The organism is Rhodovulum marinum, assembly GCF_004343075.1.
Taxonomy (GTDB): domain Bacteria; phylum Pseudomonadota; class Alphaproteobacteria; order Rhodobacterales; family Rhodobacteraceae; genus Rhodovulum; species Rhodovulum marinum.
Map to the genome: position 1 here is coordinate 1 of NZ_SLXP01000017.1, position 57671 is coordinate 57671.

The 57671-nt window shown below is 61.7% G+C and carries 46 protein-coding genes and 1 pseudogene (1 of these 47 running past the window's edge); 14 read left to right on the forward strand and 33 right to left on the reverse strand.

The window, feature by feature from the left end:
• Window positions 1-57: 57 nt before the first annotated feature.
• From EV662_RS17595 to EV662_RS17605, 3 genes are all read right to left on the reverse strand, one after another.
• Window positions 58-873, reverse strand: coding sequence for a hypothetical protein (locus EV662_RS17595; RefSeq protein WP_132465589.1), 816 nt, complete (start codon window positions 871-873; stop codon window positions 58-60).
• On the reverse strand, window positions 866-2047 hold the full coding sequence (locus EV662_RS17600) for a tyrosine-type recombinase/integrase (RefSeq protein WP_132465592.1): 1182 nt from the start codon (window positions 2045-2047) through the stop codon (window positions 866-868). Before EV662_RS17600 ends, EV662_RS17595 begins: the two co-directional genes overlap by 8 nt.
• A 169-nt stretch (window positions 2048-2216) precedes the next feature.
• The gene (locus EV662_RS17605) at window positions 2217-3941 is read right to left on the reverse strand and encodes a recombinase family protein (protein WP_132465595.1); all 1725 of its coding nucleotides are present in this window, start codon (window positions 3939-3941) and stop codon (window positions 2217-2219) included.
• Between the two features lie 370 nt (window positions 3942-4311).
• Between EV662_RS17605 and EV662_RS17610 the strand changes: the two genes are divergently transcribed.
• Entirely contained in the window at window positions 4312-5091 is a 780-nt protein-coding gene (locus EV662_RS17610; RefSeq protein WP_132465598.1) for a hypothetical protein, read from the forward strand.
• 8 nt (window positions 5092-5099) lie between these two features.
• Here EV662_RS17610 and EV662_RS17615 read toward each other — a convergent pair whose 3' ends face one another.
• From EV662_RS17615 to EV662_RS17655, 9 genes are all read right to left on the reverse strand, one after another.
• Window positions 5100-6122, reverse strand: coding sequence for a hypothetical protein (locus tag EV662_RS17615; protein ID WP_132465601.1), 1023 nt, complete (start codon window positions 6120-6122; stop codon window positions 5100-5102).
• Window positions 6123-6237: 115 nt separating this feature from the next.
• Entirely contained in the window at window positions 6238-7548 is a 1311-nt protein-coding gene (locus EV662_RS17620; protein ID WP_132465604.1) for a hypothetical protein, read from the reverse strand.
• Window positions 7549-8149: 601 nt separating this feature from the next.
• Window positions 8150-8866, reverse strand: a complete 717-nt coding sequence (locus EV662_RS17625; RefSeq protein WP_132465606.1) for a M48 family metallopeptidase — start codon at window positions 8864-8866, stop codon at window positions 8150-8152.
• Window positions 8863-12078 carry a type I restriction endonuclease subunit R gene (locus tag EV662_RS17630; protein ID WP_132465609.1) on the reverse strand — a complete coding sequence of 1072 codons (3216 nt, stop codon included), beginning with the start codon at window positions 12076-12078 and terminating at the stop codon, window positions 8863-8865. Before EV662_RS17630 ends, EV662_RS17625 begins: the two co-directional genes overlap by 4 nt.
• Window positions 12071-13738, reverse strand: coding sequence for a DUF6119 family protein (locus tag EV662_RS17635; RefSeq protein ID WP_132465613.1), 1668 nt, complete (start codon window positions 13736-13738; stop codon window positions 12071-12073). The genes EV662_RS17630 and EV662_RS17635 overlap by 8 nt, the downstream gene beginning before the upstream one ends.
• Complete coding sequence (locus EV662_RS17640; RefSeq protein WP_132465616.1) at window positions 13735-14967, reverse strand: restriction endonuclease subunit S; 1233 nt, start codon at window positions 14965-14967, stop codon at window positions 13735-13737. The genes EV662_RS17635 and EV662_RS17640 overlap by 4 nt, the downstream gene beginning before the upstream one ends.
• The gene (locus tag EV662_RS17645; RefSeq protein ID WP_132465618.1) at window positions 14960-16480 is read right to left on the reverse strand and encodes a type I restriction-modification system subunit M; all 1521 of its coding nucleotides are present in this window, start codon (window positions 16478-16480) and stop codon (window positions 14960-14962) included. The genes EV662_RS17640 and EV662_RS17645 overlap by 8 nt, the downstream gene beginning before the upstream one ends.
• A 59-nt stretch (window positions 16481-16539) precedes the next feature.
• Entirely contained in the window at window positions 16540-16845 is a 306-nt protein-coding gene (locus EV662_RS17650) for a hypothetical protein (RefSeq protein WP_132465621.1), read from the reverse strand.
• Window positions 16846-16895: 50 nt separating this feature from the next.
• Window positions 16896-17528: a restriction endonuclease subunit S domain-containing protein gene (locus tag EV662_RS17655; RefSeq protein ID WP_132465624.1), complete on the reverse strand. Its 633-nt coding sequence runs from the start codon at window positions 17526-17528 to the stop codon at window positions 16896-16898.
• Window positions 17529-18028: 500 nt separating this feature from the next.
• Between EV662_RS17655 and EV662_RS17660 the strand changes: the two genes are divergently transcribed.
• Both EV662_RS17660 and EV662_RS17665 read left to right on the forward strand, forming a co-directional pair.
• A complete protein-coding gene (locus tag EV662_RS17660; RefSeq protein ID WP_132465627.1) occupies window positions 18029-18940 on the forward strand; it encodes an ArdC family protein in 912 nt (303 codons plus the stop codon).
• A gap of 428 nt (window positions 18941-19368) precedes the next feature.
• On the forward strand, window positions 19369-20730 hold the full coding sequence (locus tag EV662_RS17665; protein ID WP_207903646.1) for a hypothetical protein: 1362 nt from the start codon (window positions 19369-19371) through the stop codon (window positions 20728-20730).
• Window positions 20731-20786: 56 nt separating this feature from the next.
• Here the strand turns inward: EV662_RS17665 and EV662_RS17670 are convergent, their stop codons facing one another.
• Entirely contained in the window at window positions 20787-21062 is a 276-nt protein-coding gene (locus EV662_RS17670) for a hypothetical protein (protein ID WP_132465633.1), read from the reverse strand.
• 393 nt (window positions 21063-21455) lie between these two features.
• Between EV662_RS17670 and EV662_RS17675 the strand changes: the two genes are divergently transcribed.
• From EV662_RS17675 to EV662_RS17685, 3 genes are all read left to right on the forward strand, one after another.
• Entirely contained in the window at window positions 21456-21695 is a 240-nt protein-coding gene (locus EV662_RS17675; RefSeq protein ID WP_132465636.1) for a hypothetical protein, read from the forward strand.
• A complete protein-coding gene (locus tag EV662_RS17680; protein WP_132465639.1) occupies window positions 21692-21976 on the forward strand; it encodes a hypothetical protein in 285 nt (94 codons plus the stop codon). Before EV662_RS17675 ends, EV662_RS17680 begins: the two co-directional genes overlap by 4 nt.
• 99 nt (window positions 21977-22075) lie before the next feature.
• Window positions 22076-22969: a tail fiber domain-containing protein gene (locus EV662_RS17685; RefSeq protein WP_132465642.1), complete on the forward strand. Its 894-nt coding sequence runs from the start codon at window positions 22076-22078 to the stop codon at window positions 22967-22969.
• 8 nt (window positions 22970-22977) lie between these two features.
• On the opposite strand, the gene EV662_RS17690 is transcribed toward EV662_RS17685, so the two are convergent.
• The 12 genes from EV662_RS17690 to EV662_RS17750 all read right to left on the reverse strand — a co-directional run bounded on the left by EV662_RS17690 (window position 22978) and on the right by EV662_RS17750 (window position 36875).
• Window positions 22978-23400: a hypothetical protein gene (locus EV662_RS17690; protein WP_132465645.1), complete on the reverse strand. Its 423-nt coding sequence runs from the start codon at window positions 23398-23400 to the stop codon at window positions 22978-22980.
• Complete coding sequence (locus EV662_RS17695) at window positions 23384-23692, reverse strand: hypothetical protein (protein WP_132465648.1); 309 nt, start codon at window positions 23690-23692, stop codon at window positions 23384-23386. The genes EV662_RS17690 and EV662_RS17695 overlap by 17 nt, the downstream gene beginning before the upstream one ends.
• Before the next feature lie 25 nt (window positions 23693-23717).
• Entirely contained in the window at window positions 23718-23999 is a 282-nt protein-coding gene (locus EV662_RS17700; RefSeq protein WP_132465651.1) for a hypothetical protein, read from the reverse strand.
• Window positions 23957-25882, reverse strand: coding sequence for a type IV secretory system conjugative DNA transfer family protein (locus EV662_RS17705; RefSeq protein ID WP_132465654.1), 1926 nt, complete (start codon window positions 25880-25882; stop codon window positions 23957-23959). Before EV662_RS17705 ends, EV662_RS17700 begins: the two co-directional genes overlap by 43 nt.
• Window positions 25883-25901: 19 nt before the next feature.
• Window positions 25902-27218 (reverse strand): relaxase/mobilization nuclease domain-containing protein, encoded by a 1317-nt coding sequence (locus EV662_RS17710; RefSeq protein ID WP_132465656.1) that lies wholly within the window; start codon window positions 27216-27218, stop codon window positions 25902-25904.
• Window positions 27215-27685 (reverse strand): MobC family plasmid mobilization relaxosome protein, encoded by a 471-nt coding sequence (locus tag EV662_RS17715; protein WP_132465658.1) that lies wholly within the window; start codon window positions 27683-27685, stop codon window positions 27215-27217. The genes EV662_RS17710 and EV662_RS17715 overlap by 4 nt, the downstream gene beginning before the upstream one ends.
• Before the next feature lie 63 nt (window positions 27686-27748).
• On the reverse strand, window positions 27749-29551 hold the full coding sequence (locus EV662_RS17720) for a recombinase family protein (protein ID WP_243695891.1): 1803 nt from the start codon (window positions 29549-29551) through the stop codon (window positions 27749-27751).
• Between the two features lie 499 nt (window positions 29552-30050).
• Complete coding sequence (locus tag EV662_RS17725; RefSeq protein WP_132465660.1) at window positions 30051-32153, reverse strand: AAA family ATPase; 2103 nt, start codon at window positions 32151-32153, stop codon at window positions 30051-30053.
• 115 nt (window positions 32154-32268) lie between these two features.
• On the reverse strand, window positions 32269-33288 hold the full coding sequence (locus EV662_RS17730) for a hypothetical protein (RefSeq protein ID WP_243695892.1): 1020 nt from the start codon (window positions 33286-33288) through the stop codon (window positions 32269-32271).
• A gap of 174 nt (window positions 33289-33462) precedes the next feature.
• Window positions 33463-33987, reverse strand: coding sequence for a hypothetical protein (locus tag EV662_RS17735; RefSeq protein WP_132465662.1), 525 nt, complete (start codon window positions 33985-33987; stop codon window positions 33463-33465).
• A 451-nt stretch (window positions 33988-34438) separates the two neighbouring features.
• A complete protein-coding gene (locus EV662_RS17745; RefSeq protein ID WP_132465666.1) occupies window positions 34439-36667 on the reverse strand; it encodes an ankyrin repeat domain-containing protein in 2229 nt (742 codons plus the stop codon).
• Entirely contained in the window at window positions 36657-36875 is a 219-nt protein-coding gene (locus tag EV662_RS17750; protein ID WP_132465669.1) for a hypothetical protein, read from the reverse strand. The genes EV662_RS17745 and EV662_RS17750 overlap by 11 nt, the downstream gene beginning before the upstream one ends.
• 339 nt (window positions 36876-37214) lie before the next feature.
• Here EV662_RS17750 and EV662_RS17755 point away from each other — a divergent pair.
• Together EV662_RS17755 and EV662_RS17760 are read left to right on the forward strand one after the other, a co-directional pair.
• A pseudogene (locus EV662_RS17755) lies at window positions 37215-37475 on the forward strand (tyrosine-type recombinase/integrase); the annotation flags it as partial.
• Window positions 37476-37855: 380 nt separating this feature from the next.
• Window positions 37856-38872 (forward strand): IS110 family RNA-guided transposase, encoded by a 1017-nt coding sequence (locus tag EV662_RS17760; protein ID WP_132465671.1) that lies wholly within the window; start codon window positions 37856-37858, stop codon window positions 38870-38872.
• Window positions 38873-39250: 378 nt separating this feature from the next.
• Here the strand turns inward: EV662_RS17760 and EV662_RS17765 are convergent, their stop codons facing one another.
• From EV662_RS17765 to EV662_RS17780, 4 genes are read right to left on the reverse strand one after another with little or no spacing between them, the layout of a single operon-like run.
• Complete coding sequence (locus EV662_RS17765; RefSeq protein ID WP_132465674.1) at window positions 39251-42352, reverse strand: DEAD/DEAH box helicase; 3102 nt, start codon at window positions 42350-42352, stop codon at window positions 39251-39253.
• A 2-nt stretch (window positions 42353-42354) separates the two neighbouring features.
• Window positions 42355-43662 (reverse strand): EH signature domain-containing protein, encoded by a 1308-nt coding sequence (locus EV662_RS17770; RefSeq protein WP_132465677.1) that lies wholly within the window; start codon window positions 43660-43662, stop codon window positions 42355-42357.
• Window positions 43659-44624, reverse strand: a complete 966-nt coding sequence (locus tag EV662_RS17775; RefSeq protein WP_207903647.1) for an OmpA family protein — start codon at window positions 44622-44624, stop codon at window positions 43659-43661. Before EV662_RS17775 ends, EV662_RS17770 begins: the two co-directional genes overlap by 4 nt.
• Before the next feature lie 59 nt (window positions 44625-44683).
• Window positions 44684-46729 carry a hypothetical protein gene (locus EV662_RS17780; RefSeq protein ID WP_132465680.1) on the reverse strand — a complete coding sequence of 682 codons (2046 nt, stop codon included), beginning with the start codon at window positions 46727-46729 and terminating at the stop codon, window positions 44684-44686.
• A gap of 510 nt (window positions 46730-47239) precedes the next feature.
• On the opposite strand from EV662_RS17780, the gene EV662_RS17785 reads away from it, so the two are divergent.
• The 4 genes from EV662_RS17785 to EV662_RS17800 all read left to right on the forward strand — a co-directional run bounded on the left by EV662_RS17785 (window position 47240) and on the right by EV662_RS17800 (window position 53593).
• Window positions 47240-48487: an Hsp70 family protein gene (locus tag EV662_RS17785; RefSeq protein ID WP_132465683.1), complete on the forward strand. Its 1248-nt coding sequence runs from the start codon at window positions 47240-47242 to the stop codon at window positions 48485-48487.
• Between the two features lie 155 nt (window positions 48488-48642).
• The gene (locus tag EV662_RS17790; protein ID WP_132465686.1) at window positions 48643-49641 is read left to right on the forward strand and encodes a helix-turn-helix transcriptional regulator; all 999 of its coding nucleotides are present in this window, start codon (window positions 48643-48645) and stop codon (window positions 49639-49641) included.
• Window positions 49642-49838: 197 nt separating this feature from the next.
• Window positions 49839-50951, forward strand: coding sequence for a metallophosphoesterase family protein (locus EV662_RS17795; RefSeq protein WP_132465689.1), 1113 nt, complete (start codon window positions 49839-49841; stop codon window positions 50949-50951).
• Window positions 50948-53593, forward strand: a complete 2646-nt coding sequence (locus EV662_RS17800) for an AAA family ATPase (protein WP_132465692.1) — start codon at window positions 50948-50950, stop codon at window positions 53591-53593. Before EV662_RS17795 ends, EV662_RS17800 begins: the two co-directional genes overlap by 4 nt.
• 139 nt (window positions 53594-53732) lie before the next feature.
• On the opposite strand, the gene EV662_RS17805 is transcribed toward EV662_RS17800, so the two are convergent.
• The 4 genes from EV662_RS17805 to EV662_RS17820 all read right to left on the reverse strand — a co-directional run bounded on the left by EV662_RS17805 (window position 53733) and on the right by EV662_RS17820 (window position 56409).
• Window positions 53733-54491 carry a hypothetical protein gene (locus tag EV662_RS17805; protein WP_132465695.1) on the reverse strand — a complete coding sequence of 253 codons (759 nt, stop codon included), beginning with the start codon at window positions 54489-54491 and terminating at the stop codon, window positions 53733-53735.
• Window positions 54492-54514: 23 nt separating this feature from the next.
• Complete coding sequence (locus tag EV662_RS17810; protein ID WP_132465698.1) at window positions 54515-54814, reverse strand: hypothetical protein; 300 nt, start codon at window positions 54812-54814, stop codon at window positions 54515-54517.
• Between the two features lie 840 nt (window positions 54815-55654).
• Window positions 55655-56002 (reverse strand): plasmid mobilization protein, encoded by a 348-nt coding sequence (locus EV662_RS17815; protein ID WP_132465701.1) that lies wholly within the window; start codon window positions 56000-56002, stop codon window positions 55655-55657.
• 266 nt (window positions 56003-56268) lie between these two features.
• Window positions 56269-56409, reverse strand: a complete 141-nt coding sequence (locus tag EV662_RS17820) for a DUF4113 domain-containing protein (protein WP_243695893.1) — start codon at window positions 56407-56409, stop codon at window positions 56269-56271.
• A 50-nt stretch (window positions 56410-56459) separates the two neighbouring features.
• Here EV662_RS17820 and EV662_RS17825 point away from each other — a divergent pair, with 50 nt between their 5' ends.
• A complete protein-coding gene (locus tag EV662_RS17825) occupies window positions 56460-56885 on the forward strand; it encodes a BrxR family transcriptional regulator (RefSeq protein WP_132465704.1) in 426 nt (141 codons plus the stop codon).
• A 180-nt stretch (window positions 56886-57065) separates the two neighbouring features.
• Window positions 57066-57671, forward strand: the beginning of a protein-coding gene (locus EV662_RS17830; RefSeq protein ID WP_132465707.1) for a type I restriction-modification system subunit M. 1413 nt of this gene lie beyond the right edge of the window; only the first 606 of its 2019 coding nucleotides appear in the window; it begins with the start codon at window positions 57066-57068; its stop codon lies off the right edge, out of view.

Below are 57671 nucleotides of genomic sequence, written 5' to 3' on the forward strand. Positions count from 1 at the left end.
TCTTCGGGCTTGTGCTTCTTCTGGGGCATTCCTTCGTCCTCCATCTGGCTCGAAAGCCTACTTCAGGGAGGACCACTTTTCAGGGGGCAGGCCAACCGAGACGCCATTTGCGACCAGTAGCGAGAATCCTGCCAGCAGCACCGTCATTTCAAGCAGGGTGTTCATGATGGAGTCGTGGGCGGCTCCCATGCCCTTCGCCACCAGGCGGCTGGAAATCTGGCTATCGAGCACCTCCGCGGCAAAGCTCAGCGCTGCGATGGCGGCGGAGTCATAGTCGCCGATTTCCCTGTCATAGTGGCCGATGCTCGGCGTTTCGCCCGTGGCTTTGATCCAATACACGTTCATCAGGACAAGCCAGGGGTGGAGGGCATGCCCCCGGCCCTTGCGTCTCTTTTCAATTGCCTCGGCTTCGATCTGTTCAAGGCAGTTGGCCAAGGTCAGCAGGGTCTTCTGCAATCCATCATATCGAAACCCCTTGCCGTCTGCCTTGATCGGAAAAATGGCCGACAGGATTTCCAGCGTGTCGGAATTTGCCGATGCGTCGTCCTGAAGCTCTCTACCCGCGGCCGTTCCCGCATCGGAGAGTTCACGAAAGACCGATCTATCGGCTATTGCGCGCGCCAAGCTGTCGGCCAACTCGTGGCTGGCGCGTTGTGCGCGGGAAAGCTTTTTCAAAGCTTCCGTTCGGGACGGCGCCGCAGCCTGTCGGTCCATATGCGAGAAGTAGAAAGCACCCGCGACCCCGAGATAATCCTTGCCGATAGCTTGCACATGCGGGTCTGTAATCCGGGCCAGTCGGAAGAACTCGGCAAACGTCTCTTCGGAATAGGAAGCCAACGCGCGCCGGTAATCGTCAAAAAACGCATCACTCATCAATGCGCTGCCCTTCCTTCGCGGCCGTCGCATAGGCGAACATCGCCTCTGTCGCCTTGTTCACGGAATCGCGCACGGGGTCCAGGTTCAGGCGGGCATAGATCGCCGTCGACTGCTGGCTGCGATGGCCCAGGGACTTGCCGATGATGTAGCCATTGGCGCCGGTTGCGGCCTGGTAGCTGCCCAGGGTGCGGCGCAGGTCGTGAATCCGCAGGTCGGCAATCCCGGCCTCTTTGAGGATGCGTGCCCAGGCCTTTTTGGGATCGGCCAGGTGGCCTGACGCGCCACTGCCGGGAAACACCCACGGGCTGTCCGAGGCGAGCTTGCGTTCTTTCAGGATTTCCAGCGCTTGGGCAGGCAGGTGGACGATCTGCGCGTCGCCGTTCTTCGTCTGGCCGATCCGCCAGGTCGCCGTGCTGAAGTTGATATCCTGCCAGCGCATCGCGAGCGTATTGGACTTCCGCGCGCCGGTCAGCAGGGAAATCAGGAAGAAATCGCGCGCGGCCTCGTTCGGCTCGTTCGCCAGGGCTTCGAAGAACCGAGGCAACTCGTCGGGCTGCAGGAAGCGGTCGCGGCTCTGTTCCTTGAACTTCTTGATGCCCGCGGCCGGGTTCGTGCCGTCCCAGCCCCAATCAATCGCCTTGTTGAAGATCGACCGGACCCGCTCAAGCAGGCGGTTGGCCTGGTAAATGCCGTTTTCCTTCCCGACGCGGGCGTGCAAACGCTCCACATCGGATTTTGTAATCTTCGATATCTTGCGTTTGAACCAGTGGGAAAGGAACTTCGTAACTTCCCGCTCGTCGTATTTCCAAGAGCGTTTGTGAACTTTCGAATACTTTTCCAAATATTCCTCGAACAGCGCGCCGAACGTCATCTCGTCGCGGATGGCGCGCCGTTCCTTCTGCGGGTTCTTGCCGCTTGCAATCTCGCCCTTCGCCTTCTGCGCGAGCTTTCGGGCGTTCTCGATGCTGATATCGGGGAAGCGCCCCAGGAGAAGCCGCTCGGGGCGCCCCTCCACGCGCTTGTAGAGATAGAAGCTTTTGCTGCCGCCAGGCGAGACGGCCAGGACCAGGCCCTGTTCCCGCTCGTCATAGTAGTAGTCCCGGCTGCCCTTAGCGGCGGGCGGGGCCTTCGACAAGGCGGCCTTGGTGAAGTTCAGGCGGTGGCTGGCCATGCTGCCTCCCGTGATCCAGTGCTACATCGGTGCTACGCTGGTGCTACACTCTGGAGCAAATTTGGGCAATCTGGCGGCATGACGAGCAAGTCAAGAGTTTTCGTAACATATTGATATAAAAAGATAGAAATGCCTTCGGCGAATTTGAGCAAACTACAGGCCCTTAGACTCATAACCTGAAGGTCGTAGGTTCAAATCCTACCCCCGCAACCATCTGAACCTTGCTCGCTACCATGCGAGGCTCAGAGCCGGTCTCCGGCGAATCCGCAACGGACTCGACCTGCTCAATTTCCTTTCTCTCTTCCGTGTTGAGCCTGTCCCTGGGCTTCAGAGACACGCCCGTTGAATTCCTGCTGTCCGAGACCTGAAGGATACCTGCAAGGTCTCCATACAGATCGACGATCAGTTCCGTCCGTTCCGCATTGGGCGTCAGGACGATCTTGTCGACAAGTCCCCGGATAAGCTGCGCCGACTCCGGCCGATGCGCCGGATCGTTCAGGTTGGCCAGCAACCCCTCGATGGCTTCTGCATAGCGCATCGCCATATTGGGATGCACGTAGACCGGCGCTTCTTCAGTGGCCTCCAGAAGCTCCACCAATTCGTCTTTGCGCGCTTGAAGGCTGTTCGCCTTCTCCGCAAGGAAGCTCGCCTGAGTGCCCTGCGCCACGAGCTGGAGGAAGTTCTCCATCTCGCGCTCAACCTTCGCCAGTTCCTTGCGATATCCAATGAGGTTGGCGTTGTGTTCCATGCGCAGACGGTTGATGTGCGCGGTGTATTCCTCGCAGAAGACCTTGGTCATCTCAGGGTTCATCAGTCGCGTCCGGAGCGCGCCGATCACCTTCTCTTCCAGCACATCCTGACTGATCGTCGTGCGGCAGTTGCAGGTTCCCTTATTGCGTGCTGTCGAGCAGCCGTAGCGTCGAGGACCGACGATGGACATCCCGCCACCGCATTCTCCGCACTTCAGCAGAAATGAGAACAGATTGGGCGGGCGCTTCTTGTCCTGAAAGCGCGGACGCTTGTCGAGCTCGCCCTGGTGCTCCTTAACCTTCTGCCACGTCGCCTGATCGATGATCCGAAGGTGCTCGACCTCAACGCGCTTCCACTCGCTTTCGGGGTTAAGGCGCGAAATACGCTTCCCGGTGTCGGGATGCTTCTGATAGGTGAGCTTGTTCCAGACAAGCTGTCCGATATAGAGCTCGTTGTTCAGGATGCCCGTGCCACGATGACGGTTGCCATAGATCGTACTGGAGCCCCAAGCCTTGCCGGAAGGGCCGGGAATACCTTCGGCATTGAGCTCATGGGCGATTTTCTTCGGTGACTTCCCCCGAAGATAGTCCCCGAAAATCCGCTGGACGATACGCGCCTCGTCTTCGTTGATCGCGCGTTCGCCCGAGACCAGTTCGCCCTTTTCGTCGAGCGTGCGAATGACGTCATAGCCGTAGCATTTCCCGCCCGCGCTTTTGCCTTCGAGGATACGTCCTTCGAGGCCGCGTTTCGTCTTCGCGCGGATTTCCTTGATGTAGAGTGCATTCATCGTGCCTTTCAGCCCGATATGCATCTCATCGACCAGCCCTTCGCTGATCGTTATAATCTGGATGCCCATGAAACGAAGTTTCTTGAAGACGGATGCAACATCGGCTTGATCGCGGCTAATGCGGTCGAGTGCTTCCGAAACGACAACGTCAAATTTGCGTTCCATGGCATCCAGAAGCAATTTCTGAATGCCGGAACGAATAAGTGTCTGACCCGACTCCGCAGCATCGGAATAGTTTTGAATAATTTTGAGGCCGCGCCGTTTCGCTTCTTCGCCGCAAATACGAAGCTGGTCGTCGATGGATTTATCGGTTTGAAGTTCAGTTGAGTAACGGGCGTATGCTGCGGCTCTAATCATTTTTCAGTCCTTTCTTAGCAGGACTACTATACCGCACTTTGCGCGAATCTGTCACCTCTTTGTAGTCTTTATCCGCAGAAACCCTTGCGAGATGTCGAACCAATTCAGTAATGCGTGGATCGGAAATAGAGGCGGCGTTTACGAAATCCTTCGCGGCGCCTGCGAAGTTTTTCTTATCGCCTGAATTTCCCACTATTACCTCCACCATATTTACAGAATACCACCCAAAGTAGTATGCCCGCAAATTTTGTTATGCTGCGCTGCAACGCGGTCGGCGCGCTTCTGAGGGGTGCTCACCCCCTTTCGGTAGTACCAGTCAGGAGCTGCGTAGCGCCTTGATAATCGGTGCGTAGAAACTGATAAAAACGGCATGGACGCAGTGGATTGGCAGAAGGCGACAGAGGAACAGCGGGCACGCCTCTATCGGGTGGCCAAGGCCGTCATGGATAGCGCCGGGCTTGCGCCTGCCGAGTTTTACCGCGCTGCACTCAATGGTCAGATCGTCGATCCGGTCTCGACCGGCGGCAACTTTTCACGCGGTAAGATTGCACGCCGCAGCGCAGTCATGATCCATAGCTGGATTGAATCCAATCACTTGGACATCGCTCTTCGCGTTGCGCCGGAACTGTTCACACGTCCCGCCCGTGGCGGCTGGCTGGCCTTGCTCGAAGAGCGCACCCGTTATGGTGCACTCAGTTTGCTGCGGTTTTCGTCGCTGGGGTTGGTGCGCCAGGCGGGCAGGCATCCGATTGATGAGCGCCCCGTACGCCTCGGGGAAAAGTTCGCCTTCGCCCTGACCTCGGAGATCGCAGGTCATGCATTCGCCTTCCAGGAGGTGCGCGGCCTATGGCATCTCTTCTCGCTCAGTGAAGACCCCGCCGCTGCCTTCGTCAGTTGCGGCCATGGTCGCCATGAGCTTCCCCGCAAGGCCGATGGGTCACCACTTGCCTTGATCGAGGCTGACACGGACGGGCTGCACTCCTTCGTCTTTGTCGTCGTCGAAGATATCGACACGCTTGACGATACGGTTTCAGGGCTTCGCGGCCTTGCACTGCGGCCGGAACAACTCGGCGAATTGGCCACCATGCTGGCCGCGCTTGACGCGGGGCAATACGCTATTCACCGGATCAATATCCAATTTGTTCGATAGCCCGGACGCTATTCCGGTAAGCCGATGGAGCGGATCATCTGCAACAGGCGATTGTTCAGCGGCTTGAGCTCTGCCCATTGCTGCGCGCCGCGCGTTTTGAAGGCGCGGTGATCGTCGATCTCGCCAATCATCGCCCGCTGGATATCCTCGAACAGCCCGTCATATCCGCCCAGATCATCCCAGAGCTTTTGCAGGCCGATGACTTCAGCGAATATCTGCGAGCGCCCAAGCACGCGGCTGACCACCTCGCTCTGGTAGCGTTTGATTTCGGCTTCCGGCGGATAATAATCCGCCGGGATGGATTCCAGCCCCTCATGATGGGCTCGCTTTATCGCGGGGATATAGGGCAGCTCGACCAGATGCCCGAGCAGCATGAAAAGCCGTGTTGCCGCCCAGGGATGCGTCCGGTTTTCACCGTCGCAGGAACGCTCTTCATGCTCGATGATCAGGATCACGACCATGATGCAGGTCGCGTAATAGCGGAAGAGCACCCAATTCTCGGGCGAATACGCCCCGAGGACTATCTCGGTTGAATCGTGATCAGTCTGGAGTTCCAGACAAAGCGGCGCAAGCGCCAGCTCTTCGCCGGTCAATTCCGCCAGCGGCGTATTCACCGGCTCAGCGTGCGAGACGAGGCCATAGCGCGTGTCGGAACCGGCTTCGAGCAGCGCCGCGCCGCCGGTCAGGGAGAAGTGGCCGTTGGCATAGTGATTGAGCTCATGCTGCATCAACCAGCGGAGCGACATATCGACGGTGTGCGATGGATTCCCGAGCAGGTCGATCCGGTCGCCCTCAGGCAATCCTGCCGATAGCTCAAGCGCGCTGTTCCACACCGCGTCGATCCGATCCACGACGCCGGTGCTGACATCAACAACAACGCCGTCTGACGCCATCGAGACCTGCGCGAAGAACGCGTCGCTCTCGACAATTTCCAGCCGCACGTCAGCCGGGAACGGGCTGCCCACCCGCTCATCATAGCGGTCGAAAGCGGCAGCCAGGGCATGGCGCAGGCGGACTTCTTGGTCTGTCACGGAGCAGCCGGATTTGGGAGCGTCATCGGCGTGCAGATATGGCGAAGTCGATTTTGCAGCGCAACATCTCCAATGATTAATGCGGCAACAGAGGCAAAATCACAGTAGTTGAAATTTAGAATGAGCGCATTACGGAGCTTGATCTAATTAACGCATTCTGAGCAACAAACTGCATTAGGTCTACATACGCCCAAAGCTCTTCTTCAGCTTTTGAAAACGGCAACAGCATTTCCGAGCGGATATTGTCCACATCATTTTTTGTGTGAACAATTCTACACCGGATATCATAGAGGAGCTCTGCAACATCAGGGCGATGATCGTGACCTTTGCGGCCTAGGTTGATTGTTTTGTCGGTTATACCTTTCTGTTTCTTACTGACAATTTCCGCCACATCCGCATTCTCTTCAAAGTAGCGCAATACGTCGTCGAGTGTTATGACTTCGGATACGGTTGCCCTTATTTGCTCACGCTCACTGCCACCAACACGGCCACTCCCTGCGATGGTTGAAACCAATTTGGTGAGATCAGACTCTCTGTCTACCCTAAAGTTTGGATGCTTCAAAATCTTGCGAACTCCACGAATGGCCTCCAGTTTCGCAAAGTTTGGAAAGTAGTATTCGGCAACTTGGTAATATGCCAGGAACTGAAGTAGTGGCATACCACGCGCGCTCTTCGCATACCAATAGAGGGAGATCGGCGCAGTGTCATATTCGAAAGACGGAAACTGTAGAGCTGCAGCTTCCTTGGAGCTAAATCCTTTCCGTCGTAATCCCCGCCGCCTGCGAAAGGATTTGCGCAATGAAAGCGTAACATCTCTTTCTAGGTCGATTTGAAAAAATAGCGAGTTCGAAATTACCTCAAGCGCGCTGAGCGCGGAACTGTAGCTCTGAGGCTCGTTGAGAAATATCTTAAGGCTTAGTGGTGCCCGACCGCCAGCCCTTGAGGAGAAGACACGAAGACTCTCGCTGCCTGCTGAAATTTCAAGCTTAATCCCGCTGGAGGATTCTGCTTGTAGAGATAATCCTTGGTTCTCATCATCCTCAAGAGCACCTTCTACCCCAGAAGAAAAACCCAATCGCCGCTCGATCATTGAGATACCACCGAACGCATCTCGCGTCGTAAGGGCTGCTTCTATCTCACCTCGTTTGAGATCAGCAATCGCATCATAGTCACCAAGGAATGTGAAGCGCTCGAATTCAATCGATAGAATTTCTTTTGCTTGGTCTTGACTCGAAATTGGAATACGCCTTGGCTCCGCCCCTGCTGGCATAAGAATATATTGCGTCTTTATTATATCATCGACGTACTTTGTTTCCCGAATTTCGGTGCCAATACCGGCTTTATCGGCGCGTTGAGCTATCTCTTCAACTAAATCTGCGTCACTCATAAAATCCCCCAGCGTGGTTGCTTGATAATCTTGCTGCAAGTGTCTATTCTTACATGGATAATGAAGCTGCGTCTATGCCTATGCGATGGCCTAATGGAGTGAATTCTCGCAGCTCGCAGGATTTGAGTGAGTATGAATTCTTCCTGCTCACAATCGACGGCATTGGGGTTAATATTATTCCAGTGCTGGGGTAAGGTTGCCGACCAGGCCTTTTACATCGGGCTTAATCCCTGCGAAGATGGTAGTACCAATCCGGCCCCGTTATCGTGAACCGCAAGATGTGTGTGGTAGTACCACACATCTTGGCAAGGGAGCCCGCTGCGCGCCCCCGTTGCATCCCCCCGGCCATGGCTCTTCCTGGGCGTTGAATCCATCCAGAGCCAGCAGACCGTATCGCCGGTCAATCCCTCGCAGGGAGACTTCGCTCTCCCTGCACCCATCGACTTGGGCGGCGTTCCTGCCCCAAGACCCCTGACCATTTCATGGAGACGACTTCATCGAGACCAAGGACGGGAGCATGTCATAGCTGCCCTTCCTTGGAACCTTCCCATCGACCAACCCTGCGCGGATTGGATGCACGCCATTTCATGGAGACGCAATCGGCGAGACCAACAGTATGCTGGTCGGATACGTGTGCAAGCTATGCCATCTGACGTTCAAGTCTCAGCTTTCTCTTCTCCCAATCCGGCATTACGCAACGCAAGAGATCGAAGAACTCCCGCCCGTGATGGGGGTGTTTGATATGGCAAAGCTCGTGGGTGATCACATAATCAATAGCCTCTGTAGAGGCCCCGATCAGCGCTCGGTTCAGCACCAAATTGTGCCGCCCTGTCATTGACCCCCACCGAAGGCTCAGCTCTCGAATGATGATGCTGTTCGGAACGACCTTCTCAGGGTCTGGAAAGCGCCCTCGACAGATGTGCAAACGCTCCGCGAATTTGATCTGGGCACGCTGCAACATCCAGTGTCGCACAAGCTCGCGGGTCTGGGTGGCGCGACCTGGCTTCGTACTCCAAACCACCAGCTGACCGCGCTGCATCTTGACGATGTTCTGTATGCCGGGGATCACCTTGAGTTTATATTGGCGACCCAAGTACAGGTGGGTCTCGCCACCGATATAGCGCCGTTCTGGCGTTTTGGGCTGGAACTGGTCGTAGTAGCGCAGCTGTTTGCAAATCCACGGCGCGCGTTTGCGCACCTTCTCGATGATACGTTCAGAGCTTGCGTCTTCGGGCGCGACAACCTCGACCTGCTGGTTGGGCAAGACACTGATCGACAGGGTTTTGCGAATCCGCCTCACGACAGAAAAACGGATTGTCTCGCTGCCGAAGCTTGCCTCAAGAACCTCGGCACTCATCCGGGGAACCTCGCCCGCGCGATATCCATGATCTGCAGCTCGATGTCATCGAGAAGGTCGAGGGGAATGTCGATGCCCTTCTCGTCGCGCACGACATCAAAGAAGTAGTCGTCGATGGCGTTGCGCATGTTGTTCTGCGCCATCTCGTTCGACCAGACATCGACGATGTGGTGATCTTTGACGATCCCGATGATCGACTGTGCGACATCGGCTGTCACCGTATCCTCAACGCCGCTGTTGATCTCCTTCAGGATCGGCTCAAGGACGCCGAAGACAGCTTGAGCGTCCGTGTCGCCCTTGATGCTTTCCGGCATGTCTCGGCCATGATCACGGCGCGCAACGCGCCCCGCCAAATCCACGACCGTCTTGAGGTAATCCTTCTCCGAAATCCGCTTCTCGCGGTAATCGCGGATCGTCTCCGCCAGCATCTCAGAGAACTGCCTGTAGAAGGAAGGGTCTTCCTCCATCTTTTCCGTGATCGTGCGTTTGGTGGCGCTTGCAATGCGATCCGCCTTGGAAGCAGCGGTCGTGCCCTCTTCTTCGATCACGGCGTTAAGAGCGTCAGGATCGTTGATGTTCACCAGGTCGATGATCACCTCGGCAGGTTTTGCCGTGACATGATCGTCGAGCAACTTCTGAATCTTGGGCTCGAACTCTTTCACATCGACGGTTTCCTGATAGCGTAACTGAACGGAACGCTTCAGCTCTGAGAAGGCTTTCCAATCTTTCGTGAAGGTGGCGACCGCCGCCTCGTCGAACACGTCATAGAGCTTCTCGGAGGACAGCGAGATGTGCAAGCAGCGACCATAGTCCTTCAGTCGAGAGTAGAAGTCTTCCCGCTTGGCATCATCCGCCAAGAGCTGCTCGAACTGCTCCATGTCCTTCTTGTTGCGAACCTCCTTGAAGACATCCCAGAGCTGGTCGTGCAGCTGCGGCAGCCTGCGGATTTCCTCGCGAATGTCGTGCAGCGATCCGGCAACATCCTCACCGTCGAAACCCTCAAACGCGCTATAGGTCGTCAGTGCCGCGTCGAGCTCGCCAAGCAGCCCTTCATAATCGACGATGAAGCCGAACTGCTTCTCCTTGTCGTCGTCCTCATAGAGACGGTTCACGCGGGCAATGGCTTGAAGAAGATTATGTTCCCGCAACGGCTTGCACACGTAGAGCACCGTGTTGCGCGGGGCGTCGAAGCCAGTCAGAAGCTTCGAGACGACAATCAGGATTTCAGGATCGCCTGAGCCCTTGAAGGCGTCGATGATCTGGCGATTGTACTCGTCCTCGGTTTTGTGCCTGGCCATCATCTTGTCCCAAAACTTGCGCACCAAGTCCTTGGATTCCTGATCGACCTCCTCATTCCCTTCCTTGTCGTCAGGGGCGGAAATGATGATCTCGCTCGTCACGTGGCCTATCTCGTCGAGAACCTCCTTGAAGCGTACGGCAGCGGCCTTTGAGGGTGCCACCAGTTGCGCCTTGAAACCCGTCCCCTGCCAATACTGGCGGAAGTGTTCTGAAATATCGAACGCCTTGGCGCGGATGGCTTGGCTTGTCTTTGACAAGGCATCCATGCGCGAGAATTTTCGCTTAAGATCGGCTTTCTGCTTCTCCGTCAGTCCCTCGCTGATCTTGTCAAACCAGGTATCGACGACATCGCCGCTGACCTGCTGCTCAACCAAGCGTCCTTCGTAAAGCAAGGGGACAACAGCCTCGTCCTTCACTGCCTGATCAATCGTATATTTGTGAATCAGCCCCCCGAAGGTATCGAGGGTGTTCTTGTCCTTCTTCAGAAGCGGTGTACCGGTGAAGCCGAGATAACAGGCGTTCGGCAAGATGCGCCGCATCTTCAAGGCAAACTTGCCGTGTCCGCCATAGCGGCCTGTCTGGCTGCGGTGGCTTTCATCGACGAGAACGAAGATGTCGGCGCTATCGTCCTTGAAGTCGCCCGCCTTCATGGCGGTATCGAACTTGTTGATGATCGTCGTGATCAACGGCGTGCGGTTTCTGATCAGCTCGATCAGATTTGCCCCCGTGGCTGCCCGCACGGGTTCAAGGTCGCAGGACTTGAAGGTGCCCTTGATCTGCTTGTCCAAGTCATCGCGATCCGTGACGATCAGGATACGGGCGTTCTTCACGTCTTTGTCGAGCGCAAGCGCCCGCCCAAGCATCACCATTGTTAGGCTCTTCCCTGAGCCTTGTGTGTGCCAGATCACGCCACCTTTGCGACGGCCTTCCAGATCAAAACCTTTCAGGCGGGCAAGAGCTATTCTGATGCTGAAGAATTGCTGATGGCGGGCGATCTTACGCACCCCTCCATCGAAAACCGTGAAACGGCGCACAAGGTCGAGAAGACGCTCCGGGCGGCACATCGCATAGATGGCGCGATCCTGCTCACTGATCGATCTCTCCCCTCCCGCAGCTAGCTCCTCGAAGAAGACGCGCGCATCGGCCAAGTCGCCCGAGAAGACAGCGTTCGTTTCCTCTGCCGTCAGAGGACGATTGATCGCGGCGGAGATATCCGCATCCTGATCGTCTTCGTCGCGCCAGATTTGCCAGAACTTGCGCGGAGTGCCCACGGTGGCATAGCGGGCTTCTTGCCGCTTCATGCTCATCAATAGCTGCGCGTAGTGGAAGAGCTGCGGGATGTTGTCTTCGTTCTGATACCCGATTAGCTGGCTGTCAGCTTTCTTGAGCGACTCCGTGGGACGCTTGTTCTCGATCACAATGAACGGAATGCCGTTTACGAAACAGACGATATCGCAGCGCCGTGTCGCGGTGCTCGCCGTCCGCTCGACACTCATCTCCGCCGTCACATGGAAGACGTTGTTTTCAGGTGTCTCCCAGTCGATGTACTTGAAGGAATAGCTCTTGCTGTCGCCCTCAATCGCCTTGGAGATCGTCGTGCCCAGAACCAAGAGATCATAGATATCCTGGTTCGTGCCCTTCAGCCCCTTGAGCTTGTCAGGGGTTGGTTTGAGGCGGTGCAGCGCCTCGTGGGCGTCTTCCAGGTCGAAGGAATAGCTCTTGCCGCGATAGCTGTAGCTGTTGAGCTTCAGCATCTGCTCGACAACGATGTCGTCGAGGATCACGCTGCGTGGTTTCCCCCGCAACTGATCGACCTTCACCTGTGATAACGGCTGGAAGCCAAGCGCCACGAGCGTCTGGATCGCAGGTATCTGGGATTGGTACTTTTCACTGGGATCAAAGCCATCAAGCATCGAGAGTCTCCTCGATTACTTCGCTCACCTCGTCACTCTTCGTCGCTTTCTTCTTCTTCACACCAACCGCCGCTGGTTTTTTAATCCAAGCAAACTCATAGCTATAACCCAGGGCTTTCAGCTCTCGCGCTGCTTGGCGCAGCGTGATCATACTAAAGAATGGGAGCTTGGGGCTGTCGCCAGTGCCAATTACGGCATAAACGACCGTGAAATCCTGAGGGCGGAAATCCTCGCCGTCCGCGCAAATTATCGTTTCAAAGCCTGTCTGTCCCGTCTCAGCCTGTATGACACCCACTTTCTCACGGGTCTTATCACGGCATGGACCATCAAGGATGAGCACCCGACCTGAAACGGTGCCCTGGTTAAATAGATGGCTCAACCGTGAAGAGGATGTCTTATCTTTTACGTGGATCAGTCTGTTGTCTTTGCTCAAGAAATCGCAAATTTCAATCGTGGTCGCTGAGCCCGTGGGCTTCACCAGCTGCGCGTCTAGGCAAAGTAGATCAGGTTCTTCGATCTTGAGCCGCGCATTGTACTTCTGCTCGTTCTCCTCAGCCTTCGCTTCCGGCAGATCATACCGATCCAGCTTGTCGAAGAACTCTTGAACCTGTTTGGCGAGATCGCTTTCAACCTCGTACCATCGTCCGCCAGATAGTACATAGGTGCGACCGTCTATCTCGACTTCGCAGACCAAACACTCAGAGATTTTCCACTTGCCACCGCAATCGCGGCCTTCGTCATCGACTTCGTGCACGGTGTGGCCATTAAAATCGTCGAGCCCATAGTCAGTCTTGCCGCGCTCCTGGAGGGCTTCAAGATATCCGGAAAGGTCTAGGTCGGGATAAATCTGACTGCTGCGAAATCCCTTGTAGCGCAGCTGATTGCTTTTCTCAGGATCGTATATGACCGGAAAGGCAAGGTGGAGGCCTTCTGGGTCACCGCCTTTCACGGCGCCGTCAATACACGCGACCGCTTCGGCATTCAGCTTCTCAATGAGCTCGTTCTCGCGGACATGCTTGATCTGGTCGATCCATGCAAAATGCTCTTTGTAATCCTCTTTCTGGTAAACCGAATAGGCCTCGGCGCAGGCCGTGGAGAGGTCGGCCACTGTCATCTTGCGGTCCATCGAGAGAGCATCTGTTCCAGCCACGCGTGACGCGAAGGTCTTGTCCTTGGGCGTCCCCGCCAGACCACGCACGATGTCCCGTTCCACATCGATTAGAAAGGCTGTTTGGTCCGATCCACGGCTTGTCTGACTGCGGCGGGACAGCGTGTTTTCGTCTGGGGTGCGGACGTCAGCGCTCTTGAGTTGATTTGGATCGACAGAGTTCAGCACGACACGCAGCCCGAAATCCTGTTCGAACTTCGCCGGATCAAGCTTCACATGCCCCATACCGAAGGAGACGGCGAACCATCGACCAGCGGCTTGAACAAAGACAAGCCCATACGCGGTGTTGTTGTAGAGCTTTTTTTTCTGCTCGTCAGAAAGCTCTAAGAACTTTGACCACTTCGGCGGGTTGCCCCCCATAGTTTCGAGAGCGATGAGCGCGCCCTCTAGCTTGTCCCAGGCGTCCAATTCCACGCCATCGCGCAGTCCATCTTTTGGCGCAAGGCCATGTTTAAGAAGTCGGATCGATAGTTTTTGTGTGTTCCCCTTCATGCCGCTGCCTCCTCATCGTCCGAGACCTCGACACGCCATTCGCCCGTCAGGAGCTTCTGCATCAGACCACGCTTCTGGTCAGTCAGGGCAGCAATCTCCTCGTCCAGTAGCGACAGCTCCCGCTTGGCTTCCGTCAGAGCTTGTGCAATCCGCTTCTGTTCTTCGGTGGGCGGAACCGGCACTCGACAACTGAAGAAGTCGTCAGAGTAGAGGTTGAGCAAGCCATCGTTGCGAACACCCGAATTGATCAGGCGCGAGAGCTGATGGTTCAGCGCGCCTGCGGAGAAGAGGTGGTCATAGAACTCAGGGTCAAGACCGGGCTTCAGAGCAAAGCAATAATAGACGAACGGAACAAGCGCCGTGTCACGGTCAAGCCGGAACACGCAGCCATAGGGGGCAGTCTTTGAGTTGCCTTTATTGTAGGCGAACTCACCCTCATGAAGGAGCGTGTAGCGTTCGACGCTGCGCCCCGCCATGTCTCGCGCAAACTTGTCGGCTTGCATAAGGAAACCGGACTTCGCCGAGATTGTCATAACGGGATGATCGCCGCCCGAACTCTTTCGCTTAACTGGCATACAGACCTTGGAGAGCGGTTTCTGTTGCCAATGTTCTGGGAAAATCCCTCCACGCCCAATCGTTGTTTGCGAAAGGCCATCGAGCCACCGCGCCTTCTCTGTCCGCAAGGAGTTGAGCTTTTCGAGTGCCTCGTCCCAGGTCCGCAGGATCGCTGCGATCTTTCGTTGTTCTGGCAGCGGTGGAAGCGGGATACTGAATTTCTCCAAATCAGCAAGGTTCAATCCTGGCTGGGCTCCGCCCTTCTGGTAGCGATAAACCTCTCGTTGGCCGAGCGCGGAACGCAGAACCTGTTCAACAAACCCAGGTTCGGCCTTCTTAGGCTCAATCGCCACGCGCGCGGTGGTCTGAGTAATGTTAGCGCCTTCCAGCCAATCAGGAACAACAGCAACCGTGCCTGTGTTTGCGCCGACGATGGTAATCACCAAGTCCCCTGCACGCAGCTTGGAACGCTTGTAAGGCGCGTCAATTTCGGGCGTGACCCGTTTGAAGCCATCCAGATCGCGCCAGCCCGCCGAGTAATCGCGACCACGAACAAGAATTACACCGTCTTCAACGAACTGCCCTGGCTGCACGATACCGTAGGTGATCTTGCGCCCCTTTTGCACAAGGCTGGACAAAGGAACTTGGCTGAACTCTTCACTATCTTCACGCATCAATCCCGAGCTCCTTCAGATAGCCCGACATCTTCGCCCGCACGTCTGCCAGCTCGTTCTCAATCCGCACGATGTCCCTCTGCACGGCGGCAACGTCGATCTCTTCCTCCGGCTCGAAAGTGTCTACGTAGCGCGGGATGTTGAGGTTATAGCCGTTCTCGGCAATCTCATCGGTGGTGGCGAGGTGGGAGTACTTATCGACCTCGGCGCGGGCGCTGTAGGTGTCGAGCACCCGCTTGATGTGCGTGTCTTCGTCCATCACGTTCTGGGCTTTGCCAGGCGTGAACTCCTTGCTGGCGTCGATGAAGAGCACGTCCTTGCGATCTGCGTTCGCGCCCCCCTCTTCACGAGAGCGGTCGAACACTAGAATGGCAACGGGGATGCCCGTGGTGGTGAAAAGGTTCGCGGGCAGCCCGACAACCGCGTCGAGGAGGTTCTCCTCGATTAGCTGCTGGCGGATTTTGCCCTCTGCCCCACCCCGGAACAGAACGCCATGCGGAACGATTACCGCCACGCGGCCTGACTGGCGCTTGGCGATCTCGATCATGTGCGTGATGAAGGCATAATCGCCCTTGGACTTTGGCGGGATGCCCCGCCAGTAGCGATTGTACTGGTCTGTGTCCGCGCCATCCGCGCCCCACTTGTCGAGCGAGAACGGCGGGTTGGCGACAACGACATCGAATTTCTGAAGGTGATCGCCCTCGATCAGCGCGGGGCTGTTCAGGGTGTCGCACCATTCGATGCGCGCGGCGTCCTTGGCGTGCAGGAACATGTTCATCCGCGCCAGAGCCCAGGTTGCGCCGTTCACTTCCTGCCCGTAGAGCGCGAAGTTGTCGGAGCCGACAGCCTCCGCCGCCTTGATCAGAAGCGAGCCGGAACCGCAGGCGGGGTCGCAGATTGTGTTGCCTTCCTTCGGCGCGGCAAGCTTTGCCAGCAAGCCCGAGACGGCTGCGGGGGTGTAGAACTCCCCTGCCTTCTTGCCCGCGTCTGAGGCGAAGCGCGAAATCAGGTAGATGTAGGTTTCCCCGATAATGTCTTCCTTCACCCGCGACGGGCGCAAGTCGAGGGCGGGTTTATTGAAGTCTTCGAGGAGATTTTTCAGGCGGCGGTTGCGATCCTTGGTGCGGCCAAGATTCGACTCCGAGTTGAAGTCGATGTTGCGGAACACGCCTTCGAGCTTGGAGCGGTTCTTGTCTTCGATGTCTTCGAGGGCGATGTTGATCAGCTCGCCAATGTTCGGCTCATTGCGCTGCTCATAGAGGTCGTAGAAGCTCGCGCCTTCGGGCAGGTAGAAGCGCTCGCGCTCCATGCGGCGGCGGATGCGGACATCATCGTCACCATACTGCTTGCGGTAGGTCTCGAAGTGGTCGTTCCAGTTGTCCGTGATGTACTTCAGGAACAACATCACCAGAATGTAGTCCTTGTATTGCGCGGGATCGACCGCGCCCCGGAAGGTGTCGCAGGCAGCCCATGCTGCGTTGTTCACTTCCGCCTGTGTCAGTTTGTCGTTCATTTTCAAATCCTTTTGCTAATCATTGTGGGGCAGGCACATGTCCTGCCCCAAACGCTTTCTCAAATTAATCCACAGGGCGGGTTGAACTGCGCGCGAAGCTCGCGTTCGATCAGTATCCGATTGGGTGCATCTGCGTAGATAGCGGCGACAGACAGTTCCACGTGCCCCTGGCCGCGCCAGCATGGTGCGCGGTCGTGGTTCGAAACCCGTTCTCGAATGTTCTGGGACTCTCCGACATCGACCACGTTCCAAGTGGACGCAACGCTGCGCCGTCCAAGGATCACGTAGACGCCGGAGCGCGCCTGCAAGTTGTTTTCATTGCCGAAAGGGCCTTCGGCGTGGTAGCTTCCAATGTTGATGGACATTATTCACCTCATGAGTTTGTCCGTTGCACTTTGCCCGCTTCCGTCCAAGGTCAGCGGGCGACCTTATGCCCAGCTTCATTGCCGTGAAGCTGGGCGTTTCGCACCTGACGCAGCAGGGCGAAGCTCGTGAATTCTTCTTTCTTGGCAGCCAGTTCGCGCAGCAAGCCAGCTTCCTTCGCAGCTAGGCGGCTTACCTCGACAACCAGTTTCTGGGTGACAAGATCGGGGATGCTGACGGGCATCTTGTCCAGGCAATCACGCGGGATCATCCTGAGCTTCGTGCCGCGCGCGCAAGAATCGAGATACCGCTGCGCCTCGGGCTGATTGATGAGCCACGCCAAGAAGTCAGGCAGCACCAAATCCTTGTTTGCCCGAAGGATTATGAGGGGAAGGAGGGCGACCGCCTCTTCGTCAGTGTCGCCCACCACGACCATCGCCGTATTTTTGTCACCTCGGGAGCGGAACAAAACATCCCCAGCTCCAACCGCGTAGCGATCTAGCCTTCCTTCCAGCTTATAGCGTGAGGCGGCTGCCAGCGGGACTTCGAAGTCGCTCCGCAAATCACCCATCTGAAGGGCGGGGATGCCCCGCAAGCCGTCCTCCACGAGGGCAGAGCGAGCCGTGAAGCCGCTTTGGATGCCGCACACATCCGATAGTGTTTTGATTTCATGTCTGTAGGTCATGCTCAAACAATACAACCCAACCCGCAAGCTGTCAAGCAAAATAATTGCAGTAGGTTTGGCTACTGTTCCGTGTGGGGCTGAGGTGCCTTACTCGCCAGGCTTTCACGCCGGTTGCTAACAGGACACGATTACTCTCAAGCGAGGTCATGGCGCACCGCTTCGCGGCCGGGCTGTCGTGAACCGAGCCCGCCCGTGGCGGTCTCGGCCTAGTGGCTTCCATCCCTTGCGCGTTTCAGAACACGGCCAGCCCGTTCGGGCTGAAGGCTGAGTGCATTTGTATGGGGTCTGCGACCCCCCAGACCATCAAGACCAAGCCCTTCGCATAGGCTGCGGGCGTGCCCGGCGGTATCCCCGACCTTCCTCCCTTCGTTTCTCTCCGGTCGTGCAGGCCGGGTGATCCCCCTCCGCCGGGCACGGTCTTGACGGCCATCCCCCCGCTCATTGGCGCGGGCCTAGTCCGGTTGCATGCGCAACCGGCTTTCAAAGAAAGGAAAAAGCCAATGAAACAAGACGTTTATCAGAAAGTGACCGACAAGATTGTGGCCGATCTTGAGAAAGGCGAACTGACTTGGCTCAAGCCATGGTCAGCGGGCAACACAGATGGCCGCATCATCAAACCCCTGCGGCACAACGGAGTGCCCTATAACGGTATCAATATCCTAATGCTGTGGGGCGCAGCCATGGAAGGCGGCTATCTCTCCCCTTACTGGATGACCTACAAGCAGGCCAAGGAGATGGGGGCGCATGTCCGAAAAGGCGAGCGTGGCAATCTGGTCGTCTATGCCAACACCATCACCAAGACCGAGGAACAGGACGACGGCAGCGAGGAAGAGCGCAGCATCCCTTTCATGAAGGGCTATAGCGTGTTCAATGTCGAGCAGATCGAGGGCTTGCCCGAGCATTACTATGTGAAGCCCGAGCCCGTCATTGACCCCGCCGAGCGGAACGAGCGCGCAGATGCGTTCTTTGCCGCAACAGGCGCAGACATTCGCCATGGCGGGAATTCTGCCCATTATGCAGGCGGCAGCGATCATGTGCAGATGCCCGTTTTCGAGAGCTTCCACAGCCCCGAGGCCTATTATGCGACCTTGGCGCATGAGCTGACCCACTGGACGAAGCACGAAACCCGCCTTGCCCGTGACTTTGGCCGGAAACGCTGGGGCGACGAAGGCTATGCCCGCGAGGAACTGGTTGCCGAGCTGGGCGCGGCGTTCCTCTGTGCTGACCTTGCCTTGACCCCTGAGCCGGGCGAAGACCATGCCGCCTATATCCAGCACTGGCTGAAGGTCTTGAAGGACGACAAGCGGGCGATCTTCTCCGCAGCCGCACACGCCCAGCGTGCCGCCGATTATCTGCACGGGCTGCAACCCGTCATCGACAAGGACGACAGCAAGCAAGGGGTTGCCGCGTAAGCGGCAGCCTTTTTCTCTGGTCAGGAAAATTTGCGTCCGCCTCCGGCGGACGCACCTCCCTTCGGATAATAGAAACCAGGGAGGCCATTCGCTCATTGGACACATTGACTGGACATGCGCGGCGGATAAACGTTGCTTGCGGAGGCGTAGAACATTGTTTTGTATAGCAAAATCTTTCGCGCCACTTCATATGAAAAAGACTCGCCGCACTACAGAGAAGATTTTATAAATAGAGCAGTGTGACTTCATGAAAACTGTGCTAATTATGTAACATGGCACAAGATGTTCACACACTCCTTAAGTCCATCGGGCCGAGCTTAACATCTGACCTTATTGCGGAAATGGTGAAAGCTGGCGCGAGTGAGTCGGCCGCGCGCAAACGGGTCCAAAGAGAGCAAGAGAGCTTCGATGTGCAAAGGCTTGCGGGCTTGCGCTTCGAAAAAAACGCCCGCTTCATGTATCTGGTGGACCAATATGGTACTTCGAAGTTCTGGCAACGATTTGATGACGCATGTCGTCGTGCGGGCAAGTCCTACTGGTCAACCATCGCGCTGCTGAAAGCTCGTGGAGGAGTTATCGCGCAAGACTTTTTTCCTATCGTTGCCGGAACGCCCCAAGCTCGCCAGAGGCAACTATCGCCCGACCGAATTTTTGAGCGACTTCGTGCAATTAATGTCTTGGAAACCGTTGAGGACGATGGGCGCTCATATGTGCGGTTTCATCCTCTTTCCTACCCTCGTCAGAGTTTGGCAATGGTTCGAGCGGAGGAGATCGCAGAGAATATAGCATTACAAGGCATAAAGGATTGGGCTCGGCGCATTGGATTTGGTAGCTATGGGAAATTCGTGGTGCGAGGGGACAACGCACCGTCAATAGTGTCAGGAATTCAATGGAGCATGACTGCACCGAGCTATATGAGGCCGTTGGTATCTTTCGATGGTGGAGCTGCTAAACCAGGATTCTTTGTGTGTGATATTAACCTTCACGACGTGATCGGAGAGGAGGAAGCGCTCGCTTTTGTTAGAAAATGCGATCTTGCTGCGGCGCCCAAGAAAGTAGCGCCAATCATGCCAATGTTGGTGGCGCATGTTTTTTCTGCGGAAGCATTAAGTGTTTTGAGGTCAAAAGGTATTCTTGCCGTTACCCTGCAGAATCTCTTCGGAGAAGAACTGTCGGACGCATTAAGGGAGCTTGTTGTTATGTTGACCGACCTTGGCGCGCGCGCCGCAGCAAATCCAGAACATATTCGTAAGGTGATGAATACACTTACGAAAATTGAGGGTGGCGCGGAAAATCTTCGAGGTGCGCTTTTTGAGCTAGTGGTTGGAAGTCTTGTGAAGGATGTTGAGGGAGGCTATTTGGTAACTGGCGAGCGCCGAACTGATTTACACACAGGCCGTAAGGCAGAGATTGATGTCCGTCTAGACCGAGGGGAAGACAAAGGTGTCCTCGTAATTGAATGCAAGGCAAAAAAACCGGGTGCACGGGTGAGTGAGAGTGACGTAAAGAGGTGGTATGAAGACCGCGTTCCACTTATTTATTCCATGCTAACGACCGGTCGAGATGGCGATTTGGGTGCATATCGCTTTGAGCTTTGGACAAACGGATACTTTACTGACTCTGCAAAGGCTTGGTTCAAGAGGCAGAAACCTGCATTCGACGGTTATTCTCTTGGGCTCAGAGATGGTACTGGACTGAAGGCATATGCACAGAGTGCAAGAAATCCTTCGTTGCGAGACACTCTCAATGAGCACTATTTTAGGAGTCCCGTAATGAAAGTCATAGCATAGAGCTTTTCGGACGCTGTGCTTCAGGGACGGTAAACGCCGCCGTGGAGCATGCCCCGTCAGAGCGACGGGGCGGGGGCAGCGCGGCGGCGATTGCGCACGCGCGTTATGTTTTCGAGGGATGCCAGGATATTGCGGCGCTCGGGCGTGCCGGTGGACGTGGCCATCAGCAGGCGTTCAAGCGCGGCGTAAAGCTCATCCAGTTGGTCGTCGGTAAGCTGCTCCAGCTCGTATATGGTGAAGAATGCGATCATCGTGATCCTCCTGTTCTTGTCGTTGTCGAGCCCGAACCATTCGGGGCTTCGTTGAACAGGACGACCGGCCTCATCGTGCATGAGAGGGACACCTTCGGGCGCAACCTATGTGGAGCAGGCCTGCCCTTGTCCCGCCCCCTTAGGCCGCATGTGCCAGACCTGAATTTCTCAGAAGCCCCCTGAATGCGTGATCGGCAATACCGTCGAGAACAGGACAGGGAACGCAGGGTCAGCGGATTCCGCCATGTGTTGCGGGAGCCAGAGCTTGCCATCGTCCTTGGATGGGTTTTGCCCGTACATCGCCTGAATTCCTGACCGAACGCGGTCGCCCGTCAATATCCTGCCCGCACCACCTCTGCCGCCTGCGGCTCGAAGCCTTGGCGAAGAGCCGTGTTGGACATGACAGCCGCCCTTCTCCGTCCGGTCTTGCGGAATGGCATGAACGAGCCAACCCCAAACCAAAGGAGAAGCAAAATGGCTGATACCCGCAACAAACAACAAAAAACCTCGCCCAAAGCGCCCGACTTCCTCGCGTGGCACGTCACGCAAAAGGGCGACAAATCCTACTGGAACAAGGTCGGTGCGGCCTGGGCGCACAAGGACAGCGCGGGCTACACCATCCAGCTCGAAGTCGTCCCCATCAATGGCCGCATCGTCCTGCGCCAGCCCATCGAAGACCCGAGAGAGCCCGCAACAGACCAGGAGGGGGCATGAGCGCCCCCTTCACCATCCGGATCGTGTGGCGCGGCATCGCCATTCGGGTGGATTATCATGCCTGCCGCTGGAACGGCCCGTGTGACCATGTCGAAATCACCTCCGACAATCGCGTGCCGCTGCCCGTCACCGAAACCGGCTATCGCTCGCACTTTCTGCCTGCCGGGGTCGTGACGCCCGACACGCTCGAAGCACAGGTCACCGCATGGCTAGACGAAGAAGCCGCCAAGACGGAATGGCAGCACTACCAAGAGGCCTCGCGCCAGATGACGCTCTTTTAGAGCGTCATCTCAAATCCGCAGGTTTAAACAAAAATCCGTAGAAAATTAATAACATGACTGTATAATGTAATAATTATTGCGAATTTATTGGAGGTCGAAATGAGAGGGATGAGAATATTTTTATTTGGGTGTTTACTGTATAGCGTTACGCTTTGCGGAGGGGTAATTGCGCAAGAAACCGCACCTGGTGATGCCTGCGCCGCCGGTGAAACCGACTATATTCGTCAAGTGGGAGGGCCGGAGACGAGTGGCGTTGTCCATATCATGCGTTGCGATGGAGCAAATTGGCAGCAGGCTTTGACTATCAATTCCGATGGGGAAATAGGTATCGGAACGGATACCCCCGGCGACCATCTCCATATTAATGGCACCTCACATACGGACTTAAGGATACAGTCGGAAGCGTTAGCGCATGTACGAATCTTTATGATAAATTCAGGCCGCACATGGCAAATTGACAATCGTAACAATCAAACCTTTAATATTCGTGATAATAGTACGGCGGACGCAATCAAAGACCGACTAACTATTAACGCATCCGGCAATGTTGGAATTGGCGCAACTAATCCGCAAGCAAGACTCGATGTCGCGGGTGACATCTACTATACTGGAATTATACGCGATGTTTCCGACCGACGCGAAAAGGAGAGTATTCGCCCGCTCAAAGGCTCTCTTGAAAAGATACGGCAACTTGAGGGTGTGTCCTTTGTCATGAAGAATGATGAAGAGAAGCGCCGTGAACTTGGCTTGATTGCCCAGGATGTTAGCGCGATCTTCCCTGATCTGGTGGATGCTACATCCGATGGGCGGCTTGGTCTCAACTATACCGGCTTCATTGCGCCGCTCATTGAGAGCGTTAAAGAACTTGACGCGCAAAACGACGACCTGAAGGCTGAAAATGCTGAACTCCGTCGCATGGTTCATGAATTGACTGCCCGCATGGATGTGATCGAGGGCAAGCGACGTCCGCCGCTCACTCCCTATAATCAGTAAGCGGTCGCTTACCCCTTCTTCTCGTGAAACTCGTCCGCCCAGCCTTCATAGCCCATCGGCGGCATATCGTGGGGCGTGGTTAGCCCGTTGCGAAAGCGGTCGCACTCGTTCTCCCAAAGCCAAAACCAGAGGATATGCGCAATGGTGTAGTCGTCGCGTTTCAACTCGTCGGCCTCGATGACCCAATCGGCAATACGGATATCCGTGTTGGCCTCAAGGAAATCGGCGTAAGCCCAAGTCGATGCAGGCAGGAATATCAATTCTTCGACGCCAGAGGCGTTCGGATAGGAACGCGCTTCGGGCTCGTAATAAGGATGGTTTGGGGTCTTGTGGCGCAGCGCGTGCATGTAATCTTTGTGATCCATGCCCACAGGATAACAAAGAAGCGCCTTGCGGCGATTCAGGAAGATAGTCCTAGAAATCGTGGCCATGCCCCTTGTCGAGTGCCTTGGCGGCTATCGGCTTGAACAGCCCTTTGAGCTTGCCGCCTTCGCCCAGCGTAAAACGAGGCTTCTCACTTGTGGTCTGGCTTTTCGACGGCAGATTGCGCCTGATACCGGCCATGCCGGGCGGGGCAAGGTTTGGCGCCGGTTTTCGTACCCAGGACGGCGGCGGCATATCATGCGAGCCATTGTCCTTGTCCCTCAGCGGTGTGTTCTTGTGGGGAGGCAGGGATGACCCTGCCTCCAGGTTGAACGGGTTCTTCGGGGTCTTCTCGGACATGGGGGGAATCCCCTCCTCTGATGGCCTAGAACGGGATTTCGCCATCGGGATTGTCGAAATCCGGCGGCGGATTCATAAAGAGCGCCTCATAGGCAAACTCGTCGAGCAAGGTCTGGAGGATACCCGCGACCGCCACGGCATAGTCGGCGTAGAGGTCGCGGCTTTCGGTGATCCAATACCAGATCGACTCGACATTGGCGTCCGTCAGCGGCATGCCCGCCAGCTTCGCCGCCTTCATGAAATCCTCGGGTGAAAGCAACAGCGTCACTTCGGCGCCGAGAAGCCGGTTGCAAACGTGGTGTTCCACGGCAAATCCTCCGTTTCGAATTGCGGCATGACGGTGGGTTTCCAGGGCGTGCTGAGCGACGAGGTTTCGGCCTTGGCGCGGAGATCGACGCCCATGGCCTTGAGGTCCGGGTTTTCGAACCACGGCGCGCGGTGCGCGATGATCGGGTTGGCGTTTTCGATGAAGAGCAGTTGCTTGCGTTCATGCAGCCGCATCAGCTCGTCGGGATAGGCCAGCTTGCGCTTGGCCGCCGCCCGCGTGTCGGTCTCGGTGGTCGAGTCCGAACTGCTCAGGCCACTGCCGCCCGAGCTTGTGCCGACCGTCCGCGCAATTGCCGAGCTGAAGTTCCAGACGGTGGTCTCGCCGCAGAGCGCGGAGAAATACTCCGCCGTCGTGCGATCCGTGCTCCCGAAATACTGCACTACCCCCGAATTGCCGATGAAGGTTTCCCAGCCGTCGCCATAGACGCGCTTGAGCTGGCTGAGGTCTTGCACAATGCCCCAGAGCTGCATCCCGAAACCCGCCATCAGCCCATAGGCCTGTTCGACCATGGTCAGGTGGCCAAGCGCAGGCAATTCGTCGAGCAGGAACAGGATCGGCTTGTCGGGCTGCACCTCGATATTGCGGGCATTGACGGTGATGGCTTGCTGCACCAGCAGGCGCAGCCACCGCCCGAACGCATGCAGCCGGTCGGCAGGCAGGCACAGATAGATCGTGACCTTGCCCGTTTTCAGCTCCTCGAAGCTGAAGTCGGATGCCGAGAGGTTTTCGCGCAGACGGGCGCTATCGAGGAAATGGGTTTCCGCCTGTGCCGAGGCCATGACGTTGGACAGCAGCTTTTCATCCCGTTGCAGGAAGCGCGCGCCGGTGCTGGCCACGACATGGTGCGGGCTTTCCAGCATCCGCTCGAAGAGCATCTTCAGATTATCGCCATCGAGCAGCAGCAGATCGCGAACGCGCGGCAGGTGCCGTTGCCCGGCTTCGCGCTCGTCCGTCGCGACATAGAGGATCACGCCCTGCAACAACCCCTTGGCTTCTTCCGCCCAGAACCGGTCACCGTGGCTGCCCTGCATGATCAGCGCATCGGCCAGCAGCATGGCGTTTTCAGTGATGTCCACATCGCCCGCTTGCAGCATATCCAGCGGATTGATGCGCGCGGCCTCGAACTCAAGATCACCGACGATGTTCCAGGGATCGACGGTCAGGACCTTTTGCCCCATATCGCGGCGGGCTTTGGCCGTGATCTTCGCGTTTTCGCCTTTCGGGTCGATGACGAGCGCCGAACCTTTATACTTCAGCAAGTTGGGGATAATCTGCGTTACACCTTTGCCCGAGCGTGTCGGGGCAACTGTCAGCAGATGCCGGTCGCCCTTATAAGCAATGACCTCCTCCTCTGCGCCGTTGAAGAACGTGCCGAGCCGCAGCCCGTCCTTACCGAACACGCCGCGTTCCGTGAGTTCTTCGGCATCCGCCCATTTTGCAGAGCCGAAGGTGGACGGGACTTCGCCGAGTGCCTTGACCGCCGTGCCGAGCCAATAGCCGAGGGCTGCGAAAAACCCGATGGCCGAGAGCAGCGTGGTCAGGCTCCATCCCAGCGATCCGTTGTTGAAAACGGCGATGGCACCGCCCACCGCAAGCGCGACCAAGGCAGCGACCTTGCGGAACTGCCGGGCTTTCGGGCTCAGAAACCAGCCAATCCCGAAGCCCAGGGCGGCCGACGTGCCCATCGTCGCGATCCGCACCATCATCAGATAGAGGCTCAGGTCGCGACTGCCGTATCCATATCCATAGCCATAGCTGCTATTGCCGAAGAGCGATTGCGCGACCGCTTCCCCGGCGGCAAGGACGGTCGTCCCCGCCAACACGGCGAGCGTTATGCGCCGTTTGAGTTTGAACCGTTTCATGTTCGTTGTTCTCCTGTTGCTAGAGCTCAAATCGCGGGCCACGATCACGGCGCCGCGTACGGTGAGGCGTCGCCTCGCGCTGCCGGTCACGCGGTGACCGGTCAGCGTCCGTCTCGGGGCTGCGCTCGGAGGTGCGCAGATATCGGGTGATGTCGCGGGCAAGCAGTCGGCGATTAGCGACATGCTTCCGGCGCAGGGCGTCGATCTGCTTTTGCAGCTCTTGCCGGTCTTTCATCTGGGCAAAGGCCAGCCGGTCGCGTTGCTCGCGGTCGCGCTTGGCGCAGGCAAGCGCATGCGCCTCGTTCTCCTGACGGATGACGCGCGCCTTGCCGGTAACCTTGTCGAGCAGGCCTTTCAGCCCTTTGCGATAGCGCTCAGATCGTTCCTGCGCTTCCACTTGCCAGCGGTCTTGCTGTCGGTCTTTGAGGGTCTGGCGCTCCGTGCGGTGCGCTTTGACCATCTCGGCTTTCGCCTGCATGTGCGGAGCGAGATCGCGCTCATGCCTGGCATTCACCTCCTGGATGAAGGCCTTCAGCTTGGTGGTGAGGCGGGACCGGATGGCCGCCCTGGCCTCATTTACCGAGGGCAGGCCATCCGCCGCGCCGAACCGGGCGCGTACCTCTTTGGTCTTCACCCCGATCCATTTCGGGAGGGCGAAAACCTCGCCCTCGATATTGAGAGCGACGAACCCGCGCCGGTCGCCCCTGGCGATGAAATAGCCCCGTTCGGCGAGGGCATTGCCCATCGCCGCCAGCGAATCCGACTGCGCCCATGCATCGCGGAACGCGTCCTTGATTTCGCGCGGGTCGAGCTTCAGGCGGCGTGCCTGCTGCCATTCATCGAGGGTGAAATTGAGGGGGCTCTTGCCGCCAAGCGTCTTCAGCCCCTCGGGTAGTCGCCAGCCGAAATCGAGATAGAGCTCTTTCGAGAGCGCCGTCAGCCTGTTCTTGAAATGCGGCAGATTGATCGCCGTCATGGTCTCGGCGTCGATCCGCGACCAGACGACATGGGCGTGCCGCCGCCCTTCTTTCTCGTGGATGACAATCGCCCGGGGTTGTCCGTCGAGGCCGAGCGCTTTCTCCGCCCGATCAGCCGCGTTCAGGAAATCCGCTTCGCTCGCCACCGCCTCTTTTGGCGGATTGAGGCTCAGCGAAAACATGAACTGCTTGCACTGCGTCGCCTTCGAGATCGCCTGCGCTTCCCGAAGGGCGCCGGTCAGGTCTTCGGCAACGAAGCCCCGAAGCTCCAGCAGTTCGACATGGTCGTTGTCCCGCTCATTAAGCAGATGGGCGGAGAGCTGCGTTGCGCCCGCGCGCTGAGAGCCCTTGAGGATCATAGCGTGAACCTCGATTTGGGCGGGGGCGTGGTCTTGGCGGTCGCGGCGCGGGCGAAACTCTGCGACGTGGACTCGGGCGGACGCGGCTTGTCGCTGTCCTGAAGGCCAAGCGCGCGCATCAGCAGGACGCGCATGGCATGCACGTCTTCGCAGGCGCGCCTGATATCGGCCTTCGTCTCGTCGTCGAAATAGAGCGTGCCGGTATTGGCCGACTTGGCGAGTTGGTTGAGGTTGTTGCCGATCCGGCTCGCCCCAAGCGCGGCCAGCACCTCCGCCAGCAGCTTCTCGTCAGCCTCAGCCGCCTGACGGCGCTTGCGGTACTTCGGCGCGTCGGCCGCGAACACCAGCGACTTGATATACGACGCCAGCGGCATGCCACCGGCTTGCTGTTTCAGCTTGGCTTTCTCTTCGAAGCTCAGCCGTAGTGAGAACGGGGCTTCTCGTTTTCCAAATGGTCGGTCGGTCATGGTCTGCTCTCCAGCCCACGACTGACCGACTATTCAGATCGAGATGTTCGCCGCCCGAAAGGCTCAGGCGGTTTGCGATCTCAGATGAACATCGGTGATGTCGTAGGCGTTGAAGAGCAGGTCAAATCCCTGTTTCTTCGCAGAAACCTTGGCTTCTGAGCCCTCAGGTAGGTTCAGATGGTTGCGAACCCCCGCAACCAACGAATCCGACACCCCGCCCGTAAAACGGCGGGGTTTGGCATTCCCGTCCCGCGAAAACGCAAGAATAGACCCAAGATCCCCGAAAAGCTCGATCGCGTGACCGTCTTCCGCGTCCGGATCCGGGATCAGCCGGATCTCAGAAACAAGACCACGCAGCAGATCCGCTGCCTCCGCCCGCGCCTCAGGGTCGTTCAGAGCCTTGGTCAGGTCCATGACCTTCCGGGAATAAATATCCGACAAGCGGGGATGCAGCGTAACAGGCTCGGTCTCCGGCAGCGCTGCCAGCTTCTCTTCAAGCTCCGCACGTTCCGCCTCCAGCGCGTCCATCTTCGCCTTCATGCTCGGGTGGAACATGCCTTGGGTGATGGCGCTCACGATCGCATCGATCTCGGTCAAGACCTGCCCGTGACGCCGTTTTTGCGCTTCGCGGGTCGCCTGCGTCGCACGTCGCTCCCGCCGCATCTCTTTCCGGAATGCCTCGACAAACTCTCGGACCAGGTCTGGATGCATCAACTCATGCTTGAGCCCTTCCAGCACGCGCCGTTCTACCGCTGTCCGGGAAATCAGCGCCCGGTTTGCGCAGGTTCCCCTGTTCCGGGCCCCCGAACAGCCATACTTCTTTCCGTTCATCAGCGTATATGCGGCCCCGCAGTCTCCGCACTTCAGCAATCCGGAAAAGAGGTAGGTTGGCCGTCGCGCCGCGCCGAAAGCATTCCGCGGCTGGTTCGAGGTCTTCATCGTCTTGCGGATGGCGCTCTGTCGCTCCTTGACCCTGTCCCAGAGGCCGTCATCGATGATCCGAAGATGCGGCACCTCCTCGATGATCCAAGCTTCCGGTGGGTTCAATCGTGCCTGCCGCTTGCCGGTCTCGGGATCCTTGATGAAATTCTGGCGGTTCCAGACCAGCTTGCCGACATAAAGATCGTTATTCAGGATACCGGTTCCGCGCTTCCAGTTCCCGGAAATCGTCGAGAAGGACCACGTGCCCGCCCCCTTGCCGCCCGAGCGGGGCGGGGCGATCCCGTCCCTGTTCAACCCGACCGCGATGGTCCGTGGGCTCTTGCCCTGGTCATATTCCCTGAAAATCCGCCGAACGATCTCGGCCTCCGTCTCATCGATCACGCGGTCTCCGGTCGTGAAGCTCCCGTCGGGCAGCGGCTGCCGGTTCAGGCGATATCCGTAGCTGATCCCGCCAGCCGATTTGCCCGCTTTCACCCTGCCCTCCAAGCCTCGGTGGGTCTTCTGCGCAAGCTGGCGCAGGAACAGCGCGGACATTGTTCCCCCCAGCCCGATGTGCAGCTCGGAAATCTCGCCTTCCGCCTTCGTGAAGATGGCGACCCCGTTGAAGCGCATCCGCTTGTGCAGGCCCGCGATATGTTCCTGGTCCCGGCTCAGCCGGTCCAGCGCCTCCGCCACCAGTACATCGAATTGCCCTTTCCGTGCCGCTTCCTGCATCTGCTGGAATTGTGGGCGCAGGTGCGTGGCCCCGCTGATAGCCATATCGTCGAAAACCTCGACCACCTCCCATCCCCGCTCCTCGCAGAGCCGACGGCAGGTCCGGACCTGGTCGGCAATCGAGGCTGGCGATTGCAAGTCCGTCGAATAGCGCGCGTAGATCGCAGCGCGCATGCGAGGAACAGTTCCAATGACGTCAGTCTTCATCATGCTCTGAAGGTCCTTCATGCATGTGCGGGATCGGGGTCTCGTTCTCCGTCAGTACGTCGTCACGGGCCTCCCGAGCGGCTTGCTGTGCGAGCAGCCGGGCCATTCCAACGAGTGCAGGATGTCGGTTCTCATTCCGAGCCGCAACTTCGATATGCTTAGCCATTGCCCGCCTCCCCATGATGTGCCTGCGTGAGAAAACGGCCTTTGCGGGAAAACTGCCCAACGTTCGAAACGAAATTCCACATCGTCTTTCTCTTCTGCCTGCGCATCCTCTGCGGAAAGCCAGGGACGCCGATCTTCTTTTTGGGGCGCGTGATCCGCGCTCCGGCATGCAGGCTAAAAAGGATGTTTCGCACGCGATGCAAAGGGCGAGAGGCAAAAATAAAACTGTGGATTGTGCAGCCTATTCAGGGTGTTGAGCCCTTGTTTCCTTCCGGCAATGTCACTACCGCGCGCGAGTCAATTCCCGGACGCACCCATATTGCGCGGCCGGGCGGCCTTATGCGGACCGGTCCGAGGGTCTCCCCGAAAGGAATGGCCCCGTCTCCTCCGCCCCTACCGCCACATTGTCGCTGTCCCGAGACGACTGTCGCCCCGGCAACAAGGCCGTGAGCGCTGCGCCGGCCACCTCCCGCTCCTGCTCGAGTACCTCGGCGATACGCAGGAGGTCGGCGATGTGGGCGTCCAGCAGGGCGGTGGCCCGGGCCTCGGCCGCGCGGAGATGGCGGTTCAGGCGGGCGCGCAGGGCACGGTCGAGGGCGAGGCTCTCCAGATCGCGCGGCAGGGGCTGCCAGGCCGGGCCCATGCGTCCCATGCCCCATTGCAGCTCGATCCGGGCGGCCAGCTGCGTGGCCTGGGCTAGGTCGCTGTCCGGCCCCTCCCCGGCGCCGCTGGAGGGGGTGCCCAGCACCAGCTGTTCGGCCGCACGGCCGGCGAGGTGAAGGGCCAGCATGTCCTCGGCGCTGGCGCAGGTATGGAAGATCGGCTCGGGCGCAAGCACGGCGCCGCCCCGGGGCGAGACCTGCACCGAGCGTGCGGCCGGCAGGTCCAGCAGATGGGTCACCAGCAGGTGACCGGCCTCGTGCAGGGCGATGCGGCGCAGAACGCCCTTCGGGGTCGGCGGGCGCAGCCGGGCTGCGGCGCCGCGCAGGTCACCCAGGCAGACCGCCCGTTCCGCACTGCGGGCCATTGCCGCAGCCTGGCGGGCCAGGGCCACGAGATCGGCGCCAGTCAGACCGACCAGGTCGCGGGCCTCCGCGGCGAACTGCTCGGGGGGCAGATCGGGCAGATGCGCGGCGAGGATCGCGGCGATGCCGTCCTTGTCCGGCAACCCGATGGGGATCTTGCGGTCGAACCGGCCCGAGCGGACCACCGCCGGGTCGATGCGGTCGGGATGGTTGGTGGCGCCGATCACGATGACGCCCGCGGCCGCGTCGAGCCGGGAGAGCTGTTCCAGCAACCCGTTGACCGCGGAGGCCATGTAGCGCTCGTTGCGATCGCGTCCGCCGCGGCTGTGGAAGCTGTCCATCTCATCGAGGAAGAAGACCGCGGGCGCCGCGGCGATGGCGGCCTCGACATGGCCGTTCAGCGCGGCCAGCATGTCGCCCATATGCCCCTCCTTCTGGCATTCGGAGAAGCTGGTGGCGACCAGCGGCACCTCGAGCGAACCGGCCAGGGCGGCGGCGACCATGGTCTTTCCGGTGCCCGGGGGGCCGTAGAGCAGGAAACTGGATGGCACACGGCCCCAGTCCAGCGCCCCGGCGCGCCATGCGGCCACGTCCCGGACGAGCCCCTCCAGCTCGGTCACCAGGGCGGGCAGGCCCTTCACGTCGGCCAGGGTCGTCCGGGGCGCCGCGTTTGCGTCGTTGGCAACGATCCGGTCCAGCCGGTCCAGCACCGCCTCCGGGGTCGGGGCGGCGAAGGCGATGTCAAGATGCAGGGGCGTAAGGTGCCGCAGGCTGTCGGGGGCGGGCAGTCGATCGGGCCGGTCGGCCCCCCGGTGGGTCAGGGGCAGCAGGGCGGCCAGCATCTCCCGGTCCAGGAGCGGCAGAACCCGCGTGGCCGTCAGCAGGGGGCGCAGCTCCTCGCCCAGGGCGCTTGCATCCGGGGCGATGGCCAGCACGGCGTGGCCTGCGCGCAGGGCGGTGGTGATGCTTTCCCGGAATGCCGCCCGGCTGCGCGCGATGTCGGAGCGCAGGTCCCCGGGGCGGCGCTGCCCGACGATTTTGGCGCCTGCATGGCCCGCGGCCTGCAACGCCTCGCAGGCGGTGCGCGCAAGCTCCAGAAGGTCGGTGGGGACGGTGAGCAGGACCAGCGTTCCGGGCGCTCCCACGGGGGCGTCCTCCAGGGCCCGAGCGATACGCAGGATCAGCGACAGCGTTCCGGTAATGGGTGTCTCCACCCGCCGCCGGTCGCCGGGATCGCGTGCGGGCGGGACCGGAATGGTCCGGGTGTCCGGGAGCCTCGCTTCGGACTGGGCCATGAGATCGTCGGCGGTGGGCAGCGCATCGGCCTTGGTGCCCCGCGCGGCGGCGCGGATCTCGCGGGCGACGCGGGCGCGGGCCGCGGCCAGGCCGGGCAGGGGGGAGGGCGAACTGGACATGGGGCAGCCTCCTGTTCCGGGAACAGAGGAAAAGCGGAAAAAACGGGGGAGTTGCTAGAGGGCAGGGCGGCGCCACCCAGGCCGGACACAGGGGGCCGGCCCGGGGGCACGCCGCTCAGCCCGCGCGGGGGACGTCGGGCGCGGCGATGCCGCGGGCGATCCGGGTCAGCATGCGCTCGATCTCGGGCAACAGCCAGGGCGCGTAGATCTCGGTCACCACGTTGATCTGCCCGGCATAAAGCTTGGGCGGGATCACCGCCTTGGGAAAGCGGTGGCCCAGCTCGGCATGGGCGCGCTTCTCGGCGGCGCAGGCCGCATGGCCGGTGGGCATCGCCAGCAGGCGCAGGAAGGTGACTTGCGCGTCTTCCGGCAGGCCCAGCTGGTGGCGGAAGCGCTTCTCGGGATTGGCGCTGTAGCCGAGCTTGAGCACCGTCCGGCCGGTCCGGGGCAGGGTGATGCGGGCGAGATAGATGGTGGAGGGCTTGGCGGCCCAGCTCTCGCCGCAGACGGCGCAGTCGCACTGGCCCCAAGACATGTTGGCCACGGCAACGCGCTGCTCGTGGCCGCAGGCCTCGTGCCGGTAGAGGCGGTAATTGGAATTGCCCAGCGGGTCGGGACCGAGGCGGGTCCAGCCCTGGCGCCGGGCTTTGTCCTCTTCGCGGGCCTGCAGACAGGTCTCGCAGCGGATCGCCGTCTTGCCCGCGGCGGCTCGCTCGATGATCTCGAACTGTCGGCGCACCTCGTGGCCACATTCCGGAATGCGATAGCGCCCGTAATGGCGGTCTTCGGGGTCGCGGCCGAGATAGACCAGGCCGGCATCCTGCGCCGTGCTCCGGCGCCCGATCTCGGCGCAGCCCGCGCAGGCGGGTTGGGCGGTGCGCAGGGTGAAGACCTTTTGCGCGGTCACCGCGCCGCAGACCCGGCATTCCAGGGCCAGGTGATAGCGGTCGCGCACGCGGGCGAGGATGTTGAAGCCCTTGGCACGGGCGATCTTCTGCCAGTGATCCGGAATGGGGCCGTTATAGGTGACGGCCCAGGTCTCGGCCGGGACATGGCCCGAGCGGCGGGGGACATGGAGGGTGCTGCCGTCAAGCGAAACGGGCTGGAAGGCGGGGGAGGCGGGTGTCTTGCACATGGCAGGATCCTTTTGAACAGGGGGCAGGGGCCAGGCGTGCGGAGCGCGCCCGATGGGGCAGGGCTTGTCCGGACAGGGACCGATCCCGGAAAACCGCGGGACAGACCGGTCCGCTCACCCGGGGCAAACGAGCACCGGATGCGGATGATCAGGTCAGTCCTGGAAAGGGGAGTGTCAGGCGGCCATAACAGCGCCCGCTGGGGGCAGGTCGCCGGGGCCGTCGCCGGTTGCGTCAGGCTCCAGCACCGCGTGGACGGCGGCCAGCACATGGGCCGCGCGGCCCAGGGTGCGGTTCACCATGCCGGCTACCGGATTGGCGCCGGGGCACTTGAAGACGGGCAGCTGCATCTGGACCTGCTCGATCAGCTGGGCGCCGGCGCGGGGCGCCTCCAGCCCGAGGGCCAGCTGGAACATCAGGGCCATCTGCTGCAGCGGGCGATCCTCGTCCCGGGCGAGATGCATCGCCAGCACTGCCTCGGCCGCCGCCCCGGCGGCCTGCCAGGCGCGCTCGGCCGCCTCGGGCCAATGGGCCACCGCGGGATCCCAAGGCTCGACCCCGTCGAGGTCGCGCTCCGCGGACACCGCCGCCTCGGTCAGCGCCAGCAACTCGGTGAACCGCCGCGAGATCGCCGTATGCGCCGCCAGAACGTCAGCGCCTTCATTCCCCGGCGCAGGGGTGGTAAGCACAGTGTCAGCCATGTCGATGTCCTCCTTAAGTGTCATCGGTGTGGTCAGGGCTGAGCAAGAGCTGGTACCTCTTGCTCATGCCCGACAACATGATATCATGATCGCAAGATTGCAAGGGGGAAGTTCTCCGTTGTCCGAAAAAAAGCGTTCGAAAGGCCCTTCGGAGGGCGTACTTGTCCGGATGCCGGAGGAGCTCCTGCAAGCGCTCGATGATCAGAGGCGCCGCGAGGCGGACATTCCGGGAAGGCCCGAGATGATCCGCAGGATTCTTGCGGAGTGGTTCGCGACCAAGGAATGTAGCAAGGCCTGAGGTGACCTGCGCGCCTCGACGTTCCACGGTGGCCAAGCAGAAAGTGTTTCGGCTTTCTAAAGGCCGGATGGTATCTTGGGCCTTGGCCAGAAGGAACAGCCCGTTCGGCCCATTGCGGTCATCCATGGCGGTTGCCCTGGCCGCACTGCAGCTTCACGGAACCGGCCATTCATGCAGGCCGCCGCATGACGTGAAGTCAGAGTGTCGGCAGTGCGAACAAGGCTGACATTGGGCGAAATGGCACCTAGGACTTAGGATATTTTCGCACGATTGGTCGCGAAGCCAGAGTCTGTCCTCGGGACTGACCTGCCGAAGAAGTTCGGAGGCAACCCGCTGATGCCCGAATCGGTTGAGGCGCGAGTATGCATCGGCTCCAAATTCGTCGCGTGACCTGATGTTAGCGCCGTACTCGAGTAGGATCTCGAGGAGCCACGGGTCGCCGAGCTCGGTTGCGTAGAGAAACGGCGTGAGCGGTTCCTGCCCAGGGCGCTGGTTCGGATCAGCACCGACGTCGAGAAGAAGGCGCACGATCCGTCGAGAGCTTGTGACATCCGCGGGCGCGCGCTCAAGGCGGGATGCAAGCAAGATAAGAAGATCCGGCTCGCGATCGATTCTGCGGGCAAGAATCTTTGCCTGCTCCGTGATGAAGGGCGTATTGGGCAGGAGAGGGGCCGGAACGCGTTCGATGTGGCGAGCGATGCATTCCGGGTCGCTGATCCGAGTATGCGATCGCCGGGGATCCTCGAAATATCTCATCGCGACAAGAAGCGGGGTCCGGCCTTGGCGCCCGGCAAGCGTCACGTCCGCGCCCTTGTCGAGCAGGGCCTCGACCCAGTCGGCGCGGCATTGCGCAATCGCTTCGTGCAAGGGGGTGTGTCCCTGCCGGGTTTGTGTGTTAACCGTGTCCAGGGACGTGACCTCGATTAATTGCTCCACGCACTCCGCATTCTTGCCCTGCAAGGCCATGAGCAATGGCGATCCGCCGTTGCGATCCAGCTTGTCCGGATCGGCCCCTGCCTCGAGGAGTGCGCGAACCTTCTCTGACTGGCCGAGATTGGCAAAAAGCCCAAGCTGCGGCGTAGGGGTCCTTCCGTAGCCCTTGACCATGCGGTTCGGGTTATTGCGATCGGCATGACGTCGTTGCCACTCATCAAGATCCAAAAGGTGCGGTTCGAGCGCATCCGGTCTGACTTCGGCGCATGTCTCGGGAAACGGGTGCGGATAATCCCGCGCAAGGGCAAGGTCCGGCGACGGGATGTGGACACCAAGGCCGATCGATTCAGCGACCCGGGTCCACTTATTGAGGCACCTCTTGTCTTGGAGGGCAGCGGCAAGGATGAGCAGATGGTGCAGGCTGATCTTGAACTGCTGAGCGCTGCGGAAAAGAAACCAGGTTGCGGCCGTTTCAAAGGAGGCCAAGGCCTCCTTGTGTCTTCCCGTCTGCGCGAGGTGGCGCCCGCGAAAGACACCAAGCCCTGCCAGCCGCGGCTGACCGACCAGTGCCTCGCCGATGCGCTCCAGGAGAGACTCCACCCGTGTCGTCTCTCCGATCGCCTTGGCGCGCTGGGGATCTGTCAGCATTAGCAATTCATTGGCAGCCGTCTCAAGTTCTGTCTGCAAGAAGCATTCGTCTGAATAGTGGCCGTCGAGAAGTCCCTCGACCTCCTGCATAATCGCATTGGCATCCAGGAGAAGCGTATGCTCGGGGGCATGCTGCCCGGGATCAACAAACGCGAGTTTGCAGTAATTTTCGTAGGCTCGGGCCAGCAAAAGGGCGCGCGCAAACGGACGATTCCAACCTTCCATGAGCCACAGGATGGTTTCGATCCGCATGCCTTTTCCGGGCGTCGTCCAGTCGCGCAGGCGCTTTTCCCAGTTGCCCTCGCTATGGTGCGGCCCCAGTGCCGCCTCGAGTTCACGGGCAAGGTCTACGATCTTGCGGTCTTTCACTTGCGCCTGCCAGAGTAGGCAGGTCGCAATATCGGGGCGGGACAGGATCTCCTTGGACCCGACACGAATCTCTATCAGCGCGATATCGAATAATCCGCGGAAGATCCCACCTGCAACCCGGTCGAAGATCTTCCGAATGGCCGGTGCGGGGATCGCGGCGCAATCGAGGTTCATGCAAAGACGAACGTAGGCCTCCAGGCCAAGTCGAACTTCGCGACGCCAGAAATCGTCATTGCCATTTGCCTTTTTTAAGCGCGCAAGATGGGTGTCTATTAGCTCCATCGCGGCGTCGACGGAAAGCGGATTTTCGTCATTCAGCCGCTGCAGGGATTTCTTCAACGCGTGATTTTGGTCATCGACGTGGGAGAAATTTCGGATGACAAATGCAATGATCTCGGACGGTTGCGGGATTGGAGTCAAATCAACTTTCATGGTCGCGTTCCATTTCGCGGGTCGCGCGCCGGATATCGCTCCGCAGGTTCAGCCAAGCCCGGCGATCGCTTGGTGTGCGCGGAGAAATGATGCGCCTCCCGTTGGCCAGGATGAGCTTTCCATGTCTCTTTCCTGACGCGAGTCGAGCACCATTCCCCAGCTCGGACTTCACCAGGCGATCAATGTCCTTGTCGGTCGAATAGGCCATGGGCGTCTCCAGGGGAAGGGATGGCTGAAACGCCGCCATCCCTGTTGCCGTCACTTCTTCACAGTCGGCTTACCGCCGTGTCTTGCCGCAGCGGCCTGCGCCCGTGCCGGGAAGCTGCCCTTGGGCGTCTGCCCTCCGGTTTTTGGAGCCTGCGTCGACTGGATGCGTGCAGCGGCAGAGCGGGTCATGGGGGTCGATTTCGACATGGTCATCTCCTTTGGTTGCAAGGTCCCGAACAAATGCCATGAGCGATCGCGCGCGTCGTCTCCGAAAGTCGGGACAGCAATTCCGTTTCTTGCAGCGGGGGCGTTGTGGGAGTTAGGCTGGACCCACGGATCTCGCCTCCATGAACGCCTTCACATCTCGACCCGCCAGTACGCCCGGCTCGCCCGGGAGTGGGTGCGTCCCATCGGCCTGGACCCGGCCTCCTACGGCACGCATTCGATGCGCCGGACGAAGGTCGCCCAAATCTACCGGAAGACGGGCAACCTGCGGGCGGTGCAACTTCTGCTCGGCCATACCAAGATGGACAGCACCATCCGCTACCTCGGCGTCGAACTGGAGGATGCTCTGGCGATCTCGGAGAGCGTTGAGATATGACGGCGACGGGCCGCCTTCGCAGGCGGCCCATAACGGCCTTCCACCTTGGACACTATCGCAGCAGTGCAGCTTCCCCAGAACGGACATTCGCCGCAGGCGCAAGATCGGCTCTCAGTCGAGTCTCCATGGCGCCGGAGTTCTTGCCTTTACAGGTCACCCCTGGTCGGCGGGAGGCAGCCCTTTTATGGCGTTCGTGCAGGGCCCAGAGTTCGCTCGGCTGCAGGCGCGAATTTCCACGGACTAACTCACGATAGCGGACACTCGGCAGGGTTACGCGCCATCCCTTGATGCCGCAGATGAACTGATGCGGTGGATGCCCCCACCCAGCGGCATCTCGTATGCCATGATGGTTTCATCGGAACCGAGCGGAGGGCACATCGATGACGACGAAGATCAACATGCTGGCGATCGACCTGGCGAAGGGCAGCTTTCAGGTTTGCGCCGTGGGGCCGGAGGGGACGGTTCTATTCAATCGAGGTTTGTCGCGGACACGGATGGCCGCGCTTCTCGCCGAGCAGCCAGCGTGCATCGTGGCGATGGAGGCTTGCGCCACGTTGCACCATTGGGGCCGGGTGGCACAACGGCACGGTCACGAGGTGCGGCTTGTCCCGGCGGCTTACGTGAAGCCTTTCGTGAAGCGCCAGAAGAATGATCGCGCGGACGCGGAGGCCATCGCGGAGGCGGCTTTGCGCCCGACCATGCGCTTCGTGGCGGTGAAGAGCGCCGAGACCCAGGGGCGCGCGGTCGCATTCCGGACGCACCAATGCCTGGTCCGGCAGCGCACGCAGCTCATCAATGCTCTCCGGGGTCATCTGGCCGAGTTTGGGCTCGTGGCGCCGAAGGGTCCGGCGAGCCTCAAGCTCCTTGAGAACGCGCTGGAAGACCAGGCTACCGACCTGCCAAGCCCGGTCCGGGAGATGGGCGCGATCTACCTCGACCAAATCGCGCAGCTCACCGAGGTGATCGAACGGCTCGCGGACGAGCTTGAGGCCGCATCGAAGACAGATGCGCAACTGCGCAGGCTGTGCACCATCCCCGGGATCGGCCCGGTCACCGCTGGCGCGGTCTCGGCGTTCGCACCGGACCTCGACACGTTCGACAGCGGACGCAACTTCGCCGCCTGGCTGGGCCTGGTGCCCCGGCAGAGCTCCACCGGCGGCAAGACCAAGCTGGGTTCGGTCAGCAAGATGGGCCAGACCGACATCCGCCGCCTGCTGATCGTCGGCGCCATGAGCGTGATCCGCTGGGTGGTTCGCAAAGGCGGCAGTTCGAACCGCTGGCTGGCTGCGCTGGTGGCGCGCAAGCCCAGGATGGTCGCAGCGGTGGCGCTGGCGAACAAGATGGCCCGCATGATCTGGGCCATGACAACGAAAAAGGAGAATTATCGGATGGCGTGACCCGAGCCCGGGACGGGCGACGGCACGGCATGGCCGCAAGGCCGGGGTGAGCGATCGACGAGGAGTAGGCGACACGGACTTCGAAGTTCAAGGCGGGAGATTCAGTCCCGGGGCTCGAGCGCTTGCAGCTCTCTGAACCGATGTGAACCCAGCCTTCCGAACAGCATACCGGCCCGTGGCGTCATGGAAGGCCACGCTTAGAGGCCTGACACACGTCCGATCGAAGACCCTGCCGAAAGATCGAAGATTATGCTTGCCAAACAGGGGGCATCCACACACGCCCCGGGTATGGCCTCGGTCGGATGAAAGTCGTGGGTCAGAGCATCCGTCCAGCATTTTCGTTCCCTTTCACATTTCCAAGCCGCAAGGTCTCATGACTCAGCTGAATACATAGGTTCCGCCCGGCCCCGGATGGGGACAGGATGTGCCGTCTCGAGCGAAGGTCTCGACCATCGCATCCTTCACGCTGTCTCCTGCTCCATGGCGAACGGCTTCTTGCGCCAACATTTCCCGTAGCTGCTCCGCATCATCCTGCGTATCTCCCGTGGGCCAGAGCGCAGAATTGGCAAGCTTGCGCTTCCGCTGCATGAGACTGTGCAAGAGGCAATCGAAACTGTGCGCGCGGTAACTCGGGTGAATTGCCATCGGAACGTGAATCCGCACAGGCCGAGTCTGGCCAAGGCGGTGGACCCGGTCATTGCATTGCTCCTCCACCGCTGGGTTCCACCAGCGCGACAAATGGATTACATGCGTGGCAGCGGTTAGTGTCAGCCCGGTACCAGCGGCCTTCGGGCCAAGCACAAGCAGATCGAAATTGCCCTCTTCTTCAAGATTGGCCTGAAACCGGTTGACGATCTGCTGACGCTTCTGAATTGGCGTTTCGCTGTTTATCAGATCGATCTGATCAAGACCGAACTCGGCGCGGGCAAGTTCGATGAAGCGATACTGCATTTGCCTGTGTTCGATGAACACGAGCGCCCGTTCCCGGCTCTCCTTGATCCGGCGTAAAATGCCAAAGGTTGCTGAAAGCCGGGCCGAGGCCGCGATGAAATCCACGTCCGACGTTGCCTCATCCAAAGCCGGATGAACGGACACGGTCCGGATGTGATGCAGCAGCTTGAGGCCGGCACCCTTACCTCCGGTGGCAAGTTGCATCCGCGCCATGTCGTAAACCCGCGCCTGGGCGGCAGGCATTTCGAGCGGGACCAGGACGCGGGTCTTGGTCGGCAGGTCACGCGCAACGGTCTCCTTAAGACGGCGAAGTGCCAACGGTGGCAGGTCGCCCTGCGCTGCGAAGACCCTCCCGTGCAGTTCTGCCATGTTGGTTTCGTCGGGCACGGCGTAACGGTTGCGGAAGTCCCGCAGTGTGCCCAGCGCTCCCGGCGCAAGCTGGTCCATGATTGCCCAAAGATCGACGGCGGAGTTCTCGATCGGCGTGCCAGTCAGGCCAATGCGAAAGTCAGCCTTCATCGCCCGCGCTGCCGCCGCCCGCAGGGACGCTGGGTTCTTGATCGCCTGAATCTCGTCGAAGACCGCCGCCGCAAAAGGAATGCGGGCCAACGAATGCTGGTAGTTCGTCAGCGTGGTGTAGGTGGTCAGCACCCAGGTCAGATGCCCTGCACCGGCCTTGGCTGCCCGCTCAAGGTCCGAGAAGTCCAGCAGAGCCTCGCCAGTCTGGGTATCCATGCCGCGCTGGCCCGCCTTTCGGCGGGCTCCGATCGCCGAGCCGTAGAGCCTGATCAGATGGCCGAGGCCGGGTCGACCGACATGGCGCGCCACCTCCTGTTCCCAGTTCTGCAGGAGCGAGGTAGGCGCCACGATCAGGATCGGGCCACGGCACTTCGTGCTTTCTGCCATGTGCTCGTTCAGCCAGACGAGAAAGGCGATCGTCTGCAAGGTTTTGCCCAAACCCTGTTCGTCGGCGTTCAGCACGCCTGGCAGACCGGCGGCCCAAGCGTGCCCTTGCCAGTCGAAACTGTCGATCTGATGCTCTTTCAGCGGAGTGACGAGGCTCTGAGGCAGGCGCAAGGGAATGGCCGGCGTTCGGGGCGGCGTTGTCGGGCGCCAATGCAACTCCTCGAAATTGTCGGCCGTCTGCAACACCAGCGGACCGGAAGGACCTTCTTCTGGTTCCGCGTCGGCAATGTCGCCGGCCCCGCCTTCTGCCCGACGTGCCGCGATCTGACCTTGTACCGCCGCTAGAGTTTCGGGCGTTGCAGGAACCTGAACATCCCCAGAAGGGACGCTTTCCGTTCCTGCTTCAATCGCTTGCGCCAGATCTGCCGCAAGACTTTCGAGCCCTTCGACCGGAAGTGCAGAAATCTGTCGAGCGACCTCGAAGGTGAAAACCTCGGGCAGCCAGGTGGTGCCGCTGCTCTCGAAAAGATCGAGCGTAGGCGCCTCGAAGACCTCGATTCCCGTGACCCGGGCTGAAAAGGCGGCATACTCGGCCGTCTCGACAAGCACCGGTCCGGCAGCACGCTCAACGCTTTCCTCGCGCCCGGCATCATCGAGATCCGCCAGTTCGCCGCGCGCCTCGAGCGCGGCCTCGATTGCCCCCGTGATCCGCGGACGCGGATTGCGGATGAAGGCGGCCCGTTCCTCCCGCGGTGCCCGCTGCATCTCGGCCATCACCTGCAGCACGGGTGCGGCGGCACGGTCGATCACCAGGAATTTCCCGGGGCCCAGCCGAAAGGCATTGAGTGCTCCGCGACCGCGCAGTTTGCGCTGGAAATCGCCCAACTCCGCTCCGCCCAGTTCGGCCATGCTTTCGGGCACGCTATCGATGTCGTCGATGCGCCGGCCGGAAAACGGCACCACCTCGAAATCAGTGCCCGACGCATCAGGGGATATCGAGAACCGATCCGCCAGCCCGACTTCAAGTCCCGACAGGAAATCGGTGAGCGAGAGCCGCGCGGCCCGACCTGCACCGGCCTCGGTCACGCCGGGATCGAGTGCGCGCCGAAACCGCGCCAATGCCTCCCAGTCGGCGGCATCACCCTCCCCCGGCCGATGCGCCTCGGCCACGTCCAGCGCTTCCATCATCCAGAGCGGGATTCGCTGTACCCCGCGATCCGTCTCAAGGATCGCCCCGGTCCGGCGCGGTAACTTGCGCACTCCGGCCCGCAACCACTCCAACCGAAGTCGGAACTCTGGCTCTCCCACGATCCCCTCGACATCGGTGCGCAGAACCAGATCGGTGAGCGGCGGAAGGCCCAGACGATCGGCAGTGTCGCCATCGAGCGCAGCAGCCAGCCGGTGCCCGAACTGGATCCTGTCGGCCTCGATCCGCAGGTCGTCGCCAAGTTCATCGGCGAGCGCACGCAGATCGGCAATGGCAAGCGCGAGCTTGCGTTCGTCAGGCGGCAAATGCGTCAGGTCTGTCGGTTTCTTCGCTCGCAGCCGGTCAAGCAGTCCAGCGCGCTGCTGCGCAACGGTCAGGGTGATTTGGTCGGGCGTATGGGAAAAGGTCAGGATCATGGTTAGATATGCCTGCGCACCCAGCTTTGCCAATCCCCGAGATGGGATTTCGTCAGCGCCGAGTGGCGGGTTCGGATGTCTGCGACGTCGTATTTCTGCTGATAGAGTTTTGGCGCGAAACGGTCCGTGGTTTCGAATATGTGGACCTTGAAGTTGAATGTGCCTTCGACAACGATCTTATTCCCGATCCGCATGATCAGGAGCGATTTATCGCGTTCACCGATCTGATGCCCGAAGCGCTGAGAAAAGCGGCGTTCATCCGGTGGAAGCTTGGCCATAGCCGTGCGATAGCCGTCGTGGTTGAAAGCGATCCAGACCTCATCGATCCGACCCGTCTCATACATCAGCCACCAGAAATCCTCTCGGTCGCGCCACATGTGGCCACGCTCGACCTCGTCCAGCACACGGAACAGGAACCGGATATCGGCCCCCATCAACCAGCGCAGCACAAGCTGTTCCAGACCGGGATCTACGAGGTTCCATACAGCGTGACGGTTGACCTTGGGGTGGCCGTAAAGCTCAGTCAGCCGGTCGATCAGCAGTGCCTGAATGTCCTTCGGCGGAGCAGTGCGCTGCCAGGGCTGAAGGAGCGCCGATATCGCTTCTGCAGCTCCCGTCGCGCGGGCAGGCTGCCCGGCCGGCCGCAGCCAGGAAAGCAGCCGTTCGATCTCGGCGCGCTGGGTCAGCCTGGGACCGATCTCGGTTAGAAACGCCAGATGTGCAGCATCAATCAACCCAGGTGCGTGCGGCGTGCGCAGCCCGATCCGGCGAAGCCCAACCCAGATGTCGTCCATTTGCATCATCCGCTTTGCAAGCGCCTTGGGCGCCTGGTCGACGTCAAAGAACTCCGGCACCTCGGCCACCAGCTGGCGCCACTGCGCCCCAAGGCGCGCCCTGGCACCTTCGAGCGCTTTCCCCAGCCGACGACTTGCGGAAGAGAGACCGTCGAAGGTTGCAATGTAGATCTGGACAAATGGGTTTAGGAAACCGGGCCGGATGGAGACGGCCAATTCGTCGATCAGGAATTCCCGGATTAGGTCCCAGTCGGAACAATCGCGCCAAGGTGCGGAGAACACCAGCCGCCCGACGCGCGAGACGAAGCTCATCGGCACCTTTTCCCACGTCCAGCTTTCGATCCGCGCCTTCATCTCCTGCAACAACCGCTCAGGATCGTTCTCGACCGGCTGCTGTGGCGTACCGAAGCGATCGATCACCTTCTCGATGCTGCGTTCGATCTTCTCGAAGGACGGGGCCGAGGGCATCTGCGGAGTCCGCATCCCTTGTAGCATTTCTGAAAGGGATTCCGTCACGGCTGCCCCCTGCGGCGCTGCAACTCGGCAGAAATCCGGCTGATATCCCGGACAGTCCGCGGGATCAGATCCTTGCCCGGTGGCACGTACATGATGAACCGGAGGTCAATCCGGCGGTTGGCGGCTTTCCCTTCGGGGCTATCGTTGCCCGCGATCGGGCGCATCTCGCCATAGCCCGCGACCGCCAGAACGGGCTGACCGAGCAGATTCTGAAAGGCAAGCATCGACGGCGCATCGTTCCTTGACGCGTCAGGCACTATCGCAGTGAAGGCAGACATCGCCCGACGCATCGACAAATCGATGTTCGAGATCTGCGAGCTGTCGGCATCTGTATGGCCCTCGATCTGCACGGTCTCGATCAGCACCAGACCGGGATTGCAGGTCTCCGAGATCGCCCCCCGGGAGCCGACGGTGAAACACGGCAATTGGCCTTCGAGATGTTCACCCAGGAGTCGGATGATCCGAAGGCTGTTGCCGCTCAGACCACCCTGGCCCGAGGCAAAGAGCCCGGAGCCCTGAAAGCGCAGAGCATCGCCTTGCGCACTGACAGCCAGACCCTCGATCTTTTCCCGTATGATATCTTCCTGCACCGCGGCAGCAAGGCGCTCGATCATGTCATGTCGCGCACGGACTGATTGGGCGTTGTAGGCCTCAAGGGGGTCACGCTGCCTCAGTTTTTCAAGCGCTTCGGCAAGTTGCCGCTCGAGATCCGCAATCTTGGCATCCCGCTTCGCGATCTCCGCGTCCCGCGCTGCCACCTGCTGCTCCAGTGCCTCGATCTGCGCCTGAAGTTTCGCAATCGACAACATCAGGCGCTCGATCTCCTTCTTCGCCTCGTCCCGCTCCTGCACCACGGTTTCATGGATCGGACGCGGCACCACATCCTTTTCGTTGTATTGGCTGGCAAAGAAGGCAAGCAGGATCATCACAATGAAGAGGAAGCTGACGGTCATGTCTGTCATCGAAACGAATGCCGTTTCCGCTTCCTCCTCCTCACGCCGCCGGCGAACCCCCAAGCGCATCATTTACGCCCTTGCTGCGGCTGGAATTCCTGCAACTGGTCGACGATTGCCCGTAGGGTATCCAGTGCCGTGTTCAGACTATTGGACATCTCGACGACATGAGACCGGATCGATTGCATCGCCCCCTCGGTCTCTGTGGCATAGAGTTCGAACGCCCGCCCGAGCCTGTCGTCGATGGTATCAAGCTGGTCGCCCTGTCCCTGCATCCGCCGCACCAGTTCCTCGACCCCGGCAAGCGCGTTTTCGATCGCGCGCTGCTGCGCACCCAGCGTTTCCCGCGCGGCCTCAAGCGTTTGGGCGGCATTGCGCGCGGTGGTCTCTGCGCTTCGGGTGACCGAGGTTGCAACCGACGCCGTGCTGTCGGAGAGCGTGCGAATGGCCCCCTCGATGCGCTCCGTCGTTGCCTGCACCGGCGCAGTCGCGGCGACAAGATCGTCGGCGGCATCTCGGAATTTGCCTGCCGCATCCGAGCCCGCCTGGGCGCCGGCACGCAGGCTGTCGGCCATTGAACGTGAAATTGCGGCGCTTTCCTCAAGTGTTTTGACCAAGGCATCAAGCTGGGCCGAAGCGGAGGAAATCGGAGACAGCAGTTCGGCGCCCGCCTTTGCGAACATCTCGTCGGTCAACTCGGTAATCTTTCCACTGGTGGCCGAGAAGGCTTCCAGCACCACGCGTCCTGCACCGTCAATTGCATCGCCCGCAGCCGCGCCCGCCTGTTGCATCCGAACCTGAGCGGCTTCGGCGCCTTTTCGGGCTGCCCCTTCCATTTCTTCACGCATCGAGCCTGCCGCTGCGCGGATGTCGGCCGCAGCCTCGGACATTGCCCGCGCACCTGCCCCAGTGTTTTCGCGGATGCCTTCCAGCGTGCCATTCATCACCGACAAGAGCGTCTCCGCCCCCTGCGTGAATGTTCCACTGGTGGATTGCGCAGTAGCGTTCATCGCAGCCCGCAGATCGTCTACAGCCTGCGCCACGCGCACCACAGCCTGATCCATCTCTGCACCCATCCGACCCGAGGACTCGTCCATCCTCTGGGCCAGTTGCGCAATCCTATCCCCCGCCTGCGCGATGCGTTCGCTGGCAACGGTCAGGGCACGTTCCACCCCGCTCGACACCTGCTGGGAAAGGTCGGCAGCCATGTTGCTGACGCTCGACGTGCCTTGCGAGGCCACCTTTTCCAGAATTGGCTGCATCGCTTCCGTGATCGAGGTTGTAATCGCCAGCGGCACCTCTTCCCGCAAGGGCCGTCCCAGTTCGGCAACCAACTCGAAGCCAAGCTTGCGATTGGCTTCCTTCGCCTCGATCTGGGCCTTTAGTTGTTCAAGCGCGATCTGCTCCAAGCTTGCGAAGGTCAGACGTTCCTCCAGCAGGCGTACAAGCCGGTGTAACGAGGCTTCGATCTGCCCCATCCTGCGCCGAATTTGGATCGTGAGGATAATCGAGCAAACCAAGCCCGTCAGCGACATGATGAACTTGGCCGAAGCAATCTTGAGCAGATCCTGCATGGTGGCCGAGGTGATCTGGCGGTCAGCCATCTCATGCAGCGCAGCAATGAGGCCAAGGAAGGTCAGTGCGAGGCCGATCGAGACGAACATGCCAGGCATGATCCTCAGGAAGCCTGGGCCGTAGCCCAAGTCGTCAATATTGAAGAAGGTGGACGGACGTACGGTGTTGCGCATCACCGGCGGTTCGGCTCGATCATCGACGATCAAGGTCTCGCCAAATTCGTCCCAAGCCTCGCGAAGAGTCTCGCCTGCCTCCCCCGCAGCAATCTCCCGGAGGTCGGATCCAATCTGCCCGATCCCGCCTTGCGCAATATCCTCTGCCGAAAGCGCTGCAATCCGGGAACCGAAACGGTGCAAAAGCACAGCTTGCGCCCGCATTCGGCGTACACCGACCGACATCAAAGCGAGGAGTGCTGCCAGAAGCAAGATGACAACGATGCCAGGCGTTCCATCGGCCTTCAGCAAGCCGGCGCAGAATAGGACCACCGTCTCAACGGGCGTTCCAGTTTTTTCAAGGAATAGTTCTACCGTGGCATTCATGGTGTTCTGCGGCTTTCTGGGGCTTTGGTGTAAATCCGGAAACGTTCACTTCTTTCACCACATGACAAAATTCCCCGAGAAGAAATTGCTGAAACACAAAGGGCAGAGGGATAGACAGTCCACCGATCTTGCAGTCTGATCGGACGGATGTTATCGCCTCATGACATTTGGGCAAACCGCTGATTTGCCACAACGACTCTGCAGGCGCAGCGAGTGTCTCCTCCGGCGGGCGGCGCAGCAGAATCAGAACAAGGACTTCGAGGCCTATCCCTTGTATCGCAGCGCACTCTCTGCGCATTGCGGCCGCTCGGACAAGACGCAACGGATCTATGGTGAAAGATCGAATCGACCGCCGCCCGCGGGCGCAATGGAATGGCAGCTCTTTCGGATCGTGGCGAGCCGCTTCGCCCATGCAGCGAATTCACACTCTCCGTCCGTTATTATCTAGGACGCTATAGATGTTATCTTGTGAGATAGACGACCCTCCCGGCCCTTACAAGGACATGAGCCATAACCGCGCCCACGCTTGCTCTGGATTTCGGCACCTCGAATTCCGCCGCGGCCCTTCTCGTCGAGGGCAAGGTCCAGCGCCTGCCGATCGAGGCGGGCGCCGACACCCTGCCCACGGCGGTGTTTCTGCCCTCGGATGGCGGTCCCATGCAGATCGGCCGGGCCGCCGATGCCGCGCTGACCGGCGGCGAGGACGGGCGCTACATGCGCGCGTTGAAAAGTGTCCTGGGCACGTCGCTCTTCCATGAAGAGCGCCGGGTCGCGGGGCGGCGGCGGGCGCTCGCCGGGATCGTCACCGCGCTGCTGGCCGAGGTGAAGACCCGCGCCGAGGCCGCCGCGGGCACCCGGTTTTCCCGGGTTCTGTCCGGTCGGCCGGTGCATTTCCATTCCGGCGATGCCGCGCGCGATTCCCAGGCCGAGGCCGATCTGCGCGCCTGTTACCGTGCCGCGGGCTTCGACGATGTGGCCTTCCTGGCCGAACCCGAGGCGGCGGCCCTTGCCACCGGCGGGTATGCCCCGCACGCCGAAACCCGGCTGATCGTCGATATCGGCGGCGGCACCTCGGATTTCTCGGTGGTGCGGAGCGGTGCGGCGGGGGTGGAAATCGTCGCCAGCCACGGGATCCGGCTGGGCGGCACGGATTTCGACCAGGCCCTGTCCATGGCCCGGGTCATGCCCCTGCTGGGCCTTGGCGGACAGTTGCGGCGCACCCTGGGCGACGGCCTGCTGCCGGTGCCCCGGGCGCTTTACGCCGATCTCTCGACCTGGGCGATGATCCCCTTTCTCTATTCCCGGGACACCGAGCGCGCGGTGGCGGACCTGCTGCGCCATGCGGTCGACCCCGTGCCCCTGGAACGGCTGGCGGCGGTGATCGAACACCGCCTCGGCCATGATCTGGCCTTCGCCGTCGAGCGGGGCAAGATCGCGGCCAACGGGGCCGAACCCGGGGCCTGCATCGACCTCGGGATCGTGGAACCCGGCCTGTGCACCCCGGTCACCCCCGGCATGCTGAACGCCGCCCTCGCCCCGGCCCGTGAGAAGCTGCGCGCGGCGATCTACGACACCCTTGTCCTCGCCCGCGTGCCCCCGGCCGGGATCGGGGCGGTGGTGCTGGTCGGCGGCTCCAGCCTGATGTCCCTGGTCGCCGAAGAAGTCCGCGCCGTCTGCCCCGCGGCCCGTATCGATCGGTCCGACGCCTTCACGGCGGTGATCGACGGGTTGGCCCTGGCAACTGCCGGGCAGGGGTGAGCGGCAGGGAAAGGGTTCCCGGTGCGACCTGCCGATACCCCGCGTCCCCTTTTCACCCTGGCACTCATTACGCATGACGAGGGTTGGAATCGCATCGACAGGCCGCGTTATCGGGCTTAGCCTTTGGCCACGTCAGTTCCTGTCACGGTGTACCCATGTCCTTCGCAAAGGCCTCCGATCTGCTTCGCCTCGCTGAAATGGCTGCCGCCCGGCACCGGGGTGTCGCGCTGGCCGAGATCGAGGAGGAATTCGGCGTCGACCGGCGCACCGCGCAGCGGATGACGAAGGCGCTGGAGGGTCTGTTTCCCGCGACCGAGACCAGCACCGACGAGATGCGGCGGAAATACTGGCGGCTCCGGGGCACGGATGCGCGGCTGATGCTGACGCAGGGCATCCGCGACAGCGAACTGGCCGCACTGGAGATGAGCATCCGGCGGGCCGAGCGTGAGGGCGCATCGACGGATGTGAAGGCCTTGAAATCCTTGCGCGACCGGCTGCTGGCCGCGATGCCCGGGCCCCATGCGCGCCGGGCCGAGGCCGACGCCGAGGCGGTGCTGGAGGCGCATGGCTTCGCCTCGCGCCCCGGGCCGCGGGTGCGCAGCGACCCGCGCCTGCTGGCCACCATCGCAGAGGCGCTGAAGGCCCCGTTCATGTTGACGATCAGCTACCTGGGCAGCCGCGACAACGCCCCCCGCGAGCGGTTGGTCGAGCCCTACGGCCTGCTCTTGGGCACGCGGCGCTACCTGGTCGCAAGGGAGACGGGCGGCGACGGCCGGTTCCGGCATTTCCGGCTGGACCGGATGCAGGGCGCGCGGCTGATGGCGCAGTCCTTCGCCCGCGACCCCGATTTCGACCTGGAGGCCCACGCCGCCCGCGCCTTCGGCTCTTTCCATGCCGCGGGCGAATACGGCCCCGTCGCCTGGCGCTTCGCCCCGTGGGCCGCCCCGGTTGCGCGGGAATTCGTCTTTCACCCCGACCAGCACCTGACCGAGGAACCGGACGGATCGCTGACCGTGCGGTTCCAAGCCTGCGGTTGGCTGGAAATGGCCTGGCATCTCTATCAATGGGGCGACGGGGTCGAGGTGCTGGAACCGGAGGGTCTGCGCGCGCTGGTGGAACGTCATCGCCGGTCGGATTTTCCGGCCCTGCCGTAAGGCTTGGGTGGTTGCGCCCGCGACCGGGCCCGTCCTGGCCGAATGACGTGACGGCGCCGCCCATGACAGGGTTTGACACCGTGATGCGATAGGCAAGGATCAGACTTGCCGATGGGCGAGTCGTGCACCCCGCAAACCGCCTGGGCTTGCATTGCGGTGGCCGGGTGTGCGTCAGGGTTTGTAAAGGAGTTCGACGCGTGTTCCGTTTTCTGCACAGTTCCGACCTGCACCTGGGCAAGCCGTTCGGCCGGTTCGACGGCGACCTGCCGGCGCTGTTGCGCGCGGCGCGCTACGCGGCGCTGGGGCGGCTGGCCGGGGCCGCGCGGGCCCATGGCGCGGGGGTGATCCTGCTGGCCGGCGACACGTTCGACGCGGAAACCCCGGCGCCCGCCACGATCCGCCAGGCGCTGCAGGCGATGGCCGAGGCCAGCGATCTGACCTGGGTGATCCTGCCGGGCAATCACGACTCGCTGGCCGCGCTGGACCTGTGGCGGCGGGTGGCCGAGGCGCAGCCGGACAATGTGCGCGTCGCGCTCGATCCCACGCCGATCAGGATCGGTCCCGCCGCAATCCTGCCCGCGCCATGCACCGCGCGGCGGCCCGGGCGCGACCTGACCAGCGTGCTGGACCAGGCCACGCCAGAGGGGGCCTTGCGCATCGGCCTGGCCCACGGGGCGGTGACCGAGTTCTGCGAGGAGGGCGACGCCGCCCTGATCCCGCCCGACCGGGCCGCGCGCTCGGGGCTGGACTACCTGGCCCTGGGCGACTGGCACGGGCAGATGCCGATCGGCGCGCGGAGCTGGTATTCCGGCACGCCCGAGGCTGACAGCTTCAAGCATGACGCGCCCGCCGCGGCGCTGGCTGTCACGCTAGCGGGTCCGGGCGCCGCGCCAGAGGTGGTGCCGGTTCCGACCGGGGATTATGCGTGGGTGACCACGCGCCCGGACCTGTTGCCCGGCGAGGATGTCGAGGCGCGGTTGGCCGGGCTTCTGCCGCCGCCCGAGGCCCGGCGCAAGACGCTGTTCCGCCTGCGGCCCCAGGGGCGGCTGACGCTGGCCGAACGCACCCTGCTGGAAACGGGCGCCCGCGCGGTGCGCGAGGACTTCGCCTGGTTCGAGGCGGAGCTCGGCGGCCTTTCCATCCATCACGACGTGACCGATCTGGATGAAATCGACCGCGCAGGCGCCCTGCGCCGCGCGGCCGAGGCGCTGTGGGACGAGGCGCAGAGCCCCGCCCTGTCGGAAGCGGATCGCGAGATCGCCGCCGCGGCGCTGGCCCGGCTTTACGCCCTGGCATCGGAGGTCGCATGAAACTTCGCGCCCTCCAGCTCACCAATGTCCGCCGTTTTGCCGGGCAGACCGCAGCGCTTGACGAAATCGGCGACGGGATCACGGTGTTCTCGGCCCCGAATGAAAGCGGCAAGTCGACCTTCTTCGACGCGCTGCATGCGCTGTTCTTCCAGCCCTATTCCAGCCAGAACCGCGAGGTGAAATCGCTGCGCCCGCATTCCGGGGGCGCGGTCACCGTGGCCGCCGAGATCGAGACCGGCGAGGGCCGGTTCCGGCTGGAAAAGACCTGGCTGTCGCGGAAATCGGCGAAGGTGACAGACTGTGCCACGGGCCGCCTGCTGGCCCAGGATGACGAGGCCGAGGCCTGGATCGACCGGCTGATCCGGGGCGGGCTGGGTGGCCCGGCAGGGCTCTTGTGGGTGCGCCAGGGCGTGACCGCGCTGGAGCCGGACGGCACCTCGACCGCCGAGAAGCGCGAGCGGGAAAACGCGCTGGCCGCCCGACGCGACCTGATGTCGACGCTGGCCGGAGAGATCGACCTGATGACTGGCGGGCGGCGGATGGACCACGTTCTGGCCGCCTGCCGGGCGGAACTGGCCGAGATCGCCACCGCGACCGGTAAGGCCAGGGCCGGCGGCCCCTGGAAACGCGCCGAGGACGAGGTGGCGCACCTCTCCGCGACCCGGGACACGCTGGCCGCCCAGGTTGCGGAACTGTCGGGGGCGCTGGAAGAGCGCCGCCGCGCCGAGGCCGAGCGCGCGCGGCTGGACGATCCCGACGAACGCGCGGCGCGGGACAGCGCCCTGAAGGGCGCGCGCGAGGCGATGCAGGCGGCCGAAGCCCATGCCGCGCGGCTCGAATCCGCAGAGCGCGAGGTCACGATCGCCGGGCTGGAACACGCGGCGGCCGCATCGGCGGTCAAGGAGTTGCAAGGGTTGGAAACGGCCCTGACCGAGGCGCAGGCGGCGGTTGCGGCGGCGGCCGAGGCGGAACGGGAGGCGCAGGAGGTCCATGCCGCCCGCGTGACCGAGGAGGCCACGGCAGCACAGGCCCTGAGCGGCGCCGAGGCCCGGGTCAAGGCGGCGCGAGCCGCCCATGGCCGGGCGCAGCGGGCCGCGCTGGCCCGGATGGCCGTCGAGCGCCTGGGCGAGATGCAGGCGCGGCTGGAGAAGGCCGAGGCGCAGGGCAAGCACTTGGCGGAGGCGCGTGCGCAGGTCGAGGCCGCACCCGTCGATGAAGCCACGCTGGCCACGCTCGACGACCTCAATCGAAAGCTGAGTGCGGCGCAGGCCCGCCGGGATGCGCTGGCCGTGACCATCACACCCCGCTATTCCGGCGATCTGCGGATCAAGCTGGACGGCGAGGATCTGCCCGAGGGCACGGCCCGCCCGCTGCAGGACCGCGCCCGGCTGGATTTGCCGGGCCTCGGCGCGCTGGAGATCGACACCGGCGGCCGCGACACCGCCGAGGCCGCCCGCGCGGCGTGTGAAGCGGCGGAGCACGCCTTGCGCAACGTGCTGGAGGCGGCCGGCGTGACGACGCTGGCCGAGGCCCGGGCCGCCCATGCCGCGCGGCAAAAGGCCGAGGCCGCCGCCGCGCAGGCCACGCAACTGCTGGCAAGCCTCGCCCCCGAGGGGATGGACAAGCTGCGCGAAACCGTGGCCGCCCTGGCCCTGAGTGCCGGGGCCGAGCAGGCGGAAGAGGCCGGAGACCCCGACGCGCTCGCCCGGCAGTTGGAGGAGGCCGAGACCGCCGAGACCCGGGCCCGCGCTACCCTCGATACTGCGCGCAAGGCGCTGGCCCGGGCCGACATGGCCCTGTCCGCCGCCCAGACCGCGCACGGCCAGGCGCGCGAGGCCTATGAGGCCGCCCGCACGGCGCGCGGACCCGAGGCCGAACACGCCGAGCAGACCGCGCAGGCAACAGACCGGCTACGCCAGGCCACGGAAAAGCGGGACAAGGCCACCGCCGCCCGCGACGCGCTGGCCACCGAGGCCCCCGACATGGACACCCTGCGCGCGGAACTGGCCCGCACCGAGGGCGCGGTGAAGGCCGCCGCAGACCGGATGCGCACCCTGTCCGAACAGATCCACGGCCTCGACGGCACGATCCGCGCCCGCGCCGAGGACGGGATCGAGGAACGCCTGGCCGAGATCGAAGGGCAACTGGCCACGGCCGAGACCCGCGCCCGGCGCTACGCCCGCGAGGCCGCCGCCCTGCAAAAGCTGGAAGAGGCCCTGACCGCCGCCCGCCACGCCGCCCGCGACGCCTATTTCGAGCCGGTGAAGGCCGAGCTTCTGCCGCTCCTGTCGCTTCTGCATGACGAGGCCGATATCCGGCTGGACGATGCCACCCTCTTGCCCGTCGCGCTGACCCGGCAGGGGCAGGAGGAAGACCTCGAGATCCTCTCGGGCGGCACCGCGGAACAGATCGCGATCCTGACCCGCCTGGCCTTCGCCCGGCTCTTTTCCCGCACCGGCCAGAGCGTGCCGGTGATCCTTGACGACGCGCTGATCCATTCCGACGACGACCGGATCGAACGGATGTTCACCGCGCTGCACCGCGTCGCCGGCGACCAGCAGATCATCGTCTTCACCTGCCGCCAGCGGGCATTCTCACGCCTGGGCGGCGCAGAGGCGCGGTTCTCGATTGCAATGACATAAAATTCCGGCCTACGGGTCGGCTCTTTCGTAAGCGTTGTCTTGCACCCACCTGTTCCTGATCTCCGGGGTCTGCGATGCCATTCCTGCTTCGGAACAGGAATGGAGTTTCTCCATGGAGAGTACACTGGAGTTTTTCCGGTCAGGTGGTGTTGATGTGTCTGCCGGTGGTCGGCGACGGTGTCCTTTCGGAATTCCAGGACAGAGCGCGGAGCCTACCCGTTGCGCCGCTGCCATTCCGCCCCAATCCCCTCACCCCATTTCCGGCCCTCCCGCTTCCGGCTCTGCCTCCGGATCGACGCGGGCCGCATTCCGGGCCAGCTTGGCGACCAGGCGGGGCAGGGTGGTTGTCCGGTCCGAGGCAGGGCAGATCGGGATGTGCGGCCTGCAGCGTGCCGAGGCGATCCCGCCAGGCGGCCGGGTCTTCCCGGAAGGCCGCCAGGGCTGCGGGGCCAAGGATCAGGACCGGGCGCGCGCTGTCCGGGATCGGATCCTCCAACCCCAGGACCGGAACGCGATCGCAGGGCAGGTCCGTGGCCGCGGCCAGCTGTCCCCGCAGCTTTTCCGGTGGGTCCAGATCAAGGCTGAGAATGGCCTGCCGATCCGCGCGCGCCCGCGCCGCGCGGCGCAGCACCGCCGCCCGTCCGGACAGCAGCATGCCCGGCGCGGGCGGGTTGAACGGGTCGGGCGGGGCCGGCAGGTGGTCGGAGCGCGCACAAAAGGCCTGCGCGAACACCTCGGCCGTGCCCGACGTCCCGGTCCGGGAAGGACGGCCCAGGAGGATGCGATCGGGGGTGGCCCGCGCCGCGCTGCCATCCGCGAAGACCAGGTCGATCCGGCGCGCCGACGCGTGGATGCGTTGGCGGAACCGATCCGCGCTTTGCCGGGCCGCTTTCAACACCCGCCCGATCCAGGCGCCAAGGCTCAGCCGGTCTCCGCTGGCCCCTCCAGCAGCGCGCGCAGGGCTGCCACGTCTTGCGAAACGGCGTCCAGATTCTCCTGCACCGCCCCGAGCGCGTGGGCCTGCCGCTCCTGCATGTTCCGCATCTCCAGGATTGTCTTGATGAGCCGGGCCGCGGCGGAGCCCTCTGTCGTTTCCGGGTTCTGCAAGAGGTCCAGCAAGGGGTGCAGGGCCTGCACGTCCTTGCGCGTGTCCTCCAGCGTGCTCATCAGCACCTTTTCCGGGTCCGGCAAGGCCAGAGGCGTGGGCTGGGGCTGGATCATGGAATGTCTCCTGTGTCATGGGAAAAGCGGCCTGTTCGGGTCGTCCGGACAGGGTGTGCAGCATGAGGCCGGCGGCCAGCACCGGGTCCGCCCGGCGCAGGGCCGCGGCATGGGCGAAGCGGGCGCGCATGCGGGCCGGTTCGAAATCATGGCCCAGGGCGGAGAGGCGCAAGGACAGCGTGCCCGCGTGCCGGCAGACAAAGCTAGGGGTGCCATGGCCGGTGGTCTCGACCTCGACCCTTATCGGGCTGCCGACCGCCTCCAGCGCGGTGTTCAGCCCGGGCACGTCCGTGGGCCGCCGCGCGAAGGCCGCGTTCAGGTCCCGGGCCAGGGGCGGGGCATGGACATGCGCCGATAGGCGCCGCGCGGGCGCATGGCCGGACAGGCGGACGGGCCGGCCGCGGCTGTAATACGGCTCTTCAAGGCCCAGCCGCCGGGCCAGCCCCCGGTGGGTCGTATCGGTATGGGCGGGGCTGGTGATGGGGCGCAAGGGAAAGCCGAGGAAGGTTCTCAACGCGGCGAAGCCATGGGCGTGATCGCAGGCCGCATCGGCGTGACGCACGAGGATCCAGGGCGCCATGTCGGGCGGCAGCCCGTGCCGGCCGAGCGCGAAGCGGAATACGGCCAGCCATTGGGGCCGGGAGAGCCAGAGCCCTTCCGGCGCCGACAGGGTGACGTGGACGAACCCGTCCCGGTCGGGATCGGAAAAGCGCTGGAAGAACCGGCGCGCCCGGGTCGGGCTGGACACGGGCACCGTGCCGCCCAGCAGCTCATGGCCGGGCCGCATGTCGTAGCTTGCCAGGCATTCGGCCGTCCGGTGAAATTGCAGGTGCGGCCGCATCAGCCCCGCTCCGATCCCGCCGGCAAATGGGCCAGAAACAACTGTTCGGCGGCATCCAGCAACCGCTCGATCCGCTCCCGGGGGATCGGGCTGTCCGTGGCCTGGGCGTGGTGCAGGACCGCGTTCAGCAGTTCGCCGACCCGGGCGATATCGCGGGCCAGCCGTATGTCGTGCGACACCTGCGCGGACAACAGGCGCGTGCGGATGAACTCCGCAAGCTGGGCGTAACCGTGTTCCTGCGCCCGGCGCTGCAACTCTGCCTCCTCCGCGGGCGTGGTGCGGAACTTGATCACCCTGGAGCGCTTGGGGGTGTTCGAGGCTGCGAACGGTTCGGTCATGGTGCGCATGGTCAGGTCTCCTTGTTTTAGCCGGGCTGACTTCGCCCGGGGTTGTATGGAAAACCTATGACACCACCCCGAAAATCCCGAGCGGGGCGGGGTCGAAAAGCGGCAGGGATCTGCAGGTTTCTGTGGAAAACGCGGCCGGTTCTCGCGGAGGCGGCGCGCAGGATGGGCCGTGTCGGCCGCGGCGCATGTTCACGCGTTTCCGGGAAGATGCGGACCGGCCGGGCGTGCGAGGAAATGTCGTTCAATAACGCCACCGGGCCCGCGCGTTAGGTGCTGACGCGCGAGCGATCCGCGTGGTGTATCGCGGACTGCGATAGTCCCCCCGCATCGCCCCGCCCTGTCCCTTCGGATCCAAGGACCATGGTCTTCTTGCTGAACCGGGCATTGACCGCATCGAGCGCCTGCATCACGGCGCGGGATCACGAGCGGGCTGGCACTGGAGGTCGTCTACCAGTCGATGTCGCGCCCGGAGTCGGGCGCGCAGGTCATCGAGCCCCACGCCCTGGCCTTCGATGGGTTCCGCTGGCATGCGCGGGCCTTCTGCCGGCGGGACGGCGTGTTGAAGGATTTCCTGCTTTCACGGATCCTGGAGGCCCGGGACAGCGGGCTTACGGAAAGTGCCTCCGCGGACGACCGGGCCTGGCAGGAGAAGATCGAGCTGGTGATCGCGCCGCATCCGGGGCTTTCCGAGGCGCAGACCCGGGTCTTCGAGATGGATTACGCGATGGAGGAGGGCGTGGCGCGGATCCCGGTGCGCCGGGCGCTGCTCCACTACGCGCTCAAGCGGCTGGGGCTCGATACCGATCCCGACGCGCGGGCGCCGCGGGACCAGCAGATCGTGCTGGTCAATCGCGACGAGGTGATGGCGGCGCTTGGGGCGTAAAGCCTTTCGCAGGGGCAAATCCGGCCGTTCGATTTTGGTTTGCCAGTATCGAGCATTCGGAAGCCGGGCGGTTTTTCCACAGGAATCATCCTATGGGCGATTCCGTCACGGCGGCTCGTACCTTATTTAGGGGATAAGGTTCTGCCGGGAGGTCAGTAGATTGATGATAAGGTCGAATAGATGAATACCCAGACGAAAAACACCTCTCTCGCGGATTTCATCTGGAAGAACGCGGATGACCTCTGGGGAAACTTCAAGCACGTCGACTTCGGCAAGATCATCCTGCCCTTCACCCTGCTGCGCCGTCTGGAATGCGTGCTGGAACCGACCCGGGACCAGGTGCGCGAGACCGTCAAGACCATGAAGGACAGCGGGATCGACCTGGACGTCATTCTGCGCACCCAGACCGGCTACCCGTTCTACAACACCTCGAATTACGACCTGCGCAGTCTCGGCGCGACCCGGACCCGTCAGAACCTCGAGGACTACATCGCCTCCTTCTCGGACAACGCGCGGGTCATCTTCGAACAGTTCGACTTCGCGAACACGCTGGCCCGGATGGACAAGGCCGGGGTCCTCTACAAGATCTGTCAGAACTTCGCCGCCATTGATCTGCACCCCGACGCGGTTCCGGAACGGGTCATGTCCAACGTCTATGAGCACCTGATCCGGCGCTTCGGCGCCGAGGTGAACGAGGCGGCTGAAGACTTCATGACGCCGCGCGACGTCGTCCATCTGGCCATCGAGCTGCTGCTCGACCCGGACGACCAGATGTTCATCGACAAT

Bases quoted from the DNA above. Each gene is read 5' to 3' on its own strand.
- EV662_RS17800 (WP_132465692.1), top strand. From the start codon at position 50,948: ATGAAACTTCGCGCCCTCCAGCTCACCAATGTCCGCCGTTTTGCCGGG.
- EV662_RS17820 (WP_243695893.1), bottom strand. From the start codon at position 56,409: ATGCAGGCGCTCGATGCGGTCAATGCCCGGTTCAGCAAGAAGACCATG.
- EV662_RS17760 (WP_132465671.1), top strand. From the start codon at position 37,856: ATGACGACGAAGATCAACATGCTGGCGATCGACCTGGCGAAGGGCAGC.
- EV662_RS17735 (WP_132465662.1), bottom strand. From the start codon at position 33,987: ATGGCTGACACTGTGCTTACCACCCCTGCGCCGGGGAATGAAGGCGCT.
- EV662_RS17600 (WP_132465592.1), bottom strand. From the start codon at position 2,047: ATGGCCAGCCACCGCCTGAACTTCACCAAGGCCGCCTTGTCGAAGGCC.
- EV662_RS17705 (WP_132465654.1), bottom strand. From the start codon at position 25,882: ATGAAACGGTTCAAACTCAAACGGCGCATAACGCTCGCCGTGTTGGCG.
- EV662_RS17675 (WP_132465636.1), top strand. From the start codon at position 21,456: ATGGCTGATACCCGCAACAAACAACAAAAAACCTCGCCCAAAGCGCCC.
- EV662_RS17680 (WP_132465639.1), top strand. From the start codon at position 21,692: ATGAGCGCCCCCTTCACCATCCGGATCGTGTGGCGCGGCATCGCCATT.
- EV662_RS17765 (WP_132465674.1), bottom strand. From the start codon at position 42,352: ATGATCCTGACCTTTTCCCATACGCCCGACCAAATCACCCTGACCGTT.
- EV662_RS17745 (WP_132465666.1), bottom strand. From the start codon at position 36,667: ATGAAAGTTGATTTGACTCCAATCCCGCAACCGTCCGAGATCATTGCA.
- EV662_RS17790 (WP_132465686.1), top strand. From the start codon at position 48,643: ATGTCCTTCGCAAAGGCCTCCGATCTGCTTCGCCTCGCTGAAATGGCT.
- EV662_RS17710 (WP_132465656.1), bottom strand. From the start codon at position 27,218: ATGATCCTCAAGGGCTCTCAGCGCGCGGGCGCAACGCAGCTCTCCGCC.
- EV662_RS17605 (WP_132465595.1), bottom strand. From the start codon at position 3,941: ATGATTAGAGCCGCAGCATACGCCCGTTACTCAACTGAACTTCAAACC.
- EV662_RS17720 (WP_243695891.1), bottom strand. From the start codon at position 29,551: ATGATGAAGACTGACGTCATTGGAACTGTTCCTCGCATGCGCGCTGCG.
- EV662_RS17670 (WP_132465633.1), bottom strand. From the start codon at position 21,062: ATGCACGATGAGGCCGGTCGTCCTGTTCAACGAAGCCCCGAATGGTTC.
- EV662_RS17715 (WP_132465658.1), bottom strand. From the start codon at position 27,685: ATGACCGACCGACCATTTGGAAAACGAGAAGCCCCGTTCTCACTACGG.
- EV662_RS17695 (WP_132465648.1), bottom strand. From the start codon at position 23,692: ATGTCCGAGAAGACCCCGAAGAACCCGTTCAACCTGGAGGCAGGGTCA.
- EV662_RS17645 (WP_132465618.1), bottom strand. From the start codon at position 16,480: ATGAACGACAAACTGACACAGGCGGAAGTGAACAACGCAGCATGGGCT.
- EV662_RS17635 (WP_132465613.1), bottom strand. From the start codon at position 13,738: ATGAAGGGGAACACACAAAAACTATCGATCCGACTTCTTAAACATGGC.
- EV662_RS17610 (WP_132465598.1), top strand. From the start codon at position 4,312: ATGGACGCAGTGGATTGGCAGAAGGCGACAGAGGAACAGCGGGCACGC.
- EV662_RS17595 (WP_132465589.1), bottom strand. From the start codon at position 873: ATGAGTGATGCGTTTTTTGACGATTACCGGCGCGCGTTGGCTTCCTAT.
- EV662_RS17730 (WP_243695892.1), bottom strand. From the start codon at position 33,288: ATGTGCAAGACACCCGCCTCCCCCGCCTTCCAGCCCGTTTCGCTTGAC.
- EV662_RS17815 (WP_132465701.1), bottom strand. From the start codon at position 56,002: ATGCGCACCATGACCGAACCGTTCGCAGCCTCGAACACCCCCAAGCGC.
- EV662_RS17655 (WP_132465624.1), bottom strand. From the start codon at position 17,528: ATGACCTACAGACATGAAATCAAAACACTATCGGATGTGTGCGGCATC.
- EV662_RS17625 (WP_132465606.1), bottom strand. From the start codon at position 8,866: ATGAGTGCCGAGGTTCTTGAGGCAAGCTTCGGCAGCGAGACAATCCGT.
- EV662_RS17825 (WP_132465704.1), top strand. From the start codon at position 56,460: ATGTCGCGCCCGGAGTCGGGCGCGCAGGTCATCGAGCCCCACGCCCTG.
- EV662_RS17725 (WP_132465660.1), bottom strand. From the start codon at position 32,153: ATGTCCAGTTCGCCCTCCCCCCTGCCCGGCCTGGCCGCGGCCCGCGCC.
- EV662_RS17660 (WP_132465627.1), top strand. From the start codon at position 18,029: ATGAAACAAGACGTTTATCAGAAAGTGACCGACAAGATTGTGGCCGAT.
- EV662_RS17690 (WP_132465645.1), bottom strand. From the start codon at position 23,400: ATGGCCACGATTTCTAGGACTATCTTCCTGAATCGCCGCAAGGCGCTT.
- EV662_RS17640 (WP_132465616.1), bottom strand. From the start codon at position 14,967: ATGCGTGAAGATAGTGAAGAGTTCAGCCAAGTTCCTTTGTCCAGCCTT.
- EV662_RS17685 (WP_132465642.1), top strand. From the start codon at position 22,076: ATGAGAGGGATGAGAATATTTTTATTTGGGTGTTTACTGTATAGCGTT.
- EV662_RS17650 (WP_132465621.1), bottom strand. From the start codon at position 16,845: ATGTCCATCAACATTGGAAGCTACCACGCCGAAGGCCCTTTCGGCAAT.
- EV662_RS17630 (WP_132465609.1), bottom strand. From the start codon at position 12,078: ATGCTTGATGGCTTTGATCCCAGTGAAAAGTACCAATCCCAGATACCT.
- EV662_RS17810 (WP_132465698.1), bottom strand. From the start codon at position 54,814: ATGATCCAGCCCCAGCCCACGCCTCTGGCCTTGCCGGACCCGGAAAAG.
- EV662_RS17780 (WP_132465680.1), bottom strand. From the start codon at position 46,729: ATGAATGCCACGGTAGAACTATTCCTTGAAAAAACTGGAACGCCCGTT.
- EV662_RS17775 (WP_207903647.1), bottom strand. From the start codon at position 44,624: ATGACAGACATGACCGTCAGCTTCCTCTTCATTGTGATGATCCTGCTT.
- EV662_RS17750 (WP_132465669.1), bottom strand. From the start codon at position 36,875: ATGGCCTATTCGACCGACAAGGACATTGATCGCCTGGTGAAGTCCGAG.